The sequence below is a fragment of the Nonomuraea phyllanthi genome, assembly GCF_006334985.2.
GTDB classification, from domain to species: Bacteria; Actinomycetota; Actinomycetes; order Streptosporangiales; family Streptosporangiaceae; genus Nonomuraea; species Nonomuraea phyllanthi.
The window spans coordinates 111875-168527 of sequence record NZ_VDLX02000015.1 but is presented as its reverse complement, the minus strand read 5'-3'; the positions used below and the strand labels follow the sequence as shown (position 1 = coordinate 168527).

The window sequence follows — 56653 nt, the reverse complement described above, 5'->3', positions numbered from 1 at the left end:
GCGCCCGCCCTCGGCGCGGACACCGCCGACGTACTACGGGACCTCGCCGGGCTCGCGGAGCCGGAGATCCACGACCTCCGCCACCGAGGAGTGGTCTGACCGAGAAAGAGCAGTGCTCATGACCATGGCAACCCTGTCCATCATCGTGCTGGCCGCCCTTCTCGCGGCGACCCTGATACCCGGCTTCGACCTCGGGCTCGGCGCCCTGGCGGCGGCGTTCCTCCTCGGGCTCGCCGCCGGCGTGCCGACGAACGACGTGACGGGCTTCTTCCCCGCCGACTTCTTCGTGCTCATCGTCGGCGTGACCGCCCTGTTCGCCGTCGCCCACCTCAACGGGACCCTCGACTGGTTGCTCGACCTGCTGCTACGGCTGGCCGGCGGGCGGCTGGTGCTGATCGCCCTGGCCCCCTTCGCCATCGGCGCCCTGCTCACCGCGGCCGGCACCCTCCCCGCGGCCGCGACCGCCATCGTCTCCCCGATCGCCCTCGGCTTCGCCGCGCGCTACCGCATCTCGCCGCTGCTCGCCGCCGTCCTGGGCGTCACCGGGATCATCAGCGGGCTGCTCTCGCCGCTCGCCGTGTACGGGGTCACCGCGCGGGAGCTGAGCACCAAGCTCGGCATCGACCTGCCCGGGCCTGCCCCGGTGGCGTTCCTGAGCGGTGGGCTGCTCGCCGGGCTGGCGGTCTGCGCGGGGTGCCTGGCGGTCGGGATGTGGAAGGGCGGCATCCCGCGCGGGCGGGCCACCGCTCCTGCCCACGCCGGCACCCCCGTACCGGACCTCCCGCCCGGCACGCCGGGCGGCACCGGCGGGACCGGCACGGCGACAGACGGCACCACCACCACGCGCACCGCCACGCCTGCCCCCGTGGCGACGATGGAGCGGCCCGCAGGGACGCGTGCCATCACCCTGCTCTGCATGTCCGCCGTCGTCATCCTGTCCGTCGGCTTCGACATGAACGTGGGCTACCTCGGCCTCACCGCGGCGCTGATCCTGCAGCTGGCGTTCCGGCTGCCGCTCGACGCGATCGTGTCCAGGATCCCGTGGAACGTGGTCCTGCTGATCGGCGGCCTGCTGACGTACGTCGGCCTGATGCAGCACCTGGGCGCGTTCAAGCAGATCAGCGAGCTGCTCAAGGTGGAGGGCGCGCCGCTCCTCAGCCTGCTGGTGCTCTGCTACATCGCCGGCCTCACGTCCTTCGCCGCCAGCTCCATCGCCGTGTTCGCGACCGTCCTGCCGCTCCTGCCCCCGCTGGTGGCCGAGGGCGTCTCCCCGATCGGCGGCGTGCTCGCCCTCGCCCTGGCCTCGGTGCTGGTCGACCTCAACCCGCTGGGCATCACCGGCGGCCTGATCCTCGGCGCCGCCGAACCCGCCGTCCGGCCCCGCCTGTTCCGCCAGCTGCTCACGTACGGCCTGGTCTCCATCGTCGTCGCCCCCTTCCTGACCTGGCTCGCCTTCGGCTGGTGGTGAGGTGGCGTCCTAGGCGGGCGGGCAGTCCAGCGTCGTGCCGACCCTGGGAGTGATCGGGCCGTAGTAGTTGACCCGCGAGCACGGCACGGTGTTGCCGGTCACCATGACGTCGCTGATCGGGCCCGTGGCGTCGGCCCGCACGGACAGCCAGTTCCGTGAGCCGCAGTTCGTCACCGTGTTGCCGGTGATCTCCACGGTGCTCAGCGGCCCGCCGGCGACGGACTTGACGTAGACGCCGCCCTCGCACCCGTCGACGGTGTTGCCGGCGATGCGGACGTTCTGGGCGTTGAGCGTGGCGATGCCGTCCCACCGGGCGTTGAGTACCGTGTTGTTCTCGATGCGCACGCCGACATGCGGGTGGGCCGGGTCGGCGGTGTGGGAGCCGGTGAGCTGGCCCCATCCGCCCTGCGAGCCGGAGGTGTCGCAGACGTTGCCGGTGAGCAGGATGTCGCGGCATGGGGTGAAGTCACTGGCGCCACCCCAGGTGTTGCCTCCCACGGGCAGGTCCAGCTGGACGGCCTCGCCGTGCCACAACCCCTGGCCGGGGTCGGCGATCCAGCCCTTGAGCGCGCAGTCGCGGACCGTGCCCCGGCGTACCGCGTTGAGCTCGATGCCGTGCCACCACTTGACGTTCCACATGGTCACGCCCTGGATCAGCACGTCACTGGAGTGGATCATCGTGATGCCGTTCATGGCGGGCGCCTCGTTCAGCTTGCCGCGCTGGACGAAGTCCCACACGGGATCCCAGCTGCCACCGGTGATGGCGATGTTGCCCGCCCCGGAGTAGCCGCCGGTCGAGGCGCCGACGGAGTTGAGGACCATGGTGTGCTTCACGCCCTGGGCGGGGAAGCGGGCCACGATCCTGGCGTCGGTCGCGTCCAGGTGCGTGTTGCGGTACACGATCAGTGGTTTGGTCAGCAAATACGTGGCCTTGGGGACCTTGGCGATGTACCGTCCGGCCGCGTCCTTGCTGCCCTTGCCGTCCCTGGCCTGATCGAGCAGCGCCTGGATGGCCGAGCCGCTCACGTAGGCGGGCAGGGCGGCGGCGGACACCCCCCGAGGGGCCGCCGCGGCGAGAAGCCCCGCCGCTCCCGTGATGAACGCTCGTCGTCTGATCATGTGGAGTCCTTTCCGGCGCTCCGCGAGGGCGGCGTGGCATGGTCAGGCGATGAGGGTAAACCCGTGATCGTCCCTGCCGCCAGGGCCGCCGACGTCCGGGCCCACGCGACGCACCGTACGATCCCCGGAGACGAGGACGGAAAGGGCCAGCCATCGATGACCACCCACGAGCGGGAGATCAGCGAGCCCGTCGACCTGTGCCGGGCTGACGGGCGGCTCAACGCGGAAGCGGTCGGCTGGACCCGGCGCCCCCTGCACCGGGCGAACCTTCGGGGCTGGGGACGGCGCAAGCGCTGGGAGTACTGGGGCGTCGTCACCCCGCGCCACATCATCGGCCTGGTCGCGTCGTCGCTGGACTACGCGGCGGTGAACGGGGTGTACGTGCTCGACCGGGACACCCGGGTCGAAACCGCCAAGGACGTCGTGGTGCCGCTGGCCCGCGGCGCCGTCTTCCCCGACCGCAGCGGCGCCGGCACGGCGTCCGTACGGGGCGGCGGCCTGACGATCGACATCGAGCAGAGCGTTTCCGGCACCGCGATCCGGGCCGTCGCGCCCGGCATCGAGCTCGACCTGGACATGCCGCTGCCGGAGGGCCACGAGTCACTCGGCGTGGTGGTCCCGTGGGGGCCGAACCGGTTCCAGTACACGGTCAAGGACGTCGGCCGCCCGGCGCGCGGCCGGCTTCGACTCGGGCCGGCCGAGTTCCGTTTCGACGAGACGGACTCGTTCGCCGTGCTCGACCACGGCCGGGGCAAATGGCCGTACTCGATCACGTGGAACTGGGCGGCCGGCTGCGCGCCCGGCCGGGCGGTCCAGCTGGGCGGCAGGTGGACCGACGGCACCGGCTCGACGGAGAACGCCCTGTTCGTCGACGGCCGCCTGCACAAGATCGGCGACGAGCTGGAATGGTCGTACGACCGGACCGACTGGCTGCGGCCCTGGCGGATCGCCGGCCCGCGGGCGGAGGTGGAGTTCCACCCGTTCCACGAGAAGGTGGCCCGAACCGAGCTGGGCCTGGTGGGCAACGAGACCCACCAGTGCTTCGGCCACTTCTCGGGACGGGCGCGGGCCGACGACGGCGCCTGGGTGGACCTCGACGGCCTCACCGGCTGGGCCGAGGAGGCCCGCAACCGCTGGTAGCCCGTGCGCACCTCGCTCCCCTTCACCGACGCGGCTCGCCCGCGGTCGATGACCGGCTGGGTCATTCCCGTGCGAGGAGCGTCGATCCCTGGTGCTGCGTGGCGCTCCGGCCGGTTCTGTCGGCGCCAGCTGCCACACTGATCGGCGACGCCGACGGGATGAGGATCCACCATGGTGCAAGCCGCCGTACCACCGATCGTCGAGGCCATCGTGGCGCAGGCGCCGCCGGGCTGGACGCGGGCGGTGCTGAGCAGCGCGGCGAGCACGGGCGGCGTCTCCGTGGCCGGCGGCTACTCCGTCCGCGGCGGGTCCCGCTTGAGCGGCCACGTGCCCGCGCCGTTCAGCGAGCTGATGAGGCTGGCGGAGGCTCTGCGCGAGATGCGGGGCTGGAGACGTACCAGCCTGGAGATCGCGTGCCTGCCGTCCGGGCAGTACGAACTGGTCGCGTTCGCCGACACGGTGACGAGCCTGCGCGGGCGGGCGGGCGGGTTCCAGGTCGTCCTCGACCCCGGCTACGAGCTGCCTCAGCCCGGCATGACAGCGCAGGAGGAGGGCACGGCCGCGCCCGCGGGCGATCCGGACCTGGCGGTGGCGCGATTCCGCGCGTACATGGAGCGGGGCGCCGCGATCCTCGGACGGCCCCAACCGCTCACGCCGCCCGCGTCGGCCGCCGCCCTGGAGGAGGCCGAACGCCGCATCGGCCGGCCTCTGCCCGCCGACCTCCGCGCGCTGTACGAGATCGCGAACGGCGACGACGTCCGTCGCGGCAACCTCCGCCCGTTCGGGAACGCCGCCTGGCTGGGGCTGGAGAGCGTGACGGCCGTGCACGAGGACATCCGCGAGCCGATGCCTCCCGGCTGGGAGCTGGGCTGGGACCGGGTCGTCTTCGACGCCGACCCGCCCGACACCGTCCGGCGCTGCGGCGGTCACCCCGCCTGGCTGCCGTTCGCCACCGGCGAGGACGGCAACTTCCTGGCGGTGGACATGTCACCCGCCAGGTACGGCCGACCGGGCCAGGTCATCCGCGTCGGCCGCGACCATGACGACGGTCCCGCCTACCTCGCCGACTCGGTGACCTCGCTCCTCGGCCACTACCTCGACCTGCTGGAACGAGGCGAGTACGAGCAGGACGAATACGAGGACGGCATCTTCCTGCCGGACCCCGACGACCGCCCCGGCCACGGGAAGATCGTCGGCGAGCTGCCCCGCGACATCCCGCCCGGCATCCAGGCCATGCACATCAACGACGCGGCGAGCCCTGTCGACCTGACCCCGCTCACCGCCGCCCACCGATTGAGGCGACTGCACCTCAACCGCTGCGCCACCGGTGACCTGGCGCCGATCCGGTCCCTGCCGGTCGAGTCGTTACGCGTCACGTTGGCGGGCGGCGACCTGACTCCCCTGGAAGGCCACCCCCATCTCACCGCCCTGGACCTGGGGGCCGCCGCACCGGTCGACCTCGCACCGCTGCGTTCCGTCCCGAACCTCCGGAGCCTGGACGTGTCCCGCGCCGACGTACACGACCTGACCGTCCTGACGGATTTGCCCGACCTGCGCTACCTGGCCCTCACCACGCGGCAGTGGCACGTCCTGCTGGAGCAGGGCAAGGCACCCGTCACGCTCGCGGCCGCCCGGCTCGCGGACGACACCGCCGCCCTCGACGAGGCCCTGGCCTGGGCGTCCTGCCTCGGCGTGGACACCCGCGACAGCGTGCACGTGACCGGCGTGCACACCGTCTGACGACGTCATGGGAGTGTGGGTCTACATCCGAGGATGGCTGGAGTTCTCCGGCGACAGCCAGAGGCGCGCGTTCGAGCGCATCTCCGGCGACGCGCCCGACCCCGGCTGGGCGTTCCCTGAGGGCGGGTGGCTCGACGCCGTCTGCTACGCACGCGCGGTTCGTGAGCAGTACGTCGATGAGGTGCTCGACGTGATCCGCAAGGCCGCCGCACTGCCCGCCGCCGACGAGGACGGCGACCGCGTGGTCGGGCTCTTCCTCGTGTTCCACGAAGTGAACGGCCAGAGCGAGTGGCAGGTCCGCGACGGCCAGGTGATCATCAGCCCGGCCGACCAGCGCTACGACTACCTCAACTGGTAACCGCCGCACGGCCGGCGACGCGCTGCGTTACTCCCCGGAACGAGGGAGCGACATCCCCCTGACGGGTGAGCAAACCGGACCTCAGCCCGAAGAAGCTGGCAACCATGCACTCCACACACGCGCCCTCCGCTCCCGCAGTGTCCGCACCCCCGAGCCGGCTCACCATCTGGGCCGGCCGAACCATGATCCTGATCGCCATAGGGCACACCGCCGTGTTCGCGCCCCTGGCCCCCTGGGCCGGCTGGCTCGCCGGAGACCTCCGCACCCGCGCCGCCGACAGCGACTCGGTGGCGACGTTCTGGGCGCTGCCCGGCGGCTTCGTCGTCGTGCTGGTGCTGCTGGGGCTAATGGTGGCGCGGGCGGGGCGGCAGGGACAACGCGTTCCCGCGTACGTCGGCTGGGCGATCCTCGCCTGGGCGGCCCTCGCCGTCTACCTGATCGGGCCGAGCGGCTTCCTTCTCGCCGTCATCCCTGCCGCGCTGCTCATAGCGGCGAACATCACCGCCAGACGGCCCTCCGCGGTTCGCCCCGAGTGAGTCTCACCACCCCCGAAACCACTGTTCGGCTCCCCCGGCCACCACAAGCGAGCTGTATGTAGCTGCCCGGCGGCCTCGGCTCGCCCGGCCTCGACTGCAGGGATCCACATGGAGCGGGATGGAACGCATAATGGTAGACGGCCGGATCGGCGGCTTCGGGGACTGACTGTGAAGGAGCCTCCATGGGCGCCAACCACTGTGTCCTTCCCACCCTGATCCAGAAGAAGCGGTTCGGCCACATCGGCCGGATGCTGATCGTCACCTCGGCGGTTCTCGTGGCCGCCGTCGCACTGGCGGACCCCGCGTCGGCCGACCTCGTGAACAAGTGCACGAGCGGCACGGGCTACACGATCTGCTTCAGCCTCGACCGGCGGGACGACGGGACGATCGCCGTCCATCTCGGCATCGACGTGGCCATGAGCCGCGCGGACGCCCAGGCCATCATCGATCACCCCGGCGAGGAGTTCTCCGCGAAGATCTTCGGTGACGACCCCGTCTACGACAACGGTCTGGTGTCCGTGCCGGTTACCTGGAGCGCCGCGTGGGACGGCGGGCTGTCGGCCGAGTTCGATCGGCTGGCGACCTTCGCCCAGCTCAACGAGGACGACGGATACTTCGATGGTTACGTCGACGAACTCTACGGCCACATCGATCTGGTCGACTTCCGCAGCGGCCGGACGCGCGGCTTCAACTCCGCCGTCATCAGCGGCTACTACTGATGGGAGCCCGCACGCCGAGGGTGAGACCGACGCGGCGAGTGGCACAGCGAGTACTTCCAGCACGCCGTACGCTCCACCTTCGGCGGCAGGACTGCCCGGCGCTCGACGGCGCCATCACCCCACTCCGGCGCGCGCGGCGGCCAGAGCCGCCGCCGCGGCCCGGTCCGCTGCGGCCTCATCCAGTCGCTCCCCGGTGTTGAGCAGGGCGTAGTACAAGGGCGCGGAGACGTTGGCGACGACGCGCCGGGGGTCGGTCCGGCGGGGCAGTTCGCCGCGTTCGATGGCGTCGCTGACGCAGCCGGCCCATTCGTCGATGCGTACAGCGTAGAAGCCATGCAGTGCCCGGGCCGCGTGCTCGTCACAGAGGGAGGCGGCGATGAGCGCTTTGAAGAGCCGCACCTGGCGGAGGTCGGTCAAGGTTCTGACCACCAGGCGCGCGTTCTCCCGGAGGTCCGCATCCACGCTTCCGGTCCTGGCCCTTGGCAGGGACTGCGCGGCCATGTCGTCGAGCAGGTCGGCGGCAAGCGCGCCCGGAGTGCCCCAGCGGCGGTACACCGTGGTCTTGCCCACGCCCGCGACGCGGGCGATCTCGGCCAGGTCCAGGGCGTCGAATCCCTTCTCGACGAGAGTGTCGCCGACAGCCTTCAGTACGGCCTCCCGGACGCGGGCCGTGCGCCCACCGGGACGGACGGTGCCGTGCCGTGGTGCCTCGGGCATGGCTGACTCCTTCTCACGAACCCATTAACGGGACCGGAGTTCCCTTAGAGCGATTATGGGTGTTATAGTCCCATATTAACGGGACTCGCGAACCGTTAAAGGTTGCGCAGGTCTGATCCCACATGCCCGGCGGTCGGCGAATGGCCGCTGAACGTCGCCGATGAGGAGCAGGCGGCCGAACTCGTCCCCACCCTGCGTGCGCTAGCCGTGGCCGATCTGCGCAACCTCGTGTTCCAGCGCGACCGGCGCATCGTCCCCGCCCTCGGATCCGCTTGACGACCTGCCTCCATCAACGAGTTTTCATCCCCTAGTGAAGAAGGAAGCATCATGAATGACTTCGCCCGAAAGGCCGGCACGGCACTGTCGGCCCTGTTGATCGCAGTGAGCACGGCCGTGGCCTGCACGGGCGCTCCCGCCCAAGCAGGTGTGGAACGCCATCAGAGCTGGCAGGCAGCGTGGACGGCCGCACCTCAGCGGGCCAGCAGCGGATTCGAAGCCAATTGGTCAGAAGAGGGTTTCTCCGGTCAGAGTGTGCGCCAGGTGGTCAGGCCCGCCGGCGACGGTTCGTCGGCACGCATCCGGTTGTCGAACGCCTACGGCACCTCTCCCGTACGCGTGACGGGCGCCACCATCGCCTACGCCGGCCAGGGTGCCTCGGTACGGCCGGAGTCGGTGCGGAGGCTGACCTTCGGACATGCAGTTTCAGCCGACATCCCCGCCCACGGGACCCTGACCAGCGATCCGGCACGGCTCAACGTGCGGGCATTTCAGCCGCTGGTCGTCACGCTGTACTTCGCCGGCACGACCGGCCCGGCGACCTTCCACGCGCAGGCGTACGCCACGAGCTACCGTGCCCAGGGCGACCACCTCGCCGACGCGAGCGCCAGCGCCTTCACACAGACCACGCACTCGTGGTACTACCTGTCCGGCGTCGATGTCGCCGGCGGGACCAGGAAGGGCGATGCCGTCGTAGCCTTCGGCGACTCCATCACCGACGGGTTCGGCTCGACCAACGACGCCAACGGGCGCTACCCCGACGAGTTGGCCGAGCGGCTCGCGGCCACGGGCCGGCCACGGCCTGTACTGAACGCCGGCATCGGAGGCAACCTCCTGCTCAACGACTCGGCCTGGTACGGCGACCGGTCCTCGGCCCGGTTCCGCCGGGACGTGCTCGACCAGCCTGGCGTCGGCACCGTCGTCGTGCTCGAAGGCATCAATGACATCGGCTTCAGCGAGTCCGACACGCCGACGTTCAAGCCCGCGCCCGTGGTCTCCACCGACGAGCTGATCGCCGGGTACCGCCGCCTCATCCGCGACGCGCACGCGAAGGGAATCAAGGTGGTGGGGGCGACCCTGCTGCCGTTCAAGAACTCCGACCACTGGGGTGAACACGCCGCCTCTGTCAGCAACGCCGTCAACCGGTGGATCCGTACATCCGGTGAGTACGACGCGGTGGTCGATCTCGACCGGGCCCTGGCCGCTCCAGGCGACCCCGACATGCTGAACCCGGCATTTGACAGCGGCGACCATCTGCACCCGAACGACCTCGGCTACACCACCATGGCACGCCTCATCGCAGACCGGCTCTGACCGGCCCGCGCATGGCCGCTCCGCTCGACAGAGCGGCCACCGCGCAGGACCGGCATGCGGCCGTGTCGACCAGGATTCAGCGGTGCGCGTTCTTGGTGGCGTAGTATCGCCGCGACTTCACCTGGCTTCCGCACATCGCCATGCTGCACCAGCGACGGCTGCCGTTGCGGCTGGTGTCCAGGAACAGCCATCCGCACGAGGGGCATTCGCCCACCCGGTTGAGCGGGCCCTCCAACAGCAGCCGCGCGGCGGAGGCGGCGACGGGCCACAGCACGGCACGTGCCGATCGCTCCCGGGGCCAGCGCAGGACGTGGCCATCGCCCTCCCGGTGGAGCGAGGCCATGCGCAGTGCCACCGCGTAGGTGTCCATGATCACGGAAACGTCATCGGGGTCCGGATGCCGCTGCGCGACGATGGCCGAGAACGTCCGGTACACGGACTCACGCAGCTCGGTGGCATCGCTCAGCGCGACGCCGCCCCCGCCGGCAGAGGCTTCCGGAGAAAGAACTCCCGCCATCCGCGCCCAGGCGAGCAACCCCTCCATCGTTTTGAGCCAGTCATCGTGGCTTTCGGGCCGCTTGGCGACGGTGTTGGCGAAGTCGAGGCATAGGCAGTTGCCGACCAGCTCCGTTGCGCTCACATCCGCCATTGTCTCACCACTCAAGCTGCCTTGACAGGTTGGACCATCATGCCCAAAAATCTCACTATCAAACCGCAGTTGACTGGTGAGATGAGGTTGTGGTGCACCAACGACCGGCGTTGCTCGACGCTCCTTCCAACCTGGGGCTGCGGCCGCCCGCGGCGGGGACCGTGCCCGGGTGCTACAAACTGCCCGGTGCCCTGCGGGACAACGGCCTGCTACGCCGCCTCGCGGCCGAGGACGCCGGCTGTGTCACCCCGCCCCGCTACGACCGCGGCTCGTGGCAGACCGGCGACGGGGTGTTCAACGCCGCAGCCATGGCCGCCTACACGGTGAAACTGGCCAACCGGATCGAGGCGCTGCTCAAGGACGACCGCTTCCCGGTCGTGCTTGGCGGAGACTGCAGCATCCTGCTGGGCTCCGCGCTGGCGTTGTCCCGGCGCGGCCGCTACGGCCTGGTGTTCCTCGACGGCCACGACGACTTCCGGCACGCGGGCAACTCCGGCAACATCGGAGCGGCCGCCGGAGAGGACCTGGCCCTGGTCACCGGACGAGGCCAGGCAGATCTGACCGACATCGAGGACCGCCGCCCGTACATGCGCGATTCCGACGTGGTCGTGGTAGGCATCCGAGATGAGGAGACGAGCCGGCGCGAGCTCGAAGACCTCGGCATCCCGGTGTGGAACGTCAGCCGAATCCGGCAGGCGGGCCCCGCGGCGACCGCCGGCGCCGCGCTCGCGCATCTGGAACGGGCCGAGTTGGAGGGGTTCTGGGTGCACCTCGACGTCGATGTCCTCGATCCCGGAGTGATGCCCGCCGTCGACTCACCCGATTCCGACGGGCTGCAGCACGACGAGCTCATCGCGCTGCTGTCCCCGCTGCTGGCGGCGCCGGCTTGCACCGGCTTCCAGGTGACCGTCTTCGACCCCGATCTCGACCCGGACGGCAGGCTCGCGCGGGAATTGACCGACACACTCGCCGCCTCCCTGCGCGGCTGAGAACGAGGAGACCTTCCCTGCTTCCCTGGTCCGCCGACCTCGCCGGTCGTCCCGACCACCACGTCATCGACAGCCACGCGCTGCGCGCGCGAACCAGATAGAGCAGTTCGCCACGATCACCGCTCGCGACATGGTCGTGTCGAAAGCCCAACCGAGCACAGACACCCAAGGACGCCCACTTGGAAGGCCGCACCGTCGCCCACAACCGCTTGAGGCCCGCCGCCTGGTCACCAATGTCCTCCGGCCCGCGGGGAAGGACGGACTCGAGCGACCTCTGCGACCGCTCAGCAAGCGCTGTCACTTGAGTCTCGCCAGCTTTCACGCGGATCACCGAACCAATGCCTTGCAAGTGCTGCATACGTTTGCAGTATGGTGGTGTTCGCCTAGTCCGAGGAGGATCACTTGTCCACCCCACTCACCCGATTCACGGCGGACAGCCTGCCCGTCGAGGTGTACGCGAGCGAGGCCGACCTCGGCCGCGCCGCGGCCGAGCGCGCCGCCGCGACCATCCGGGAGGCGGTACGGCAGCGTGGCGCCGCCCGTGTCGTCATCGCCACGGGCAACTCGCAGTACGCGTTCACCGACGCGCTGCGCGAGCAGGAGATCCCGTGGGATCGGGTGACGGTCTTCCACATGGACGAGTACGTGGGCATCGCGGCCGACCACCCGGCCGCGTTCCGGCGGTGGATCAGGGAGCGGATCGAGGACCCGTTCGCTCCCGCCGCGGTCCACTACATCGACGGCAACGCCACCGACCCGGAGGCGGAGTGCGCGCGGTACGAGGCCGAGTTGCGTTCGCTGCCGCTGGACCTGGTGTGCATGGGGGTGGGGGAGAACGGCCACCTGGCCTTCAACGAACCGCACCAGGCGAGCTTCGACGACGAGCGGTGGGCGCGGGTCATCACGCTGACCCGGCGCTCCCGCGAGCAGCAGGTCGGTGAGGGCCACTTCGCCACGGTGGAGGACGTGCCCGCCACCGCGATCTCGCTCACGGTGCCGGCGCTGCTGGCGGCCAAGGCGGTCCAGGTGTGCGTCCCCGAGCAGCGCAAGGCGCCGGCGATCGCGGCCACGCTGAACGACCCCATCACGCCTGCCTGCCCCGCCACGATCCTGCGACGGTCGCCCCACGCCACGCTGTTCCTCGACCCGGACTCCGCCAGCAAGATCGACTTCCGGCGGTGATCCTCACCGGCGGACGGGTGCTCCTGCCGGAGGGCATCCGCGATGACCTGGACGTGGTGATCGCCGACGGCCGGATCACGTCGCTGCCGCCACGTGGGACCGACCACGGGGCCGCGGTGACCGACCTGGGCGGGCGGCTGGTCACGCCCGGGCTGATCGACCTGCACGTGCACGGGTTCGCGGGCGCCTGCTTCGACGAGGGCACGGACCAGGGCGCCGCGGTGCTGCGTGGCCTGGCCCGGCAGGGGGTGACCAGCGCGCAGGCGTCGCTCGTGTCCGCGTCCGTGGAACGGCTGGCCGAACTGCTGGCCGGGTTCGCCGCCGTGGACCGTACCGTCGAGGGCGGCGCGGAGCTGCTCGGCGTGCACCTGGAGGGACCGTTCCTGGCGGCCTCGCAGTGCGGTGCGCACGACCCCGCCGTGCTCCGCCCGCCGAGGGCCGCCGACGTCGACCTGCTCCTCCGACACCGCGACGTGCTCAGCATGATCACGCTCGCCCCCGAACTCCCCGGCGCCGTCGAGGCTACCGGTCTCCTCTCCGGCGCCGGGGTCGTCGTCGCCGCGGGGCACAGCGACGCCCGCGGCGACGACCTGCGCGCGGCGGTCGACGCCGGGCTCACCCACATCACGCACCTGTGGAGCGGCCAGTCCGGCACGATCCGGCGGGGCCCGTGGCGGATCCCCGGCCTGCTGGAGGAGTCGCTGGCCGCCGATCATCTCACCGCCGAGGTGATCGCCGACGGCCGCCACCTGCCGCCCGCGCTGCTGGAGATCGCCCGCCGCTGCGTGGGCGAGCGCCTGTGCGTGGTCTCCGACGGCACGCCGGGCACCGGCCTGCCGCGCGGTGCCCGCTACCGGCTCGGCACCGTGACCTGCGAGGTCGGCGACGGCGTCGGGCTGGTGGTGGGCGCGGACGCGTTCGGCGGCTCCACCTCGGCGCTGCCGGACATGCTCCGCCACCTGACCGGTGACCTCGGCTGGCCCGTCCCGGAGGCCGTGGCGGCGGCCACCAGCACGCCGGCGCGGGTGCTCGGCCTGGCGGGCCGCAAGGGCACGATCGCGCCCGGCGCCGACGCCGACCTCGCCGTCTTCGACGACGGCTTCCATCCGTGGGCGACCGTCCTGCGCGGCAGGTGGATCGGCCCAGAAGGGATCAGCGCATGACCAGAGTCATCCGGTTGAGGGAGGGTGACACGGTGGCCGTCGCGCTCGACGGGCTCGCCGCCGGCGACTCCCTCGGGTACGGCCTCACCGCGACCCAGGACATCCCGCCCGGCCACAAGGTCAGCCTCACGACACTCGAACCCGGCGCGGAAGTCACCAAGTACGGCCAGGTCATCGGCCACGCCACCGCGCCCATCGCGCCAGGCGGGCACGTGCACACGCACAACCTCGGCTTCCACGACACCGACCGGGCCGAGGTCGTTCCCACGCCCGGGACGGTCACCCCGCGGGAGCCTGAGACGTTCCAGGGCATCGTGCGCCCTGACGGCAGGGTCGCCACCCGCAACTACGTCGGCATCATCACCTCGGTCAACTGCTCGGCGACGGTGGCCAAGCTCATCGCCGATCAGGTACGCCGCTCCGGGATGCTGGACTCGGCGCCGGGGGTGGACGGGGTGGTGGCCATCACCCACGGCAGCGGGTGCGGCCTGGCCGCCGACGGCGAGGGGCTGGAGCTGCTGCGCCGTACGCTGTCCGGCTATGCCGCCCACCCCAACTTCGGCGCGCTGCTGGTGCTGGGCCTGGGGTGTGAGGTGAACCAGATCGCCGAGCTCGACCTGCCCGCCGGCACCCCGGTCACCCCGATGACCATCCAGGAGCTGGGCGGTACGGCGGCGGCCGTGCGCAGGGGCGTCGAGGCCGTCCGCGAGCTGCTGCCCGCGCTGGACGTGTCGCGCACGGAGGTCCCCGCCTCGCGCCTGACACTCGGGCTCAAGTGCGGTGGCTCCGACGGCTACTCCGGCATCACGGCCAACCCCGCGCTGGGCGTGGCCGCGGACCTGCTGGTCGCGCAGGGCGGCACGGCGATCCTGGCCGAGACGCCGGAGATCTACGGCGCCGAACGGCTGCTGGCGGCCAGGGCGGTGGACGAGAAGGTGGCGCGGGCCCTGCTGGACCGCATCGACTGGTGGCGCGACTACACCGCGCGGCACGGCGGCTCGCTCGACAACAACCCCTCGCCGGGCAACAAGGACGGCGGGATCACCACGATCCTGGAGAAGTCGCTGGGCGCGGTGGCCAAGGCCGGGAGCTCGCCGCTGACCGGCGTCTACGGCTTCGCCGAGCCGGTACGGCAGGCGGGACTGGCCTTCATGGACACGCCCGGCTACGACCCCGTCTCGGTCACCGGCATGGTGGCGGGCGGCGCGAACATCGTCTGCTTCACCACCGGGCGCGGCTCGGTCTACGGGTGCAAGCCGGTGCCGAGCCTGAAGCTGGCCACCAACAGCGACGTCTACCGGCGCATGCGTGACGACATGGACCTGGACTGCGGCCCGATCGCGACAGGCGAGCGCACGATCGAGGAGACCGGCCGTGCCGTCTTCGACCTGGTTCTGGCCACGGCTTCGGGGCAGCGGACCGCCAGCGAGCTGCTCGGGTTCGGCGACGAGGAGTTCGCCCCCTGGCAGCTCGGCGCCGTCATGTAGCCCTTGCTCTGCCGGCCGGCCTGGTCATGCGGAAGGAGCCAGGGTGGTGGAGCCGCGGACGACCAGCCGCGTCTCGAGCTGGACGACCGGTGGTTCCTCCTCCACCGGATTGTTGATCATGTCGAGCAGCAGGTCGACCGCGACCATCCCGGCCTCCGTCCCCGGCACGTGGATCGAGGTCAGCGTCGGGTAGGCCATGCCGGACATCGGGCTGTCGTCGATGCCGATCACGCTGAGGTCCTGGCCGACCCGCACCCCCCGCTCGGCCAGGCGTGTCATCAGGCCGAGCGCGATCAGGTCGTCGTAGGCGATGACCGCGGTGACGTCGCTGGCGTGCACCAGGTCGGCGGCGCGCACCCCGGCCTGCACCTGCGGTTCGAACGGCCCGTACTCCACCAGTTCCACGCCCTGCGCCGCGCAGGCCGCCACGACCGCCTCGCGCCGTTGCGCGTTGGACCATGAGCGCCGCGGGCCGTTGAGGTAGGCGAGCTTCCGGTGGCCGAGCGCGGTCAGGTGCTCCACGGCCTCGATCATGCCGTCGGCGTTGTCGACCAGCACGTTGGCCGCGCCCGCGACCCGCCGGTTGACGAAGACGATGGGCTTGAGGCGGGCCAGCTCGTTGAGCCGCTCGTCGCCCGTACGTGGCGAGACCATGATGATCCCGTCGACGCGCTTACGGAGGATCTGCGCGCGCTCCACCTCGTCGCCCGGGTGCTCGTCGACGTCGGTGATGATCACGGTCTTGCCCTTGAGCGCCGCCCGTGCCTGGATCGCCTTGATGATCGGCGGGAAGAACGGGTTGGCGATGTCGGGCACGATCAGCCCGAAGATGTCGTGGTGCCCCGAGATGAGCGAGCGGGCCGTCTGGTTGGGGACGTAGCCCAGCTCGCGGGCCGCGCGGCGGACCCGTTCGCGCGTATGCGCGTTGACCTTGTCGGGGTCGGACAACGCCCGCGAGACGGTCGACGCGGACAGCCCTGTGGCTTGAGCGACGTCCGCAAGCGTGACTGGCATGAGCCTGTCCCTCCTGGTTTGCTGCAACGAAGGTGACGATATCGCAGAGGCGGACCTGAGGAAGCGTTCTCCTGTTGCAGAATGTAGCTGCCATTGCCGCCATCGATTGCAGCGTTCAGGATCATGCTGTCGCGGGTGCCTGCTTACAGCCTGGCACGCCGAGAGCGTCGATGAGCGTGCGGGCCATCACCCGGTGGCCCTCGGCATTGGGATGGGTGGGATCTCCGTACCAGCGGGGATCGGCGGGCTGCCAGCGCGCGTGGTGGTCGACCAGCGCCGTGCCCTGCTCGGCGGCCAGCTCCCTGATCGCCGCGGCATAGGCCGGGATGCCCTCGATCGGCCCTGGCACGGGGGTCTGCAGGGCCATGCGAGACCCGGCCTCCCGTACGCGGGCGATGATCGGCACCATCACGGCGACGTACTCGTCGACGGGGAGGTCCTTGGCGTCGTTCGTGCCGAGCCCGATCACCGTCACGTCGGGGGCGTGCCGCAGGACGGCGCGGTCGAGGTGCGCGGCCAGGTCGGCCGACCGCCAGCCGCTGACCCCCGTGTTGATCACCGCGTCCAGGGACCGGCCGCACTCGTACCTGACCCGCTCGGAGAACAGCTCGACGTAGCCGCGCGCTCCCTCCGTCCACCGCGCGGCCTGCACGATGCTGTCGCCCGCGAACACCCAGGTGACGGGGGCGGCCCCGGCCAACAGGCCCTTGATCGCCGTCAGGTCGTCCACGATCGCCTCCTGCAAGCGTTTGTTGCAATTTCACACCCAGTCTCGGCATTATGGCACAGGAGCCGATGACGATCCCATGACTGCGTTTGCAGGAGGAGAGCGGTATGAAGCGGTACGTCCTATGCGGGCTGTCCAACCGGGGGCTGGCGAGCTTCGTGCTGCCGCTGCTCGAGAACGGCGACACCGTCGCGGGCGTGGTGGATCCCGACCGGGCCAGGGTGGAGGCGTTCAACGACTCTGTGCTTCCCGAGGGGCACGAACGCCTGCCCTGGTACGCGCCGCCCGACTTCGACCGGATGGTCGACGAGCTGGCGCCCGACACGGTGATCGTCGCCTCCCCCGACCACACCCATGCCGGCTACATCGTGGCCGCGCTCGCCCGCGACCTGGACGTCATCTCCGAGAAGCCCATGGTCACCACCGCCGCCGACGCCGCGCGCGTGCTCCGCGCCCAGCGTGACAGCAAGGGGTCGGTGCTGGTCACGCACAACATGCGCTACATCCCGCGACACCGCCAGATCAAGGAGCTGATCCAGGACGGCAGGCTCGGCCGCATCACCCACGTCGCCCTCGACTACCACGTGGATCTGCGGCACGGCGGCAGCTACTTCCAGCGCTGGAACCGGGTGCGCGCGCTGTCCGGCGGCCTGTCGGTGCACAAGGGCTGCCACCACCTCGACCTGGTCTCCTGGTGGATCGACTCCGCTCCCGAGCAGGTCTTCGCCTACGGAGCGCTCAATTACTACGGCCCCGGCAGCCCGCACCGCCCCCGCGACGCTTCCGGCGAGCCGTACACGGGGGCCGAGCTCTACGAGCGCGACCCCTACTACCGGGCACAGGCGGGCAGCGGCGCCTTCCCCGAACCCGGCGACGCCCGCACCGGCCTGTACGGCCTGGCCTACCGGCACCAGTACCCCACCGACACCTACCTCTACGACGACGAGATCGACATCGAGGACACCTACTCCGCGCTGGTCCGCTACCGGAACGGCGCCAGCCTGGCGTACAGCCTCGACTTCTCCTCGCCCTGGGAGGGCTACCGCGTGATGATCAGCGGAACGCACGGCCAGATCGAGTCCCGGCACGGCAGGACCCCCGACGGGACACCGCTGCCCGGTTCGGACACCTTCACGTTCTCACCGCTGTTCGGCACCCCGGAGACGATCGAGGTCATCGTGCGGGAAGGCGGGCACGAGGGCGCCGACCCGCTGCTGCGGAGCGACCTGTTCGGCGAGCCCGCAGCGGAGTCGCTGCGGCTCGGCCTGCCCGCCGACGCACGGCAGGGGGCGCTGGCGGTGGCGACGGGCGAGGCGATCTGGCGCTCGGCCGTGGAGTCGCGCCCCATCGACATCGCCGAACTCCTCGACCGGTCATGATCCTGCACTTCGGGCTCGGCGCCTTCCACCGCGCCCATCAGGCCGTCCACACGCAGGAGGCCGGCGACGGCTGGGCGATCTGCTCGGTCGCGCCGCGCTCCCCCGACGTCGTCCGCGCGCTGCGCGCCCAAAATCACCGCTACACGCTGCTGGTGCGCGAAGGCGAGGACGTCTCGGCCACCGAGATCTCCTCCGTACGGCGGACCCTGCACGCCCCCACCGAGACCGAGCAGGTCATCCAGCACGTCGCCGATCCCGCGGTCCGGGTGATCACACTGACGATCACCGAGAAGGCCTACGCCGACGCCGGGCCGGGCAGCCCGATCGGCCTGCTGGCGGCCGGCCTGGCACGCCGGACGGCCGCCGGCGCGGGCCCGGTGGCGGTGGTCAGCTGTGACAACCTCCTCTCCAACGGCCCCCGGTTGCGCGAGGCCGTGCTGCGGGTTTCCGGGAGCGTGCCTGAGGAGGTGTCGTTCCCGGCCACGGTGGTGGACCGGATGGTGCCCGCCACCACCCCGGAGGACCTGGCGACCGCGGCGAAGCTGACCGGGCGGGAGGACCTGGCGGCCGTGGTGGCCGAGCCGTACAGCCAGTGGGTGCTCCAGGACGACTTCCCCGGCGGCAGGCCGGCGTGGGAGCGGGTGGGCGCGCAGTTCGTCGCCGACGTCGAGCCGTACGAACGGGTCAAGCTCCGGGTGCTCAACGGCGTGCACAGCACGCTCGCCTACACCGGCGCGCTGACCGGCCACGAGTACGTCTCCGGCGCGCTCGACGACCCGGTCCTCGCCCGGCTCGCCGAGCGGCTGATCCGCGAGGACGTGCTGCCCGTGCTGACCGCGCCGCCCGGCGTGGACCTGCCGGAGTACGGCGCGCAGGTGCTGGCCAGGATGCGGAACCGGGCGCTGCGCCACCGTTGCGCGCAGATCGCCATGGACGGGTCGCTCAAGGTGCCGATCCGCCTCCTCGGAACGGTGCGGGACCGGCTGGCCGCCGGGGGGATGCCGCGCTGGGCCTGCCTCGCGGTGGCCGCCTGGCTCAGGCACGTCACCGTCTCCACCGACGACGCCGGACGTCCCGTCGAGGTCGACGATCCGCGGGCGGACGACCTGCGGCGGCTGGCGCACAGCCCGCGGAGGCTGATCGCGGCGGTCGCTCCCGACCTGGCGGACCACGCGGAGGTCGTCGCCCGCATCAGCGCCGACCTGGCCGATTTCGCCGCGTACGGCGTGCGGGAGTGCCTCGAGCGCGCGTGAGAGCCCCGGCCGACACCCCGACACCACCGAACCCCCGCACCGTGCTCAGCAAGTGTTTACGAACCAGGAAAGGAATGCGATGAAACCCCCCACCACCCTCGCCCTGCGCGCCACCATCGCCGCGGGGCTCGCCGCCCTCCTCGCCGCGACGGCGGGCGCGGTGCCGGCCGGCGCCGCGACGCCCGGCTCAGCCCCGAGCACCAACTCCCCCTGCCCGCCGCAGAACCCGGACCTGACCCTCCCGAACCCGCCCGACCACGGCGTCTCCCAGGCTCAGGTCTTCGACCGCCAGGTCACCGACCCATCCGTGTACGGCGGCCGCGTCCAGTTCGTCTGGGCCGCACTCCACCCGGACCAGCCGCCGGGCGTCGTCGCGAGCACCTATGTCACGGTCTTCAGGAACGCGCCGCTACGGCAGTACACCTTCGAGTGGTTCAAGCAGAACCACCCGACCTGGATCGCCTACACCGCCGACCGCGTCACCCCCGCCTGGGAGTTCAACAACCACGTCTACACCCCGCTCGACGTCGGCAATCCCGAGGTGCGGCGGTGGATGTTCGAGAACATGATCGACCCGAAGATCGCGGAAGGGTTCAAGGTGATCGCGGTCGACAACGTCGGCGTCCGCAACGACTTCAAGCGGGCCGGCCACTACGACGAGCAGGGCAACTGGGTGCAGCAGTTCTCCGACGACCCCAAGGATCCCGCCTACATCGACTACCTGACCGACTGGCTGACGTACCTGCGCGACGGGCTGCACGCGCGGGGAGTCGCCGCCGCCTTCAACATCACCTACCACGGCGGCCTGCACGACCAGTATCAGGACGACTCCCCCGAATACCTGGCCGCGATCAGCCGGGCGATCACCATCTCCGACATCTGGCTGAACGAGCAGGGCTTCACCGTGCACCGGGCCGAGAACGTCACCGACGACGAGTGGCTCGGGACGTTCAAGCTGTTCAGGAAGTTCCGCTGCAAGCTGATGGTCGTGGACAGCAAGCTGCCCACCGACTACTGGTACGAGGCCTCGCCCGAGCAGCGTGAATGGGTGGTCGCCAACTACTTCCTGCACCGCGAGCAGCCGACGATGATGGCCAGCACCGGACTCAAGGACTACGCCGGCTTCAACGACGTCCCCGAGCAGCGCGCCGACATCGGCAGGCCGGTCACGCCGCCCTCCAAGCACGGTCCGACGCTCTGGCAGCGGCGCTACGAGCACGGCCTGACCGTGGTGAACCCCTCGTCGACCAGGTCCGGCGTGCTGCACCTGCCCAGCGGCACCTGGACCGACCTGCACGGCAAGACCTACAGCGGCTCGGTGACGGTCTCGCCGAGCTCCGGGCTGGTGCTGAGCAGGGCCTGACCCGGACGCCCGTCCCCCGATTCGGGGGACGGGCGCTTCCCCCTTCATGGCACCCGCAGGCCGGTCGATCCCCGGATCACCAGCCGGCTCTCCAGCCGCACCCTCGGCGGCTCCCGGCCGGCCGCGGCCGGGTCGAGCCGGTCCAGCAGCAGGTCGACGGCGAGCGCGCCGAGCTCGGCGCCAGGCAGATGAACCGTGGTCAGCATCGGGTGGGCGGCCTCCGACAGCGGCCCGCAGTCGATGCCTATCACGCTGATCTCGCGACCGACCTTGACGCGCCGCTCAGCGAGCCGGGCGATCAGGCCGAGCGCGATCATGTCGTCGTAGGCGATGGCGGCGGTGGCGCCCCTGAACCTGATCACGTCAGCGGCCCGCATCCCGGCCTGGATCTGCGGCTCGAACGGGCCGAGTTCGGTCAGCTCGGCCCCGTGCGCCCGGCAGGCCGCGCCGATCGCCTCGCGCCGCCGCTGGTCGGACCAGGACCGGCCCGGCCCGGACAGGTAGCAGATGCTGCGATGCCCGAGCGAGACGAGGTACTGCACCGCCTCGTTCATGCCCGCGTATTCGTCGATCACCACGCCGGCCGCACCATCGACCTCGCGGTTGGCGAAGACGACGGGCGAGCTCCTGGCGATCTCGCGGTTGGCGAAGGCGACGGGAGAGCTCCTGGCGATCTCGCGCAACCGCCCGTCGTCCGCCCGCGGCGAGGCGAGGATGAGTCCGTCGGCCTGCTCGGCGAGCACCCGGGCGCGGTCCGGCTCGTCCGCCGCCCGCTCGTCGGTGTCGGCGAGCATGACCGAATACCCCTTCTTCCACGCCCGGTCCTGGACGGCCTTGGTCATCACGGAGAAGAACGGGTTGGCGATGTCGGGGACGATCAGCCCGATGATCGCGGTCCGCCGCGACACCTGCGAGCGCGTCACTTCGTGGCGCACGTAGCCCAGTTCGCGGGCGATCCGTTCGACCCGGGAGCGGGTCCGCGCGTTCACGCGCTCCGGATGGGACAGGGCACGCGAGACCGTCGACATGGACAGCCTGCAGACCGCGGCCACGTCCGCGAGCGTCACCGCCATCGTGGGCCCCCTTCCAGGCCGTCACTGCAACGATTGCCACCCTCGCCGCAAGCAGCTTGCAGCTTGCGGCGAGCGCTTCGGCCTCAGTAGACAGCCCCGAACGCCGCTGAGATTGGGATGATAACCGACAATTCATTGACAATTGCTGCAAGCGTTGGCAGCATCGTGCCGCGACCTGCTCGAGCACTTGCTGAAGGCTCTCGGTCGCGGTGCCAGTGACTCTGCGCTTCTGGCGAGCCATGGCGACGAAGCCGGCCCATGCGCGGCCGAGAGGGGTTGACCGTGACGAAGTCGAAAAGAATCGCTTCCGGTGTCGTGTCGGCGGTGCTCGCAGCCTCGCTCGCAGCCTGTTCAGGTGGCGGCGCTGACGGCGGAGCAGGAGGTGCGGGCGGCGGCGCGCCGCTGACCGTCGCCGCCTACTCGCAGCCGACCCTGCAGCCCAACTTCAACCCGTTCTCGCCCAACGCGCTCCGCGGCACGATGGGGCTGATCTACGAGCAGCTGTACGACTTCAACACCGCCGGCACGTTCGAGTTCATGCCCAGCCTGGCGACCGAGATCGCCTGGGCCGACGCCGGCAAGACACTGGACATCACCCTGGACACCCGGGCCAAGTGGGCCGATGGCAGCCCGCTGACCGGCGACGACGTGGTCTTCACCTTCGAGTACATGAAGCAGCACGAGCTGCTGGCGCTGCCGCTGACCGAGGCGACCAAGACCGCCGACGGCGTCCGGCTGCGGTTCTCCGAACCGGCCTACGCGATCGTCCAGGACATCGGCCGCACCGCGATCGTGCCCGCCAAGATCTGGCAGGGCAAGGATCCCGACAAGGAGCTCAACACCTCGCCGGTAGGCAGCGGGCCGTACAAGCTGGGCCGGGTCACCGGTCAGCAGGCCAGCTTCGAGGCCCGCAAGGACTACTGGAAGCAGCAGGTCCCGGTCGGCCAGATCAACTACATCACGACCAGCAGCACCAGCCTGCTGGCGCAGCAGCTGGTGCGGCACGAGGTCGACCTGGCCTACGCCGGCATCCCCGACATCCAGCAGTTCGTCGCCAAGGACCCGGACAACAACCACCTGTGGCCGGTCCACGCCAGCATGAAGCCGCTGCTGCTGAACCACAAGCGCGAGCCGTTCCAGGACGTCCACGTCCGGAAGGGGTTCGCGCTGGCGCTCAACCGCGAGCAGATCGCCAATGCCTACAACCCGGGCGTCTACGCACCGGTCTCCGCGACCGGTCTCTACCAGGAGGACTGGAACGACTGGATCCCCGAGGCCGACCGGGCACCGCTGGCCCAGGACCAGCAGGCCGCGCTGGCCGAGTTCGCCAAGGCCGGTTACCACAAGAACGGCGACCAGCTGGTCGGGCCGGACGGCAAGCAGCTGACGCTGGGCGTGCTGACGGTCTCCACCTTCGCCGACGGCATGGCCTACACGCAGGAACTGGTCTCGCAGCTCAACCAGATCGGCATCAAGGCCACCGTCGAGGGCGTTCCGCCCACGGCCTACACCACCCGCGAGGGCAAGGGCGACTTCGACGCGATCTACGGCGACGCCTTCACCTATGGCGCCAACCCGTACAACTTCTACTCCTCGATGCTCGCGCCCGACAGCAAGCACAACTTCGTCGGCTGGGACGACCCCGCCACCAACAAGGCGCTGGCCACGCTGGCCAAGGCCTCGCCGGAGGAGCAGAAGGAGGCGACGCTGCCGCTGGAGAAGATCATGGTCGACCAGGTCCCGGTGATCCCGCTGCTGGTGAAGGGCACGCCGTACATGTACTCGACCGAGAACTGGACGGGCTGGCCGAGCGAGGAGGACCCGTACACCACGCCCGACCCGGGCGCGATCAGCGGTGTCTTCGCGGCCAAGCTCGTGCTGTCGCTCAAGCCGGCCGTCTAGGAGCGTCATGGCAGCCCGGGCGACGGCCCCCGCACGAACCCCCGTCAGCGGCGCCCTCCGAGCGCTGACCGGCAGCGTGGCGGCCAAGCGGATCGCTTTCTACCTGGTCGCCGGCTGGGCCGCGATCACCCTCAACTTCCTGCTCCCCCGGCTGATGCCGGGCGACCCGGCCTCGGCGATCCTGCTCAAGATGACCGAGCTGGGGCCGGTGTCGCCACAGCGGGAGGCAGTCGTCCACCGTCTCTTCGGCGGCGCGAACAGCGGCCCGCTCTGGGACCAGTACGTGTCCTACCTCGGCGGGCTGTTCCGCGGCGACTTCGGGCTGTCGATCGCCTTCTACCCCACGCCGGTCACCGACGTCGTCATCTCCGGCTTCTGGTGGACGGTGATCCTGGTCGGCAGCGCCACGGTGATCGCTTTCGTGGTCGGTACGGTCCTGGGCGCGATCGCCGGCTGGCGGCCGGGACAGCGGTTCGACTCCATCGCCAGCCCGTTGTCGATCTTCGTTCACTCGGTGCCGTACTTCTGGATCGCGCTGATCCTCGCCTTCGTGTTCGCCTTCCAGTGGGGCTGGCTGCCGCTGGCCGGCGGCGCCGGGCGCAACGTGGAGCCGGGATTCACGGCGGCCTTCATCGGCAGCGCCCTCGAGCACGCGGTGCTGCCGGCGGCGACCATCGTGCTGACCTCCATCAGCGGCTGGCTGATCCACATGCGCAACATGACGGCGTCGGTGATCAACGAGGACTACGTCCTGCTGGCCCGGGCCAAGGGTCTCCCCAACTCCCGGGTGATCTCGGGCTACGCCGCCAGGAACGCCATCCTGCCGAGCATCTCCGGCTTCGCGGTCTCGATCGGCATGGTCGTCGGCGGCTCGCTGCTGACCGAGCTGGTGTTCAACTACCCCGGCCTCGGGAGCCTGCTCAACCAGGCCATCCTCAACCTCGACTATCCGCTGATGCAGGGCCTGTTCCTGGTCATCTCCCTGACGGTGCTGGCGATCAACTTCATCGCCGACTCGATCTACGTCCTGCTCGACCCACGGACCCGGGAGGTCTCCTGATGCGGCTGCCACTGCGGCTGCGGCTGCCACGCAAGATCCGCCGGCCGCGGAACCGCAAGGTCGCGGTCGGCCTGGTGATCCTGGTCGTGCTGGTCGTGATCGCGATCATCGGCCCCGCGCTCGTGTCGGCGCTGCTCGGCCAGACCGCGGGCCGGTTGCACGCGGGCGGGCCGCTGGAGCCGCCGTCGGGCCGGCACTGGCTGGGCACGACGACCGCCGGCGAGGACGTGCTGGCGCAACTGGTCACCGGAACCCGTACCTCGCTGCTGGTCGGGCTCACCGGCGGCGCGATCTCGACCACGCTCGCCGTCCTGCTCGGCGTGATCAGCGGTTACAGCACCGGCAAGGCCGGTGCCGCGCTGACCGCGTTCGTGAACGTCTTCCTGGTCATCCCCGGGCTGCCGTTGCTGATCATCATCGCGAGCTACACCCAGGGCCGCGGCGGCTGGATCATGGTCGCGTTGATCATCGGGTTGACCAGCTGGCCGGGTGGCGCCCGGGTCAAGCGCGCCCAGACGCTGTCGCTGCGCAACCGCGACTTCGTGCAGGCCGCGCGCTACGCCGGCGAATCGCGGGTCCGGATCGTGCTGCTGGAGGTGGCGCCGCACCTGGCGCCGCTGATCGCCTCCACCTTCCTGTTCGCCGTGGTCAGCTCGATCGCGGCCGAGGCCGGGCTGAACTTCATCGGCGCCGGCAACCCGAACACGGTCAGCTGGGGCACCATGCTCTTCTGGGCGCAGTCGCAGGGCGCTCTGCTCAGCGGCGCCTGGTGGTGGTTCGCGCCGCCGGGCCTGTGCATCGCACTGATCGGTACGGCCGCGGGCCTGATCAACTTCGGTGTCGACGAGCTGTCCGACCCGCGGCTGCGCGCCCGCAGTCCGAGAGCGCACCGTAAGGCCGGTCGAGCGACGGCGGCGATCGCGGAGGCAAGCTGATGACCAACCAGGATCCCCCCATTCTCCTCGACGTGGCGGGTCTCACCGTCGAGTACGGCTCCGGCGACGACGCGGTCCGCGCGGTCGACGACGTCAGCTTCCAGCTTCGCCGAGGCGAGATCCTCGGCGTCGCCGGCGAGAGCGGCAGCGGCAAGTCGACGCTGATGACCGCGCTGACCCGGCTGCAGCGGCCCCCGGCCCGGATCGCCGGCGGCACGGTGACCTATCACCCCGGCGGCGCGGAGGCCGGGATCGACCTGCTCGCCGTGCCCCCGGCGCGGCTGCGGGAGCTGCGCTGGGACTCGCTGGCAGTGGTGCTCCAGAGCGCGATGGCCGCGCTGAACCCGGTGATGCGCCTGGGCGCCCAGTTCGCCGACGTGATCCGCGCCCATCGCGCTGTCGGCCGGAAGGACGCCTGGTCCCGGGCGGAGGAGCTGCTCGAGCTCGTCGGCATCCCGGCCAACCGGGTCCGCAGCTACCCGCACGAGCTCTCCGGCGGGATGCGGCAGCGCGCCACGATCGCGCTCGCGCTGGCGTGCGAGCCGGAGATCATCGTGATGGACGAGCCGACCACCGCGGTCGACGTGGTGATGCAGCGGCAGATCGTGCGCCGCCTGATGCGGCTGCGGCGGCAGTTCGGCTTCGCGATCGTGTTCGTCACGCACGACCTGTCGCTGCTGGTCGAGCTCGCCGACCGGATCATGGTGATGTACGCCGGCCGGATCGTCGAGATCGGCTCGGCGTCGGCCATCTACCACGACCCGCGGCACCCGTACAGCCAGGGACTCCGCGACTCCTTCCCGCCGCTTCACGGGCCGCTGCGCGAGCTTCGCGGCATCCCCGGCTCGCCACCCGACCTGCGGGCGCTGCCGTCCGGCTGCGCGTTCCAGCCACGCTGCCCGAAACGGCAGCCGGAGTGCTCGGCCTCCCGGCCGGAGCTCCCGCTGGAGGTCGAGCACGGCGCCGCGTGCCTGCTGCAGCGGCCGGCCGACCAGACCAGACTCCCTGCGAGCAAGGCGGTGCAGTGATGTCAACCACTCCTCCGGCCACCCAGGCAGCCGAGGCTGCTGAGACACCCGAGGCGATCCTGCAGGCGGTCGGCGTGACGAAGCGGATCCCCCTGCACGGTCGTGACCGTGGCCATGTGGTGCACGCCCTGAACGGGGTCGACCTGACGCTACGGCGTGGACAGATCCTCGCGCTGGTGGGCGAGAGCGGCTCCGGCAAGAGCACGCTGGCCCGGCTGCTGGCGCTCGGAGACGTCCCCACCAGCGGGGAGGTCCAGTTCGCCGGGAAACCGGTCCGGCGCGCGGACCGGCGTACGCACTTCGGCCGCGTCCAGATGGTGCTGCAGGACCCGTTCTCGTCGCTGAACAACCTGCACCGGGTGCGCTACATCCTGTCGAGACCGCTGCGGAACTTCGCCCGTACGTCGTCGGCCGAGCTCGAAGGCCGTGTGCTGGAGCTGCTGGAACGGGTGAACCTGACGCCGGCCGACGACTTCATCGACAAGTACCCGCACGAGCTGTCCGGCGGGCAGCGACAACGGATCGCGATCGCGCGGGCGCTGGCCGCCGAGCCGGCCGTCCTGCTCGGCGACGAGCCCGTGTCGATGCTGGACGTGTCGATCCGGCTGGACATCCTCAACCTGCTGGCCGAACTCCGCCGCCGCGACGGCCTGGCGATGCTCTACATCACCCACGACATCGCCAGCGCCCGCTACTTCGCCGACGAGATCAGCGTCATGTACGCCGGGCACATCGTGGAGACGGGGCCCGTCGAGCAGGTCACCCAGGAGCCGAAGCACCCGTACACGAAACTCCTGCTCGCCGCCTCCCCCGACCCCGACCGTCCCACCGCCGGCAGCTCCGAAGACCTCGACGAGGAGGACCTGGCAGAGCCCCCGAACCTGCTCGCCGAGCCCGTCGGCTGCCCGTTCGCACATCGCTGCCCCGACGCGACGCCGGCCTGCTCGACCACGGCGCCGCCGACACACACGTTCGCCGCGAGCCACTGGGCCCGTTGCTGGCTGTACTCCTGAGCGTTGTGGCCACCCGGCAACGTCCCTAGCCGGTGGGCCACGGCGATCCCGAGCACTGACACGTGCTGCGCACGGCCACTCGCCCCGCTCCCGCTGAAGGAGGCGGGTTTGGTCATCTATGTCCATGCCTCACGATCGTCCATACGGATGGCTCCAGAGAGTCCTCACTCGTGCCCCGGGACGGGGAATCGCTTCTCCACCGCGACGAGTGCATTCACGAGTGCCGGGATATCTGTCTGGTCCAGGCCGTCGATCTCGAAGTGCAGGGTGTTCCGAAGGACTTCGGCGACGAACCAAGGACGATTCCCCGGGAGCGGCGTCGATCTCGGGTACGCCCCATGACGTGCTGCTGTGGATGTGGGGGCGCGGGGACGGGACGGCGCTCACCTTCGACGGCGAACCCGAGCTGGTGAAACGGCTGCGTGACCTGCTGAAGGAGGCGACGCAGTAGGTCAGCCGCCGGTTCCGTGCTCAAGCATGTACGGACCTCCCGGCTGTTCACGGCAGGCGGAGGACGCGCGCGATTCGCGCGGCGCCGCCAAGGCGGACGAGGCCGCCCGGCACGCCTGGCCGTGTTGCGGCGGTGATCGTGGAAGGGTGGCCGAGGGAGTCGCCCATGTCCACGGCGATGCGGGTGACGCCCTGTTCGGCCAGGTGGGCGGCGAGGCAGGCGGTGCTGTTGGCATTGGCGACGTCCTCGGGGACGCCGATCGACGGGGCGAACATGCGGGCCGCGACCCGGCCGGAGCGCTCCGCGACGCTATAGACGTAGCAGCCGAGGAGGCCGAGCCTGTCGCAGGCGGCGCGGAGCCCGTCGAGGTCCGGGTCGAGCGCCGCCAGAGACGACCGGGTGGCAACGGGTACCAGCAACCGCGGCCGCCCCACCGCGGCAACTCTGACGCCGGGTACGCGAATGTCCGAGGTGATGCCGAGGGCGGGCACGACGAGGTCGCACTCGGCCGTGGTGGGCTCGCGTAGGTCGACGGGGCCGGTGTCGAAGGCGGATGCGATGTGCCCCTCCTCCCGTACGGCCCGGCCGGCGAAGACACCACCCGGCGTCTGGAGCGTCGTCCGGTACTCGCCGCTCTTGAAGAGGTATGCGAGGGCCGCGACCGTCCCGTGACCGCACGCGGGCAGTTCCTTCTCGGCGGTGAAGAAGCGCAGGGCGGCCACAGGCCCATCGGGTCCGTCGTGCGCGGAGACGAAGACCGCGTGCGAGGTTCCCATCAGGACCGGCACGCGGCGGCGTTCGGCGTCGGTCAACGACGTCTCCTCCATCACCGCGGTGGGACTGCCACCTCGGCCGTCACGCAGGCAGGCATGGACGATCGCGACCTGCGGACCGTTCCCGCTCATCGGCGGTCCTTCCCACCGGCCCGCTCGGCTCTGGCCGGCTGAGACGGGTCCGGCGGTTCGGGGAACGGGAGGCCCCAGGGCTCCTCCTCCAGCAGCAGCCCGTTCGCCAGGTAGGCGATGGTCCGATACCAGCCGGCCAGGACGAGGAATTCGAGCAGCTGCTCGTCCTGGTAGTGGACGCGTAGGGCGTCCCACGCAGGCTGCGACAGCCGTGCGCTCTCGTGCAGCTCGTCGACCGCGGTCAGCAGTGCCGCGTATCGCGGCGGCCACGAGCCGTCGACGCCTGGGGCGACGGTCGCCCGCAGTTGCCCGGCGGTGAGCCCGGCCTGCTGGGCGAGGGTCGCCGCATGCACGCCCCATTCGTAGCCGCAGCCGGCGCGGGCCGTCACCCGGGCGATGACGATCTCCCGGTCGGCAGCAGGCAGGAGTCCGTGGCCCAGCAGCCCGGCTCCCAGGGAGAACATCCGCGAGGCCAGCTCCGGGTTGCGGTGCAGGACGCGGAACAGCGTCAACGGCTCGTACGGCACGCCGGGCGGCATCCAGCGGCGGAGCGCCTGGTCGATAGAGGCGGGGTAGGGCGGGCTGAGCGGTTCGATACGCGGCATATAAGCGCTCCTGCTTTGATTATCGAACTACTATGATGCTTCGATAAGCGAAGCGCAAGGGAGCGGGCATGGAAGCAAGAGCGCCCCGGCCGGGGGTGCCGGTCAGGGGATCGGCGTCCGGCCGTCCGGTGATGGCCGCGCTCGACCTGCTAGGACGGCGCTGGACGATGCGCATCCTGTGGGAACTGAGCCATGCCCCGGCGGGCTTTCGCGAGCTCCAGCGCCGCTGCGAGCGCATGTCCTCCAGCGTGCTCAGCACTCGCCTCGACGACCTGACCGCCGCCCGCCTGGCCGCCCTGCACGACGACGGCTACCGGCTCACCCCCCTCGGCCGTGACCTCGTCGAGGCGCTCGCGCCGCTCAGTGCCTGGAGCCGCCGCTGGGCCGAGGAGATGGGCGACGCCCCACCGAGTGATCAGCCCTGAGACGCGACGGGGCGGTGACGTCACCCACCCGCTGCACCGCAGGGTCGAGGTCATGGCGAACTCCCGGCGTGCAGCTCGCCCGGACCGGGTGTCCTCGATAAGGCCGAGAAGTGATCGGCGGACGGACAGCGCCTACCGTTTCGGCGCGCATGACCACGATGCGCAACGGCGGCTCAAGGCCCGGGGCTTCGCCGAACGCGCCGACATGATCGTCTAGGGTGGGCTGCCCGAGGCCGAGATGGCCTCGCTCACCCAGGTCGTACGGATGTCCGCCCACGAGCAACGCGTGATCGTGGACTGGTCCACCCCGCCCAGCTGGGACAGTGCCCGCGATCGCGACGGTGACCTGAGCCGTACGGCACGTTCGAACGGGTCATCCGCCTTCGGCTACTTGATCTCACCACATGAGAACGCTTCGACTCGCTTCAGAGGAGGCACGAGAACCGCAGGGCACCGCCTTCTTCCCTGTACAGACGACGGAGTCACGACGATCTGCCGTGATTTATGGAGATATCCTGGGGTTATGCACTTCGGGGTGCTTGGCCAGGTGCAGGTGTGGACGGCCGATGGGAGGCCGGTAGCGGTCCCGGAGACCAAGGTGCGGGCCGTGCTGGCCGATCTGCTGGTGCATCAGGGACAGGTGGTGTCTGCGGACCGGTTGATCGACGATCTGTGGGGAGACGATCTACCGGCCAATCCGATGAGCGCGCTGCAGTTGAAGGTGTCCCGGCTGCGGCATGCCCTGGAAGCGGCCGAGCCCGGTAGCGGCGAACTGGTGTCCTCGCGCCCGCCCGGATACCTGCTGAGGGTGGATGCCGAGGCGGTGGATGCGGGGCGGTTCGCGATCCTGACGTCCCGCGCGCGGGACACGGAGGATCTCCAGGTCAAGACAGGTTTGCTGGCGGATGCGCTGGCTTTGTGGCGGGGCCCGCCCTTCGCCGATTTCGCCGATGACGACTTCGTCCGCTCGGCCGTTGCCCGGTTGGAGGAGCAGCGGCTGTCCGCGGTGGAGGATCACGCCGAGGTACGGCTGGCGCTCGGGGAGCACGACCTGCTGGTCGGCGAGTTGGGTGATCTGGTGGAACGCCATCCGCTGCGGGAGCGGTTGCGGGCCATCCAGATGCGCGCCTTGTATCGTGCGGGGCGGCAGGCCGAGGCCCTGGCCGGTTATGGCGAGCTGCGCGAACGGCTGGCCGATGAGCTGGGCCTGGATCCCGGCCCAGAACTGGTGGCGCTACATCAGGCAATCCTGGAACAGAGCCCGGCACTCAGCGGCCCTGCGCTGGCCACACAGGCACCCACCATGGAGACGGCAGCGGGGAACATCGGGCGGATGCCGGCGGAGGTGACCAGTTTCGTCGGCCGTCAGCACGAGCTCGCCATGGGGAAGGCGCTGTTGGCCCGTGCCCGCCTGGTGACGTTGATTGGGGCCGGTGGGGTGGGCAAGACCCGGCTGGCGCTGCGCCTGGCGGGCGAGGTGGAGCCGGGATTCCGTCACGGAGCCTGGCTGATCGATCTCGCTCCGCTGCAGGACGAAGAGTTGCTCGCGTCCACGGTCGCGGGCACGCTCGGGCTGGGCGAGCAGACGACGTCCACGCCGCTGGCGCACCTGTGCGATTACCTGGCCGACAAGCAGATGCTGTTGGTCCTGGACAACTGCGAGCACCTGATCGACGCGTGCGCGAACCTGGCCGCCACCCTCCTGGCGCACGCCGCGGACCTGCGGATCCTGGCGACCACCCGCCAACCGCTCGATATCGAGGGTGAGTCGATCCTGCCCGTGCCGCCGCTGGAGGTCCCGCCCGCACCGGTATCCCTGCCCGCCGCGCTCGCATCGCAGGCCGTGCAACTCTTCGTCGATCGGGTGGCGGCCGTCTGCCCAAGTTTCACGCTGACGGCGCTCAACAGCGACGCCGTGGCGGCGGTGTGCCGGCGGCTGGACGGGATCCCGCTGGCCATGGAGCTGGCCGCGGTCCAGGCCAGGGCCTTGCCCGTGGAGACGATCCGGGCCAGGCTCGACCACCGCTTCGACCTGCTGGCCAGGCGACGAGGCGTGCTGCCACGGCACCAGACCCTGCGCGCCGCGATCGAGTGGAGCTACGAGATGTGCTCGGCCGCCGAGAGACTCCTGTGGGCCAGGATGTCGGTCTTCGCCGGCGGCTGCGATCTGGACGCCATCGAGGACGTCTGCACCGACGGCGCGATCACGCGGGAAACCGTGTACGCGCTGGTGGCCGACCTGGTCGACAAATCCATCATTCTCTGCCAGCAGAACGGTATTCAGCCGTGCTATCGCCTGCTGGAGACGATCCGCGAGTTCGGCCAAGACTTGCTGGCCTCATCCGGGGAGCTGGCACAGGTGCGGGCACGGCATTGGGATCACTATCGGCGTCTGGTGCTGCGTGCCTCGTCGGAGCTGTTCGGGCCACGCCAGGTCGACTGGCTGATCCGGCTCCGGCGGGAGCAGCCGAACCTTCGTACCGCCCTGGAGTACAGCCTCAGCGCACCTGGCCAGGAGCGGGCAGCACTGGAGAGCGCGACCACCCTGCACTTCGTCTGGATTCACACAGGGGCGTTGCGCGAGGGGAGCCACTGGCTGGAGCGGGCGCTGGAGCTCAATCCCGAGACCACGCACGCCCGCGCCGCAGCCCTCGGCGCGCACGCCAACCTGCTGCTCATGCTCGGGGACATCAGCGCCGCCCTGGAGATGGCACGGAAAAGCCGCGTCCTCGCCGAGCAACTGGACGATCCGCAGGTACGCGCGTGGGCGGACCTGTGCAGCGGCACGGCGCTGATGTACTCGGGTGACCTGCCCGCGGCCCTGCACCTGCTCCAGCAGGCACTCGCCGAGCATCGCCGGCTGGGCGATCCGCTTGCCCTGCACCTCACCCTGCGTCACCTGTCGCTGGCCGCCTCAGCCGCCGACGACCCGCGAGCAGTCGACTACGAGCAAGAGTGCCTCGCCCTCTCCCGGTCCTACGGGGCAGAGAGGTCGACGTCCTGGGATCAGTGGATGGTAGGCCTCGGACTGATCCAACGCGGCGAGGTTGATCGCGGTGCCGCTCGCATCCGTGAGTCTCTGCGGCCTAGAGCCCGCACAGAGGACTTGGCCGGCGAAGCCTTCTGCATCGAGGCGCTAGCCTGGGCTGCGACGATCACTCGCGAGAACGAGCGTGCCGCCCGGCTCTTCGGCGCCGCACACTCGATCTGGCGCAAGGTGGGAAGCTCCCTCGTCGAGACCGTCTACTTTCAGCGGGTCCACGTGCCCTATGAGAAACAAGTGCGGGACGCCCTGGGCGATACCGCCTACGCCTCCCTCTTCGACGAAGGGCGCGAACTGGACATCAAAGACGCGATCCGATACGCCCTGCAGGAGCAAGCAGCCGAACCCGCCGCCACCGGTGCACACTCCGACGAGCCAGCGCTGCCCCCTGGCTCTCGTACAGTGCGATAGGCCGACCGCCCAGACCATGTCATGAAAGGCCGGCCAGCGCCGGGCCGAATAGCTGATCGCGATGATGACAGTCAACACGGAGGGCGCTTCGCCCCGGCGAGGGCACATCGGGGCGGACGGCGAGGACGAGCACGGCACGCCGGCACCGCGCGCAGCCCTGACGCCTGCCCAGCCAGCCAGTAGATGCGTGACCTGCACGCCCGGATCTTCGATTTCCTTCGAGCCTACGTAGGGATGAAGTGGCCTCGTGCGGCGGCCAAGGCCCGCGACAGCATCTCGGAACGCCCTCGCGACAGCACTCCCCGACCTCGTGACGGATCGCCCAGGACGCGCCGACGTCGGGCCGCTGCGGACGCTGCGCAAGTACGCGCCCTTTCCTGAGAGGGGCGGATCGTGAATTGATGTCCTTTGATCGCTTGTGCTGCATGAGAGGGCGGTTCGCGACCATATGCTCGCGAACATCAGGTTGCGGAGTGGGCGGGCCACAGCGTGGATGTGCTCTTGCGCGTCTACGCGAAGTGCATCGCCGGCGGGCAAGCTGAAGCCACGAGCCGCATCGAAACGGCCCTCTCCCCAGTCGCACCCTTCGAGCGGCCAGATGCCCCCGAGACGGACTGACGGTCTTCGGCGCGTATTCGGCGCAGCCACCCGTACAGGGCCGGTGTCAGCCGTAGACGCCGGGACACAACACGAGAGGCCCGTCACCGCGTTTCCACTGGTGACGGGCCTCTTTTGGCTCGTGTGGCAGGTGCAAGGTTCGAACTTGCGTAGGCTGAGCCGACGGTTTTACAGCGGATCAATGCTTTAGGCGGGCAACATCCTCTGAGCTGCGTGGACGGACTTCGCTTCGGGCCCGACATCAAGATCATCCCCCATATACCCCGGATCTGGGTCTGTGCGGTCCAACGCGGTTCCCCCTGATCTTCCTGGGACCCTGAGATCCCCGATGGAGGCGCTCCGGGGTCTTTGCACCATTCAGGGGGCGTCAATGGGAGAATGTCTGGTCTGTCAGAGGATTGTCAGGAGGGCGCGGCGTGGAACTACCCTCGCAGCTCGCGGGCGTGCATTCGATGGTCGAGGACGTGGCGCCGTTTCCGCCGCCGGATGAGGAGGAGCGCCTCGGGTCCGCCCGCGCCTGGATCGACCTCGGCCTGGCGCTGCGAACGGCCTCGGCGGAGATGGAGCCGGCCGCGCGGCATCTCTGGCAGACGAACGAGGGCGCTGACGTCGCGGCGTTCAAGAAGCACTGGGAAGGCGAGGACGGTCCGGGGCGGCAGTTGGCCGCGGGTAGCGAGGCCGCACTGCAGAGCGGTATCGGCACCTTGATCTACGTGCTGCTGCGGGCGATGTGGAAGGGCCTGATCATCTATGTCCTCGTGTGGCTGGCGATTTCACTACTTGCGGCTGTTCTGACCGGTCCCGCCGTACGGGAGTTCATCCGGCTCGCCAAAGTGAGGGGAGCGCGCATGAGCTTGACAACAATCCGGGAGAGCCTGCGACAGCTCATCAGCGGTATCTTGCGCGACACCCTCCGCAAGGCGCGTGGCATCCTTTCCAACTTGGGGGTCGTTTTCGCCGCGCCTGTTGTTTCGCCCGCCCTGGCCGTGTGGAAGCTCGACTACGGAATGATGGACTCGGATGAGGACGCCCGCCGGCGAACGGAGGAGGTCCTGCGGGAGACGCCGGCGGGGAGGGAGGCGCTCGCCTGGGCGAAGAAGCACGGGATCACCGTCATCTTCAACCACAGCGATCTCAATGACAGCGAGGGCATCGTCGGGCTCGGTGACTTCAACGACGAGCTGGACGTGCTGCGCATCGGAGGCGCGAACACCCGCTCCCCCGAGGATCTCGCCGCGACGTTCGTCCACGAGGTGAACCACGCACGCCACCAGGGCGGGCCGAATCCGCTCACCATGGGACGGGAGGAGTTCGTCAATGCCGCCGTCCAGGAGGAGATCGACGGCGAGATAAGGGGCCACGAGTTCCGCGTCCAACTCGCGGCCGCCCGCGGCGAGCCGTACACCGGAAGCAGCGACTACGGACGCGCCTACCAGGCAGCCGTCCATGACGAGAATTACCGACGGAGTGAGCAGGGCCTGCCCGAGCTGACCGCGGACGAGGCGCAACGAGTGGGTGACCGGGCAGGCCGGGAAGCGCTGCAGGAGTGGGCGCGATCCACCGGATATTACGAGCAGTTCAACCGCCAGTACGATCTTCGCTTCCTGGAACCGATCAAGATCCTAGGCACGCCGAGTTAGCGACCGCCCGCCGCGAATCGTTAGCCTGGTGCGGTGGCCATCACCCCAGGTTCTCCCGATAACCAGCAAGTTGATCACGTCAGCCTCAGGGCGGCCTCCGAAGACTTCCAGGCAGCAACGGACCATCTGGAAACCCTGGTCAGGCAGACCTTCGCCACCATCCACCGTCACGGAGCAGAGGAAGCCAAGGAACTCGCTCCCGAATTCGATGCGGAGCACGCCGATCTCGCGCGGGTCGCGCCACAGGCGTACGCATCGCTCCTCGCCCGCCTGCGGAACACGGCAGGCGGCGTGCGAGCACACTCCGCCACCCACGAGACTGCCGAGCACGCGAACCGCGAGGCCGTCAGGGAGATTTGAGGTTCGGTCCATAGAGCGGCGAGCAGTTCGCTAACGAGCGGAATTGCGCCTCTTCGCTCCGCGCGCATTTCTCCCACTGGTTCACCGTTGTGCGGTGCTGCACTAAGCGGACGGACGCCGACCGGGGGCGATGTGCACTTCGCCCGCCAGCCAGCGTACGAAGCGATCAGCATGTGCCAGGTAGGTGCTCTTGGTGCTCGGGGCCAGATCGGCGGCATTGACCAACGCGCTGTACCGCTCAAACTCGCGCCGTATGTCGTCGATGGTCCATGCCTCACGATCGCGTGCGCTCATGACCCCATGTTGCCCCGGCCGACATCTGATCCGTAGGGCCTCAAACCATCTCCAGGGTTGTCCAGAACCGTTCGCCGCGCTGCTCGCGGGCACCTTGACCGTTCGGATCCGTCCAGCCCAGTTCACGATCGTCCATACGGGTGGCTCCAGAGAGTCCTCACTCGCGCCCCAGGACGGGGAATTGCTTCTCCACGGCGACGAGTGCATTCACGAGTGCCGGGATATCTGTCTGGTCCAGGCCGTCGATCTCGAAGTGCAGGGTGTTCCGCATCCCGGGATGGTCGGCCACAGTCCCGGAGATCGACAGGGAACCCGTGGGATGACACTCGACGGTGAGCTCTATCCAATGCTCAAGGGAGGACAGAGTGGCAGCCCCCCTGACCTCGGCGTAGACGCGCTCCAAAGCCGCTCGGAAGTCGCGCAGCTCATCAACCCGAAGCCCTGCATCAACCTTGGCCGTGAACCCTCCGGCACGCACGTGGATCGGAGAGGTCAGCCAGTTGCCGTCCCAGAAGTCGGTACTGCCGGGATGCATGCGGCCAAGGACCCGGATCAGCACGTGATCGATGCTCCCGCCCCGACCGATGAGGACCTCAGCATGCTCCATACGCTCATCCTTCATCAATTCCAATGCCAGCGGACTGACGAGACGCGGCGCGCAGCGCGCACCCCCGTATTCAGGGGCCTCCGACCTGCAGAACGGCTCCGAAATCATTTGACAACCTCCCAGCCGAAGTTCGCCGCCGAGAAAGCCGTTGCGGGCAGAGAGGTTGGCCGCCTATATCTGATGCCCGATGTCCCGATCCCGATCAAGACGGAGAACCCGAGCAGGGAAGGAGGGCAACGGTGATCCGCGTCAGCAGAAGGTGCGCCCGTACCGCTCAGGAGCGCACGGCACTCAGCGCCAGGTGTGGGCGGTGCGCAGTAAAACGTTCAGGAGCTCAGCGTGACAGCAGACCTAGTGATCCGCCCGATCAGCGGGCCGGAGGAAATCGGCCTCTTCAACACCCTGCCCGGCCCCTACAACGACGTACTGGCTGAAGACCTCGGCAAGGGGCTGTGCAAGCCGGACTGGATGTGGGTGGCACTGCGTGGCGGCCATCCGGTTGCCCGGGTCGGCTGGTGGTCCCGTAACGGCACCAAGCCGGAGGTCCTCGAGACCCTCGACATAGACGACACCTCAGACGACCCCGATCTGATCGACATAGCCGCGCGGCTCCTGCGGACCGCAATGGACGCGGTGCTGCCCGCAGACACGCCCTCGCCAAAGTTTGCGCTCCAACCGGTCCCGGTCCGCTGGCGAGAAGATCCCGTGGCAGGACGACGGATCGGAGAGCGTGTGGAGGTGGTTGAACGTACCGGCGGAAAACTCTTCGTCGAACGACTCCGCTATCGCTGGACCATCGGAACACCCCTGCCCGAGCCACCTGGCCGGTTGGCCTTCCGCCAGGTCCGCGATGATGAGGACGCCATAACCCTGCTGGCCCGGATCCTGCCCGGCACACTCGACAGGTACAGCCAGGCGGACATCTCCCGCTCCTCGATCGAAGAGTATGCCCACGAGCAGTATCACCAGGAGCTGTTGAGCTACCCAAGCCCCCGTGACTGGTGGCGGATCGGCATGGACACGGACGGCGAGGCTGTCGGAATGGTGGTGCCGGCTCGAAGCCCATACGGCTTCGTCGTCGCCTATATCGGCGTCGCCGACGATCACCGCGGTCACGGCTACGTAGACGATCTGCTCATCGAGGGCACTCGTCTGCTGGCTGCGGAGGGCGCCGAGCGAATCACCGCCGATACGGACCTGGCGAACACACCGATGGCGATGGCATTCGACCGCACCGGATATGCGAACTTCGCAGGGCGCATCGATATGGGCTGGGACTGACCGGGTGGGGGTCATGGGCGTCCACCTCGGGAAACGCCCATGATCCATCCCGCGTACATCCCGTGACCATAGACAAACGGCCGCTCAGAGGGCGTTTAGGTATGGTCTGTGCCATCTCGCCCTGTTATGGCTGTCGAGCGATTCGCGTACTTCGCGAACTATCTGTGCATATGCGAGTCCAGGTGAGCTCTCCTCGATGTCCGTTTCGTGAGATGAGCCGCTCCCGAGTCCGTCTGGCGTAGAGATGTCCTGGACACGCCATGTCCCGACAGATGCCAGGCATGACGAGGGGCTGGACGTAGGGGTCGGGTATGAACCCCCGACGCCCGTACCGTTCCGACATCTCCGACGCCCGCTGGGCCTTAATCGAACCGACCCTCACCGCCTGGCGGCAGGCCCGGCTCGACCGCCGTCCCACCGGAGCACCCGCGCCCACTGACCTGAGAGAAATCTTCAACGCGATCTTGTATCTGAATCGGACCGGCGTCGCCTGGGCCTACCTCCCGCACGACTTCCCACCCCACGGCACTGTCTACTCCTACTACGCCGCCTGGCGCGATGAGGGCATCTTCGCCCAGCTCAACTACGACCTCACCGGCCTGGCCCGCGCCAAGGAAGGACGCGACCCCGAACCCACCGCGGCCGTCATCGACACCCAAACAATCAAAACCTCCACCAACCCGCCGACCGCCTCACAGGGCACGGACGCCGCGAAGAAGATCGTCGGGCGCAAGCGGAGCGTAGCCACCGATGCCCTCGGCCTGCTCCTCGCCGTGGTCGTCTGCGCCGCCTCCGTCTCGGAGAACCAGGCCGGCATCCAGGTCCTCGACCAGGCCAAGGGCACCCACCCCACCCTGCTGTGACCTGGGTCGACACCGGTTTCAAGAACCAGTTCACCGAACACGCCGCCACCCTCGGAGGCAACGCCGAGGTTGTCCATCGCGACCCCGAAACCCGTGGCTTCCACATCCTCAAGCGACGCTGGGTGATCGAGCGCACCTTCGGCTGGCTCATGCTCCACCGCCGCCTTGCCCGCGACTACGAGACCCTGCCCGCCAGTTCCGAAGCCATGATCCACATCGCGATGATCGACAACGCCAGCAAGCGCATCACCGACGAATCCACCCCAACCTGGCGAGGGACGTACTAGGACGAACACCTACAAATCAAACGCCCACTCAGAGACCTCCCCTCGGGAGAAACGCGGAGATACGATCCAGCCCATGTCGGATCGAACGGTTAGCGAGTACGCGTACACGTACACATCACCTACCTCACGACGTGCGGACGGCGGGGAGTGCATCTGGTACCGCTCGCACGAGGGCTCTTATGACCTGATCCGTACCGGCAAGGAGGGCAGGCGTCGGTATCACGTCTTCGATGCTCAGAGCGGAGAGCATCTGGAGGAGTTCACGAGCTGGGATGCCGGTCACCAGTGGATTGAGGAACGGCTGCGATCGGCGTGAACATGCGAGTCAAGGTCCCGGATGATCTCTGGGGCCCGTTCGCGTTTCTGGGGCACACAACCCCCAGAAACCGCTGATCTACTGGCTCATCTACCTGCAGTGGAACTCCACTGGCCAGTATGAAGTCGCAGGACAGGCACGTACGTCCCAGGCGAGTATGACTGCTTGTCTTCAGGGAGACGATGGTCACGTTGCTGCCGACACGCGTGACCCGGGTCGAGAGTTCCGCGCTACTGAGTGGCCGTTTCCCAGCAAACGGCTTCCGACAAGCTAGACGCCGTCTCGAAGAGGAACAGCTGGAGGCGGCAGGACACGTCGGCTCGCAATGATCAGCACCAGACACAGCATCAGCAACGCCGCACTCTGAATAATTAAAGTGATGGCAAGAGGCTGCACGGAGCCTTCGACACCGATCAGGAAGAACGGTGACCGCGCAACGGCCATCGACGCCGCCATGACCGCAAGGGCCAACCGCCAAGCCGGGGCACTGTTGCGAATGAGGCAAATCGGGCCCGCTATCAACAGCACCACCACGGTGACGCTTTGCGGATCGATCCAGCTGGCAAGCCACACCGCCGGGTGACCAGGCGTGACATCCATTCCCCAGGTGTTGGTGAAGGTCAGCGCGATGGCGATGTACAACACGGCCAGCCCCAGCGGTAGGGCGGTCATCGGCGGGGAGCGCCGCACCGGCGCGTCCACGTGATAGGCGGTCAACAGCGCCAGGACGGGCACCATGGTGGCCAGGACGTGAGGTGCCGAGTCGATGACCGATCGGGGCCAGGTGAAGGCATCGATTCCGACCATGACCAGCACGTACACCAGGCCCAGCGCGGCCAGGAGCTTCGCTGCCCGAACCTTGCCGAGTGCGAGCGCGGCGAAGGTGGTGATACAGACCAGACCGTCCGCTATCGACAGAAACTCCGACACCTGTATGCCGGGGGCGATGACAGGCCATGGTCCCGGCAGGTAGCCGAGGACGTGCAGCGAGAAGACCACGGTGATCCAGCCGATCACGGCCTGGTAGCCCAGCCCGAGCAGGGCCACCAGTCTGACTGCGTCACCGATGGCGCGGTAGCGGGGGGCGGCGCCGAGGCCGCCGAGCCTGCTCCTGACCGCCAGTGCGGCGATGGAGGCGACCTCTGCCCAGCTCGGCCGCGCGTTATGCTCGTCGCCATCTTGCCCGGCACCTTCGAGGAATGCCTCGACCATCTCCTCCTCACGCTCGGCCCTGTAGGGGGCGGGCAGCATCTTGAGAATGAAGCGGTAACGCTGCTCCAACAGGTTCACGAAGAACCTCCAGCCATCAATGGCCGGCTGGTGGCACTGCGCCGGCGGGCTCCGAGTCGCTGGGCGGCGATCTGGAGGGTGCCGTTCAGCCTGGCGAGCTCCGTCGCAAGCGCGTCTTCCCCCGCGTCGGTGATGCGGTAGTAGCGGCGCAGACGTCCTGAATGCGCCTCTTCGTGGTCGAGCTCCACCAGGCCATCGGCAGCCAGTCGGTCGAGAACGCCGTACAAGGAGCCGATCTTGAGCTGTACCGCGCCTTCAGACAGCCGGTCCACTTCCTGCACGATCCCGTAGCCGTGCCGCGGCTCGTCCAGGAGCGCCGTCAATGCCAAGAACATCGGCTCCGTCATCATCACCCGGCCATCATAACCTGGCAGGCAAGATATGAGAGGAACCATGTTATTAGTTGTGCTCTTAGCCCTGGAGAGCAGTGCCCTCGATGACCACCGTCTCGGTGTCCGCACTGACCGATGAGGCGTTGGTTCTGAAGGCACTGAAAGGCATCTCGAAGACGCTCAGCGGCTCGACCGCCGCAGCCACCACGATCGCCCGCAAGCGCGCCGTCTTCTACAACGTGCTCGACTACGCCGTCAGCCCGGGGAAGCTCCTGACCGCCAACCCGCTGGTCGGGGGTGAAGTGGAAGACGCCGAAAGTCAGCGAGGAGGTCTCGCCGAGACGCGTGATCAACCCCCAGCAAAGCAGGGGCCCTACTGGCGGCCGTCTCGAAGACCGCGCCTCGCCTCACCACCTTCTTCGGCCTCATGTACTACTCAGCTCTGAGGCCGGCCGAGGCCGTGGACCTGACCCTCGATGAGATCGACCTCCCCAAGGCCGGAACCGGCGGCGAGTGGGGATGGCTCTTCCCGGGTGACTCCGCACCGGCCGTGGGCTCCGACTGGACGGGGAACGGGAAACGCCGGGAATCGCGCGAACTGAAGCACCGTGCCCGCCACGCGATCCGGAAAGTGCCGATCCCGCCTCCCTTGGTCGCCCTGCTCCGGCACCATCTCGCGGAGCACGGCGTGAGTCAGGATGGTCTCCTGTTCGTCGGGAAGCGCGGCGGGCCACTGTCGGAAAGCGTCTACGGCCGCCTCTGACAGAAAGCCCGCGCATCGGCGCTCAGCACGGCCGAGGCCGCCTCACCACTCGCGGAACGTCCGTACGACCTCCGGCACGCCTGCGTGTCCACCTGGCTCAACGCGGGAGTTCCGGCACCCCAGGTCGCCGAATGGGCCGGGCACAGCGTGCACGTGCTCCTACGGGTCTACGCCAAGTGCCTTGTCGGCCAAGACGCAGTCGCCCGGCAGCTCATCGTCGACGCCTTGGTGTCACGTCGAGAGGCCGACCGACGCCGACGCGTATACGACGCGAGCACCCGTAGAGCGCCATTGATGACCATGAGCAGCCGGACAGAACGAAAGAGGCCCTTCACCGCGTTTCCGCTGGTGTAGGGCCTCTTTCTGCTGGTGTGGCAGGTGCAAGGTTCGAACTTGCATCGGCTGAACCGACGGTTTTACAGCGCGTGACCGTCCCAGCCGATAGACGGTCTACGACCTGCGACGAGGCAGCATCCCGCCGCCTCTAATTCCAAGATCATTGCACGGATATTGCACAGCGCTTGCTAGGGAGAAACTCCCGACCTGCCCAACTGAACCTCGATCTTGAACGGTTTCGGATCGTTCAGCCCTGATCTTGGGAAGTCGCGCGTGACGTGTGGGCGGCTTCGAGCCGGGCGAGCACCTGGTCCACCTCGAAGTCCCACCCCACTGCTCGCGGGCCCGACCAGTTGATCCCAATCAGCAGGCCATCCCTCTTGAGGCCAGGCAGCCACTCATGCATCCATTCATCGACGCTGATCTCCCTGGGTTCCATCGCAACATAGGTGGGTGTCGTTTTGATGATCTTCTTCGCCCGGGAGAGGGAAGACCAGAACGGCATGCTCCGTCGTCCGCTCGGAGTCATCGGAGCCGGACAGCCGTTCTCGTCTTGAACTGTCCACACTGTGCGGTGGGATGCGACATCGCGAAAGAACGCCGCCGCCTCCACCCCGCTCTGACTCATGCCGACACGGTACCTACGGCGGAAGTCACGCGGAACGCACGCCCCCGTGCCCTGATCATCCCGTCTGCCGTCGACCCGCCCGAAGGGGAAGCGGGCCGGGGCCACGGGGACAAGGTGGAGCCCCCAACTGGAGGAACGACCTTGGCCCCGTGGCCCTGGTCTGCTTGGCTTGTCCCGGGTCGATGGCGGGCGGGATGATCAGGTTTCCACCTCAGCCACCTACGGCCTCAACACCTGGTGCGACGATCATCCCGGAGCCGGAGTGCCCCCGCCGGAGGCATGGTTTGTCTGTCGCTGCCGCTACAGTCGGCGCCGTGGCATACGATCCTGCACCACTTGAGCAGCTCACTGCCCTTGTTCCCCCGCCGTCGTCACCGCTCTTCGGCACTCGTGCCTGGGGTGAGCTTTTCGCGGATATCGGGATGCGGCTTCCAGACGACTACGTCGCCTTCACCGAACGCTACGGGAGCTGCGACTTCGCTCGCTGGTTGTCCATCTACGACAAGCGCCTTCTTACCAAAGAGGAGTGTGCTCGAATACCCGAGTGGATGGACTACTACCGTGACCTCCGAGAGGACTCTCCCGAAGACTTCACGCTCGCCATGTGGCCTGAACCCGGCGGGTTCTTCCAGTGGGGTAGCACTATTGATGGTGATGCGATGGGCTGGCTGACGGTAGGCGAACCTGAAGAGTGGCCGGTGATCGTCGTTCCTCACGATTCCGATCAAGAGCCGGCCATCGTAGAGACCATGACTGAGTGGCTAGTGGGGTGGGCGTCTGGCGCTCGGTACGACACCAGTGGCTTCGCGGAAGGTGTCGAGGGCCATCCGCTGGTCTGTGAGAGGTGGCCCTAGAACTGTTGCCTCGCGGCCCGAGCGGCGGGCCGCGCGCGAGAACGGCCCCCAGGCCGCACGCGCAGCGTGCGGGCCGCAAGCTCGGGCCACACGGCGGCGCGCTGCGCCGCCGCCTTGACGGCCTACACCGAAGTGTGGCAGGAGGGACGGAAGCTCGCCTTTCACACCTGCCCAGGTCGCCAGTCCCCTCGCCCGCCGGCCCTACGATCTTCGACACGCGGCCGTTTCACTGTGGTTGAACGCGGGCGTCCCGGCCCCAGAGGTGGCAGGGAGGGCGGGTCACAGCGTGGACGTCCTCCTCCGCGTCTACGCCAAGTGCATCGACGGCCACCAGGAGATCGCCAACCGACGAATTGCCGATGCTTTGGCGGCATGACGTGCCACTCGCAGGCCATCGGGTCCCGGATGATCTCCGGGGGCCCGTTCGCGTTTCTGGGACACGCGACCTCGAAACCGTTGGTCCGACCTGCGGAGACGGCTTCAAGATCATTGCGCGTATATTGCGCGACCACCGACAAACGTCCGCTCAGAGCTACATCTGGCTGCACATCCCTGAAACGCAGAAGAGGCCCCGAAGGGCCTCTGAGCTGCACTTACTACTGGTGGCAGGTGCAAGGTTCGAACTTGCGTAGGCTGAGCCGACGATTTTACAGGGCATCGACGTTCTCGCCGCGGCTGACGGTCCGACCTTGGCGTTCGCCCGGTGCCGCTGATCCCCCAGCGAAGATCATTCCGTGCATATTCCGGATCTTGCACGCGCCCATCTCGCGACGCGACGCGATCGGCGCGCGACTCCTGCGCCGGTCGCGTCGTAAACTCGGCAGTATGACGGCACCACAGGAAGAGTACGACGATCTTCACCGGCTGGTCGACCAGCTCCGGCCAGATCAGGTGCGTGAAGAGCGTGCGCGGCTCCTCCGGCTGGTCCACTCGCAGCCTGGGGAACCGGAGCTCGGCCCCAACGGCGTGCCGACCCTCTTCGGCGCTTTCGAAGCGGGACGGAGCGACGCCTCGGAACAGGTGGAAGAAATCCTTTCGGAGGGCTACGGCCACGAAGCGTGATCGTAGTCGACACCGGCCCAATCGTGGCCGCGACCTTCCGGGACGATAAGAACCACGAGCGCTGCGTACAGGAGCTCACGCGCTTTCGCAACGCTGGCCGGCCACTCCTCGTCCCCAGCTTCGTGGCCGGCGAGAGCTGCTACATGATCGGCAGGCTCGGCGGGGCGAGGGCGGAAGCGGCGTTCCTCCGGCTACTCGAGTCCGGCTGGTTCCGGCTCGTCGATCTCACAGACGCGGATCTCGCGAGGATCGCGGTCCTCGTTGAGCGGTACCACGACCTACCCTTGGGCGCCGCCGATGCCTCGGTGGTGGCCGTGGCGGAACGGATGCACGTCACCGACGTGATGACGATCGACATTCGCGATTTCTCTGTGGTCCGCCCGGCTCACGCCCCCGCCCTGAATCTGTTCCCCAGATAGTCCATTCGGGGTGCGGTGCTACGGATGAGCCTCCAGCTCGTGCGTGGCAGCTCCGAATCGGACCTCAACCATCTTGCTCGATGGTCCTCCCCACGCACGTGGGGGTGAGCCGGCGCGCTAGCGCTGATGCAGGATCCCGATATCGTCCTCCCCACGCACGTGGGGGTGAGCCGCTCCTCCCCAGATCATCATCCCCAGTCGGCAGGTCCTCCCCACGCACGTGGGGGTGAGCCGTCGGGGCAGTTGAACTCGGTGGCGGAGGCATCGTCCTCCCCACGCACGTGGGGGTGAGCCGACATGCCCGAGATCACGAAGAACGTGGCCGAGGTCCTCCCCACGCACGTGGGGGTGAGCCGACGTACACGGCCAAGCCCGGCAGCGTCACCGTGTCCTCCCCACGCACGTGGGGGTGAGCCGCTCGCGAACGCCGGGGCGGGCAACACGATGTCGTCCTCCCCACGCACGTGGGGGTGAGCCGGTCGCCGTCGCCTACCTTGACCGGGAGTGGTTGTCCTCCCCACGCACGTGGGGGTGAGCCGCCTCCGGCCGGTCCTTCGGGTCTGGCGCTTTCGTCCTCCCCACGCACGTGGGGGTGAGCCGTCCATGTGCTCGATGATCTCGGTGGACTCGGTGTCCTCCCCACGCACGTGGGGGTGAGCCGGATCTCGACGTAAGCCTGGCTGAGAACCCCGCGTCCTCCCCACGCACGTGGGGGTGAGCCGGTAGTCGATGACCGTGGCGGTGGCGCGGAAGGGTCCTCCCCACGCACGTGGGGGTGAGCCGGTTCGCATCTGGCGGCAGGTCCACACCTCCCAGTCCTCCCCACGCACGTGGGGGTGAGCCGCACGAGAGCCCCGCACTGGGCGGGGCTCAAGGGTCCTCCCCACGCACGTGGGGGTGAGCCGATGTGGGTGAACGGGATGGTGAACGTGCTGCCGTCCTCCCCACGCACGTGGGGGTGAGCCGAGCGCACCTACCCGACGCCCACCCCCGAGCAGGTCCTCCCCACGCACGTGGGGGTGAGCCGGAATACAGCCAGACCTACATCGCCGCGCAAACGTCCTCCCCACGCACGTGGGGGTGAGCCGCAGCGCCAGGTTTCGACTGGGGCGGTGGCGACGTCCTCCTCACGCACGTGGAGGCGAGCCGAACCCTGCTCCGGACCCGGTCGCCATGCTGGTGTCCTCCCCCACGCGCATGGAGTGAGCCGGGCATCGCTGACCTGCTGATCGCTGCCCCGTGCTCCCCACACACGTGCGGTAAGCCAGTACCCGAGCAGGGGGAACGCTCAAGCGATCCCCACGCACATGAGGCGGCCGGAGAGGCGCTGTGACCCACAATGAAGGCTAGGCGGTGGCCCACCGGTTGACGCAAGCCAGGGCGCACAAGACGGTGACCTCGATAAGCGGCCCGGCATTCCCAGCCAGAAGCTGGCCGAAGGTGACACCGGAGACACGGACCGCGACCATCAACTCGACGTGATGTCGGCGGCAGCGGAGCGCCGCGTGGTCTTGTCGTACGGCGGTCGTTGTTCTGGCAAGAAAAGGGACCTGAAGCGATCAGCCTTCCGCCCGGGTCATCGGCCGCGGATCTTTCTTCAATGCCTTGGCCAAGGCAGCAACGAACGCCCCAGCACCGAAGTCATACCTCGCGTCGGGCAGCCACGTCGATGATCTTAAGGGTGACCATGAGCAACCTTCCGCCGTCCGCGTTCCTACGTAGGTCACCATCCGCCCCGAGGCACGGCTACAGCCTGATGCGGGTTGGGCTTGCGCTCGCCGTGGGCGCCACATGTGGCTTCTCACTCGGGCGAGGCACACAGGAATCCCCTCATGTGCCCCCGCCGGTAGCCGTCCACATCGCCGTAACACAACCATCGCCCGTTCCGCCGACACAGTCTGCGGCAACGCCTACGGCGGCACCTCCACCTTCCAAGCGACCCTCACCAAGCAAGCAGACGCTGTCGATCTCCGGAAGAGGCGGCAAGTCCCGCGTTGCCGGGTCGGCCAGGGCGCGCACACGAGTTCGGCCGCCCCACGCTGAACGTCCTCATCCGTGCGCCAAAATGAAGGGGGTTAAGGCGCGCGTGTGTAAGGCTTTTTTCAGGCGCTGACCGCAGCCTTACTCCGCGCAATCCGCAGAATGGATGCATCGAGGCGTCTACCCAGGTCAACCGGCTCGTCGCCGGCAGCCGCACAATGAGCCCGACCGGTCAGCAGATTGCCGCAGTATTCAGCAGAACCGCCGCCCGCCGAGGATCACCCGCCTGGCGGCGCTTCTTCGGTGATCAGCTCCACCTGATCCCCACGCAGCACCTTGCGATGCTTTCGCGGCCCCGGCACGACCTCGAACACCGGCACGCCCTCCGGCATCCCGCCGAACTCCCGGAGTTCCCCCGACGTGGCCAGCTCCCGCCGCTCGTCCGGTGTCGGCATGCGCGTGATCACCCGCGCCCCAGCCGGCACAAGGTACGGCTCGCGGGTCGGCTCAACAGCCACCATCGACCCCCGCTTGCGCACCGTGGTGATCCGCCCCTCGGCGCGTAGGTAGGCCAAAGCCTCGCGTACGGTGTCGCGGCCCACCTCGTACATCTGTGAAAGCTGAGCCTCCGAGGGCAACCACGCTCCGGGCTGGTACCGGCCGGCCGTGATGTCGTCGCGGATCGCAGCCGCGACCTGCCGGTAGACCGGCACCCCAGAGCTGTAGTCGATCACGGCACACAAGTGTCACAGGCCCATATTGCCATGAGCCTTGTGGCCATGAGGCCCTAGCATTAACGTGGGCAAACGCCTCTCGGTGAGGATTTTCAAGGAACCAATTATCTGAAATTAGGACGGAGGGCGCAATCTCACATGGCTACGGCTCGCGAGGCTCTGTCTGACCCTGATCTCCGTGGCGCGTTCAAACGGTTCTACGTCTGGCGCGGCTCCGACGGCGTGTGGCGCGCCAGGCCGCTCCCCAAGCTGACCAGGGAAGAGATCGCCTACCGGATCCTGCCGGAGCTGGCCGCCGACTCCCCCATCCAGCTCGCTTACAAGTGCACGTGACAGCGGAGCCGCCGCAAAGTTCACCGCTACCTGCAGAAGTACACCCAGAGGAGCGCAGCCCTTGAGTCAGCCTCCTGAGCCGCCGCAGGTGCGGTGGGAGCCGTACCAAGGTCCGTCCCGGGGCAACGCCCGGATCAAGGAGACCTCATGTTGCGGGGCGTACGAATGGGTCGCCCAGGGCGGACACTTTCTCGTCTTGCGCCCCACCAGCGAACCGGACCGCTATGAGGAAACGGCCAGGGGACTGTACCGGCAGGCACGCGAGGTCTGGGCGGCACTCCTGACCTTTCATGCCCTCCAACACCAACACGAGGCAGCTGCTCGTGCCGCCGCCGAGCGACAACACCGTGCTCGCAAATCTCGTGGTGGGCGAGCCGCATGAGTCACGTCCACGTCTATGCGATGTCCCACCCCACCCGTCTCTGATCACAATTTGCGGCTTTCTGCGGCATAGCGCAGGGCCTGGACATCGCGCATCTGAGCCATACCCTTAGCTGCCCTGAAGGGCTTCAACAGGTTCTGCGGATTGCGCGGTTGCACCGACAAGATCGCAGCTAGTCGCCACACGGCAACAACCTGGTGTCACCTCGCGTCCGGCACGCTCATGACGGGAAAGGAATACTGGGACGTGAGGCCGGTAAATCCCGCCGGCCACGCGCGCCCGCCCTACCCTGGAGACAGTGTGCCTCGGCGAGGGAGCGCGATGAGCAAGGCGACGGATGCCCCCACCTACGTTCGGATAGCCCAGGACATCCGCAGCCGCATCCTCCAAGGCGATCCCCCCGCCGGCGCCATGCTCCCCTCCGAGGCCACGCTCGCCCGCATGTACGGCGTCGCGCGAGGAACGGTCCGCCAGGCGGTGGCCGAGCTGGAGCGCTCGGGACTGGTGGCGAGCGAAGCCGGCCGGGGGCGGCGCGTCATGGGCAGCGACCCGGCGACGGCCACCCGCGCCGCGGCCGCGCAGTACGAGACGATCGCCGAGACGCTCCGCAAGCGCATCGACAGCGGCGACCTCATCGCCGGCCAGCAGCTGCCTGGCGAGGCCGCCATCGCCGAGGAGTTCGGGGTGTCGAAGGGCACGGCCCGCCAGGCGCTGCAGCTCCTGGCCGGCGAACGGCGCATCGCGGCCATCCATGGCAAAGGTTGGTTCGTCGGCGGCCCCGAACACGCGCAGACCCGCGCAGACGTGGTTGCAGCCGAGTTCCGGAAGGACATCGCCACAGGCAAGATCGCCGTGGGATCCGCCCTGCCCGGGGAGAACGCACTCGCCCAAGAACGCGGAGTAGGCCGCGTCACCATCCGGCGCGCTTTTGCGCTCCTAGAGGCGGAGGGAGTCATCGAGAAGAGGCCCGGCATGGGCCGCGTCGTCAAATCACGACCCAAAGGTGGCACGTGACCGTATCTCAGACGCCCTCGATCCCCTTCTCTTCCGTTGAGGCGCTGGCGACCTTACTGGAGACCTGCGAGGCCGCAGGTCTGGCCGGCCAGGACGCCCGCCTGCTCCGCCTCGGCGAGAACGCTCTGTTCGTACTTCCCGCCGAGCAAGTGGTCGTGAGGATCGCGCGTAGTGTCGAGGTGCTGGACGACGTACGCAAGGAAGTAGCCGTCTCGGCCTGGCTGAACGAGTCCGGGATACCGGCGGCGAGAACGACGGCGCATGAACAACCACTCATCGTGAGAGGTCACCCGGTAACGCTCTGGCACCTCATCCCCGGCAGCGGCTCGCCCGCGACCCTCGATGACCTGGCCGGCGTCCTGCGCGAACTCCACGGCCTGGCCGTCCCCGCCGACCTGGGACTGCCGGCAATGAACATCCTCAGCCGCGTCTCCGAACGCATCAACGCGGCAGCCGTCCTCACCGAGGAGGATCGAGACTTCCTGCTGACGCGGCGGCGCGAGCTGCAAACCGCCTACGACGCGCTGGCCTTCCCTCTCACACCGTGCGCGGTTCACGGTGACGCGCACAACGAGAATCTCATCAAGACCGCCGACGGGAGCGTCCTGCTCATCGACTTCGAGCGCTTCGCGTTCGGCCCGCCGGAAACGGACCTCGCCGTCACCGCCATCGAACACTCCGTCGGCTGGGGAACGCGAGCCGAGTATGACCGATTCGCCGAACGGTACGGATTCGACGTTCTGGCCTGGGAAGGCTACCCCGTGCTCAGAGACATCAATGAGCTGAAAATGACGACCTGGCTCATGCAGAACGTCAGCGAGAACGAAGCCATAGCGCAGGAGTTCCGCAACCGCATGCACTCGCTACGGAACCCCGACATGCCCCGCCGCTGGCGTGCTTTCTAGAAGGTCGATGTCCCTGCTCTGGAGATAACCACCCAGCGGAAGACCACCGCTGGTGCCGCCTACCTGAAAATCAAGGTCGGCCTCTGCGGCTTTCAGGGATGATGCCTTACCCATCGTGTTGTGACATCGGTCAGTCGCAAGGATGGAGTACCGCTCCTCAGCAGCCTTAACGCTCGCTGCCCAAGATCACCGGTAGGGTGCGCCAGAAGCAAAGGAGTCGCTGACGTGTCACCCTCAACCCCGTTAGCCTGGGCGGCGGCCCTCGCCGCCGCGGCCTACCCCACGTGGGACTCCTGGAAGACCTGGTTCGAGTGGTCCTCCCTGTTCGCGGCCGCCGTCACGTCTGAAAAAGAGCACTACGGAGGCACCGTCGAGGGGGTCGTGGGCTGCGTACGCTTGTACGACTCGATCGACCGCTCCCCGTTCCTGCCGCTGCGCGACGACCTCGCCACACTCACCGAACTCACCACAACCTGGGCCGTGCCGGTGCTGATCGTGCTGGTCGCCCTCGCGCGGCGACATTCGGCGACCGCGGGACCACGTGCCGCCTGGGTGCTGGCGCTGATCGCGCTCGTCCGGCCGCTCTCGACCGACTATCAGGGGGACGGCATCTGCGACGGCACGCTCTCCATGTTCACCCCGGACTGGTTCGAGGCTCTCTCCCGCGGCTGGGGGCTCTATGAGCTGTGCCTGCTGGCGGCTGCCCTGCTGGTGCTGCTCGCGTCCGGCTCCCCGGCGCCGCCGATCTCCGGGCGGCGCGCGCTGACAGCGGTCCTGGATGTCCTGGTCGTGTACGGGCTGGTGGCCCTCGCCCCGCTCGTCACCAGGGACGAATCCCTGCGCGTCGGCCTGCTGCACCAGCTCCAGCTCGACGCCATCCGCGACCATCCCGCCCGGCTGCTGGTGCTCGTGCTGCCGACCGGCTACCTCCTGTGGAGGCACGGCCGGCAGAGAAAGGGGTAAGAAGAGGGTTCACTGCCGGACAGGCCGCCTCACCACGGTACGACCATCAATCGCTCTCCTGCGAGTACTTCCGGGCGACGACAGCGTCGAACTCTGCCACCTGGTCAACGCCCGCGTACGCGTCCAGGTCCGCTTGCAGGTCCCTGATGTACCGGAGATAGCGCTCCGACTTGAGCGGCCCGGCGAGGTCGATAGCCTCCAGTGCGATGGTCGCGGCCTGCGACGGTTCGCCCATGTGCACGTAGCTCGCCGCCTGGACCAGCCGGTCGAAGGCCAAGGTCCGTACGTACATCGGGTCGCAGAGCCCCACCGCCTGGCCGACGAACTCCATCGCCTGGGACGGCTTCCGCAGGTCGCGGTAACAATGCGCACCCTCGCTGGCCAGTTCAGCGGCGTCGAAGTACCCGACCCACGAGGGGTCATCGTCCACATTGCGCTTGGCGAACCATTTCTCCGCCTCAAGCAGGGCCCGCACGCATGCCGCCTCGTCGCCGTTCCCGGCGTGCGCGCGGGCCTCCATGGCGAAGAACAGGGCCATGGGCGTGGCAGTTGACGCGTTACGGCAGCCCTCCTGTGCCGCACGCGCAAGTTGAATGGCTTGGTCGTATCGGCCCAGATAATTGGCCTGGTGGCTCATGTCGGCCAGGATCAGGCCGCCCAGCATTCGATCTCCGGACACCTGAGCGAGGCGCAGTCCTTGCAGGAAATAGCGTTGCGCAAGCCCGTACCGGCCGAGGTCGTACGCCGTCCACGCGACCAGTTCTGTGATTTCTGCTGCCGCCGCATACAGCGATCGCCCTACCGACTCCTCGAACTTCCCGTCGAGCATGGGAACGACTTCCCTGTTGTAATACTGGACGAGCGCGGAGCGCGCATGTCCGCCCCCGAACTGAAAACCCATGCTCGCGAATAGCTCGGTGGTGGCGCGAATGGTCTGCACATCCCACGGACCGACAGACGGCCGCGCGTGCTCCCGCACCGGCACCGGCTCCGGCCGCGACAGCAGCCACGCGATAAGGGACTCGTTCCACGCATCAGGAACGACCACCGACTGAATCGCCACCGGATCGTCGGCGAGGTCGCGCCGCGTCAGGCCCAGCAGCCGGTTTCCCACGTCAGAGATGCCTCCGCCGTGGGCCAGCGTGCGTTCCAGCGTCTCCGGAGTCACGACGCTGGCGAACCCGATGTCGTCAAGCGTGAAGGTGACCCCGGCCTTCCTGCTGAGCGCCTCGGCGATGAACCTCGCGGTGGCCGGCCGCGGCCTCACCCCGTCGAGCCAGCGTTTGACGTCCACGTGCGTACAACTCAGCGTTATGCCTTCTTCTTGCGCAATCTGTCGCACTCGTGAAGCAAGTCCCGAATTAGAACAATCTGCACGCCTCATCGCATCAGCGAGTCCCACATTGGGCATTCGAGACATCTTCACCCCCGCACGTGCACGCCTCGACAATCATGACGCGAACACGGCCTCGAACGCCCGCGTTATACCAAGAAAATCGAGCCCGTGTTTCTGCTGGTCAGGGCTCAAATCACCCCTAAAAATCACCCCCTGTGCATTCAGTCCCGATCACGAGCACGGTGTTGCCGCAGGGCTTGACGCGGAAGTCTTGAGTCAGCAAGAGCGGCCGAGCCGAGCACCGCAGGACTCCGACACGATCCGTCCCTAGGACTTGACTCTCCGTCACTGTACATGTTCTATATCTGTTAGTACCTGCTTGCAGGTCAGAACCGAGAGGCTCACCATGCTCGTCCGTCCACGCAAGGTGCTCCCGACCGTCATCACGATCTGCCTCGCCCTCTACGCCCTGAAGGACCCGGAGGGCGCGGCAACCGTCGTCAAGGCGGCGGCGCACCTGGTCATGAGCGCTTCCGAGTCGCTCGCCCGGTTCATCCAGACCGTCAGCAACTGATCACCAGGAAAGAGACCCGACAGTGGCTCACCACCCGAACCGCCCGCTCCACCCAGCGCGCATGTCGCTCGCCGACCTCGAAACCGTCTGGCAGAGCGGCGACGAGACGCCGCTCCCCGAGTGCACCTACGACCCGGAACTGCACACCGGCCCGCGACTCACCATCGAGAGCACCGAGGCGCGCGCCGCCCGCGAGGCCGTGGCGCGCGAGGTCTGCCTCACCTGCCCGGCACTGCCGCTCTGCGAGCTGTACGCGAGGCAGGCCCGCCCGACCTCGGGCATCTGGGCCGGTCGTACGCCCGCCGAGCTGACGACCCACACCACCGCACTGGAAGACATGGAGGTGGCCTGAACATGGCACGCCGCACCCGCACCCGCTTCTGGGACCCGTCCGGCCGCCGATACGGCATCCCCACCTATCCGAGGAAGAAGATCCCAGCGCACCTGCGCACGCTGCGTCAGCTCGCCGCCGAGGGGCTCCGGCCGGGCGACCAGGGACCGCAGGCGCAGGTCCTGTGGTGCTCGCGCGTTCCCGGCCCACCCCGTGTTCGCGCCGCCTACGTGTACGACGTGCGCCTCGCCCTGCCGAAGCGCACCCCTGGCCAGCGCATCCGGGCAACGGCGCCGAAGGGCCGTACGTGCCCTGAGTGCCTGACCGAGGCCATCGACCGCCGCCTGGGCGTGTGCCCGGACTGCGCGGAGGAGGCAGCAGCGTGACCAGCCCCGCCGCTGACCGCGTACCGACGAAGGAAGGACACGCGATGACCACGATCGCCCGGCGCCCGCTGACCGAAGGCGAGCGCGCCGCGATAACCGCCACCGCAGCCGTCACCGGAGCGCTCGGACTGCTGGGGTTCGTCAACAGCTTCGAGCGCGTCGCCACCGCAGCGGAGCCGTCGTTCGGATGGTTCGCATGGACCGTTCCGCTCGGCATCGATCTCGGCATCGCTGTGTTCTCCGCACTGGACATCGTCCTGGCGCGACTCGGCATGCGGCTGAGCTGGCTGCGGTTCATCCCGTGGGCGCTGACCGCCGCGACGGTCTACCTCAACGTGGCCGCCTACCTCAGCGCACCGGGGCAGACTGACTGGTTCGCCGTCGTAGCCCACGCCCTGCTGCCGCTGCTGTGGGTGATCGCCATCGAGGTGGGCGCGCACGTCGTACGCAAGCACGCCGACCTGGCCAGACCGGACCACATGGACGGCATCCGCCGCTCCCGCTGGCTGCTCGCCCCGCTGGCCACGGTCTGCCTGTGGCGCCGGATGGTGCTCTGGGAGATCCGCAGCTATCCCGAGGCGCTCGGGCAGGAACGCGAACGCATCCTGGCCAAGACGGAGCTGCAGGACCGGTACGGCCGGCTGTGGCGCTGGAAGGCCACCAGGCGGGAGCGGGCCCTGTACCGCCTCGGCGAACTCTCGCCCAAGCACCTGGAGATGCCGCCGGCCGAACCGGTGCGGGCCGCTCTACCGCCCGCACTGCCAAAGCGCCGTACGCGCAAGCAGCAGCCTCGATCGACACCGACGCCGAACGTGGGAGACCTCATGCCCCTGGGACGGCACATCGCCGCCAACCTGACCGCGCAGGGCGAGCCCCTGACCCGTGATCGCCTCCGCGACGCCATCCGCAACACAGGCCGGAGCATCTCGACCGACCGCGCGGGCGCGCTCCTGGCCCGGCTCAAGGCGGAAGGCCCGGCAGCCGTACCGGAAGGAGAAGCCGCCTGATGGGCCTCACCATCACCGACACGCACATGACCTCGGACGGCTGCCCGAACGTGGCCGAACTCCGCGCCGGTGGATGGACGGTCACCGGCTATCCCGGACGGCTGTTCGACCGCAACCAAGCCATCACGGCCATGCTGCTCGCCGAGTTGCTGGCCCTGACCCTGCCCGCCCAGGGAGACGACGAGCTCCTCGCCACCTGCTGGCGAACCGAACTCGACATCACAGAAGCGGACGGACCGCACGCGCCGACCGCTGACGACCGACCGGACGAGACGCGGTCCGACCGCACCTCGCCCCTGACCACCGACTGGGACGCGGCCTCATCCGCCAAGACAACGACCGCGCCCCAGAACTCCACCGCCCACCAGGCAGCAGAGGTTCCTTCATCATGACTCAGCCACCGGACAACCCCAACCACGACCCGAAGGACGAAGACCTACCCGACCGGCCCGGCCACCAGGACGGCAAGGGCGCGGACATCGTCGACCTCAACGCCGCGCGGTCCGGCCGCAACGCCGACCGGTCCCGCACCGAGCCAGAGCCGCCCATCCTTGAGGGCGAGGTGCTCAGGGTGGACCAGCCTGGCACGGCCCGTACGGACTGGCGGGCCAGCCTGGAGCGCAAGGCGACCACCCGGCAGCCGATCATCCCGCTGTGGCTGCGCTCCCGCGCCGAGGCCATCGAGACCCTGAGGTGGGCGGGCCTCCACTACGCGCACGTGGCCGGCTACCAGCTCCTCCGCACGCCGCTCTACGCCGGACGGCTCACCGCCCGCGCTCCGCGCGGGCTGGTCCGCTTGGTGAGCGGCCTCGTGCGGTGGACGTTCGACCTGGAGGGCGAGCCCGCACGCATGGCCGCCGTCCGCAAATCCGACTACGAGGGGTACCTGAAGCTGAGCAGGCAACGAGACGTTCGTGTCCGACTGCGTGTCTGGATCACAGGCACGATCCTGGTAACGCTGCTGATCCTGGCCATCATCACGGTCAACCAGCCCACGGCTGCGCAGTGGGGGCTGCTCGCCGTGGCCATGGCGGTGCTGGGCATCCTCGGCAAGCCCTCGGACCGGCCGCTGATCAACCGGGCGGTGATGGCGTCCGAGGTGGAGAAGCTCACCAGCGACATCGTGGTCCGCGCGTTGAGCGTCCTCGGCATTGCCGGCATCACGCAGGCTCTGTCGAAGAACCCGAAGGACGCCATCCGCTTCGTCGCCCCGATCACCCGCGACGGCCCCGGCTGGCGCGCCGACATCGACCTGCCGTACGGCGTCACCGTCGCCGACGTGCTGGACAGGCGAAAGCAACTGTCCGGCGCGCT

The 56653-nt window shown here is 68.8% G+C and carries 57 protein-coding genes, 2 pseudogenes and 1 CRISPR repeat array (2 of these 60 cut by a window edge); of the genes and pseudogenes, 44 read left to right on the top strand and 15 right to left on the bottom strand.

The features are described from left to right. Together FH608_RS34550 and FH608_RS34545 are read left to right on the top strand one after the other, a co-directional pair. On the top strand, positions 1-99 hold the end of the coding sequence (locus FH608_RS34550; RefSeq protein ID WP_139634569.1) for a CaiB/BaiF CoA transferase family protein. 1089 nt of this gene lie to the left of the window's left edge; only the last 99 of its 1188 coding nucleotides appear in the window; the start codon falls outside the window, past its left edge; it ends in the stop codon at positions 97-99. 19 nt (positions 100-118) lie between these two features. Next, the gene (locus FH608_RS34545) at positions 119-1468 is read left to right on the top strand and encodes an SLC13 family permease (RefSeq protein WP_139634568.1); all 1350 of its coding nucleotides are present in this window, start codon (positions 119-121) and stop codon (positions 1466-1468) included. 9 nt (positions 1469-1477) lie between these two features. Here FH608_RS34545 and FH608_RS34540 read toward each other — a convergent pair whose 3' ends face one another. Continuing rightward, entirely contained in the window at positions 1478-2587 is a 1110-nt protein-coding gene (locus FH608_RS34540; protein ID WP_139634567.1) for a right-handed parallel beta-helix repeat-containing protein, read from the bottom strand. Positions 2588-2650: 63 nt separating this feature from the next. Here FH608_RS34540 and FH608_RS34535 point away from each other — a divergent pair, with 63 nt between their 5' ends. The 5 genes from FH608_RS34535 (at position 2651) to FH608_RS34520 (ending at position 7080) form a co-directional block, all read left to right on the top strand. Then, entirely contained in the window at positions 2651-3727 is a 1077-nt protein-coding gene (locus FH608_RS34535) for a DUF2804 domain-containing protein (RefSeq protein ID WP_226900156.1), read from the top strand. 171 nt (positions 3728-3898) lie between these two features. Next, positions 3899-5467: an SMI1/KNR4 family protein gene (locus tag FH608_RS34530; protein WP_139634566.1), complete on the top strand. Its 1569-nt coding sequence runs from the start codon at positions 3899-3901 to the stop codon at positions 5465-5467. Positions 5468-5474: 7 nt separating this feature from the next. Further along, positions 5475-5825 (top strand): hypothetical protein, encoded by a 351-nt coding sequence (locus FH608_RS51825; RefSeq protein WP_193318798.1) that lies wholly within the window; start codon positions 5475-5477, stop codon positions 5823-5825. 137 nt (positions 5826-5962) lie between these two features. After that, positions 5963-6361, top strand: coding sequence for a DUF6463 family protein (locus FH608_RS34525; protein ID WP_226900155.1), 399 nt, complete (start codon positions 5963-5965; stop codon positions 6359-6361). Positions 6362-6543: 182 nt separating this feature from the next. Then, complete coding sequence (locus tag FH608_RS34520; protein WP_139634565.1) at positions 6544-7080, top strand: hypothetical protein; 537 nt, start codon at positions 6544-6546, stop codon at positions 7078-7080. A 114-nt stretch (positions 7081-7194) separates the two neighbouring features. On the opposite strand, the gene FH608_RS34515 is transcribed toward FH608_RS34520, so the two are convergent. Next, positions 7195-7797, bottom strand: a complete 603-nt coding sequence (locus FH608_RS34515; protein ID WP_139634564.1) for a TetR/AcrR family transcriptional regulator — start codon at positions 7795-7797, stop codon at positions 7195-7197. 102 nt (positions 7798-7899) lie between these two features. Here FH608_RS34515 and FH608_RS51820 point away from each other — a divergent pair, with 102 nt between their 5' ends. Further along, positions 7900-8073 carry a hypothetical protein gene (locus FH608_RS51820; protein ID WP_193318805.1) on the top strand — a complete coding sequence of 58 codons (174 nt, stop codon included), beginning with the start codon at positions 7900-7902 and terminating at the stop codon, positions 8071-8073. Between the two features lie 255 nt (positions 8074-8328). After that, entirely contained in the window at positions 8329-9387 is a 1059-nt protein-coding gene (locus FH608_RS34510; RefSeq protein ID WP_226900154.1) for an SGNH/GDSL hydrolase family protein, read from the top strand. A 76-nt stretch (positions 9388-9463) separates the two neighbouring features. On the opposite strand, the gene FH608_RS34505 is transcribed toward FH608_RS34510, so the two are convergent. Continuing rightward, positions 9464-10027: a CGNR zinc finger domain-containing protein gene (locus FH608_RS34505; protein ID WP_193318797.1), complete on the bottom strand. Its 564-nt coding sequence runs from the start codon at positions 10025-10027 to the stop codon at positions 9464-9466. A 101-nt stretch (positions 10028-10128) separates the two neighbouring features. On the opposite strand from FH608_RS34505, the gene FH608_RS34500 reads away from it, so the two are divergent. From FH608_RS34500 to FH608_RS34485, 4 genes are all read left to right on the top strand, one after another. Beyond that, a complete protein-coding gene (locus FH608_RS34500; protein ID WP_226900153.1) occupies positions 10129-11025 on the top strand; it encodes an arginase family protein in 897 nt (298 codons plus the stop codon). A gap of 402 nt (positions 11026-11427) precedes the next feature. Beyond that, entirely contained in the window at positions 11428-12207 is a 780-nt protein-coding gene (locus FH608_RS34495) for a glucosamine-6-phosphate deaminase (protein ID WP_139634561.1), read from the top strand. Then, positions 12204-13370, top strand: coding sequence for an N-acetylglucosamine-6-phosphate deacetylase (locus tag FH608_RS34490; RefSeq protein WP_193318796.1), 1167 nt, complete (start codon positions 12204-12206; stop codon positions 13368-13370). Before FH608_RS34495 ends, FH608_RS34490 begins: the two co-directional genes overlap by 4 nt. Further along, positions 13367-14857, top strand: a complete 1491-nt coding sequence (locus FH608_RS34485) for a UxaA family hydrolase (protein WP_139634559.1) — start codon at positions 13367-13369, stop codon at positions 14855-14857. The genes FH608_RS34490 and FH608_RS34485 overlap by 4 nt, the downstream gene beginning before the upstream one ends. A gap of 24 nt (positions 14858-14881) precedes the next feature. On the opposite strand, the gene FH608_RS34480 is transcribed toward FH608_RS34485, so the two are convergent. Continuing rightward, positions 14882-15871, bottom strand: a complete 990-nt coding sequence (locus FH608_RS34480) for a LacI family DNA-binding transcriptional regulator (protein WP_139634558.1) — start codon at positions 15869-15871, stop codon at positions 14882-14884. 121 nt (positions 15872-15992) lie between these two features. After that, on the bottom strand, positions 15993-16601 hold the full coding sequence (locus FH608_RS34475) for an SGNH/GDSL hydrolase family protein (RefSeq protein ID WP_193318795.1): 609 nt from the start codon (positions 16599-16601) through the stop codon (positions 15993-15995). A gap of 104 nt (positions 16602-16705) precedes the next feature. On the opposite strand from FH608_RS34475, the gene FH608_RS34470 reads away from it, so the two are divergent. The 3 genes from FH608_RS34470 (at position 16706) to FH608_RS34460 (ending at position 20593) form a co-directional block, all read left to right on the top strand. Continuing rightward, entirely contained in the window at positions 16706-17977 is a 1272-nt protein-coding gene (locus tag FH608_RS34470) for a Gfo/Idh/MocA family protein (RefSeq protein ID WP_139634556.1), read from the top strand. After that, the gene (locus FH608_RS34465; protein WP_139634555.1) at positions 17974-19230 is read left to right on the top strand and encodes a mannitol dehydrogenase family protein; all 1257 of its coding nucleotides are present in this window, start codon (positions 17974-17976) and stop codon (positions 19228-19230) included. Before FH608_RS34470 ends, FH608_RS34465 begins: the two co-directional genes overlap by 4 nt. 79 nt (positions 19231-19309) lie before the next feature. Further along, positions 19310-20593: a putative glycoside hydrolase gene (locus FH608_RS34460; RefSeq protein ID WP_139634554.1), complete on the top strand. Its 1284-nt coding sequence runs from the start codon at positions 19310-19312 to the stop codon at positions 20591-20593. A gap of 44 nt (positions 20594-20637) precedes the next feature. On the opposite strand, the gene FH608_RS34455 is transcribed toward FH608_RS34460, so the two are convergent. Beyond that, positions 20638-21666, bottom strand: coding sequence for a LacI family DNA-binding transcriptional regulator (locus FH608_RS34455; protein ID WP_139634553.1), 1029 nt, complete (start codon positions 21664-21666; stop codon positions 20638-20640). A 324-nt stretch (positions 21667-21990) separates the two neighbouring features. Here FH608_RS34455 and FH608_RS34450 point away from each other — a divergent pair, with 324 nt between their 5' ends. The 6 genes from FH608_RS34450 (at position 21991) to FH608_RS34425 (ending at position 28055) form a co-directional block, all read left to right on the top strand. Then, positions 21991-23568 (top strand): ABC transporter substrate-binding protein, encoded by a 1578-nt coding sequence (locus FH608_RS34450; RefSeq protein ID WP_193318794.1) that lies wholly within the window; start codon positions 21991-21993, stop codon positions 23566-23568. 7 nt (positions 23569-23575) lie between these two features. Then, a complete protein-coding gene (locus tag FH608_RS34445) occupies positions 23576-24628 on the top strand; it encodes an ABC transporter permease (protein ID WP_139634551.1) in 1053 nt (350 codons plus the stop codon). Continuing rightward, positions 24628-25563: an ABC transporter permease gene (locus tag FH608_RS34440; protein ID WP_139634550.1), complete on the top strand. Its 936-nt coding sequence runs from the start codon at positions 24628-24630 to the stop codon at positions 25561-25563. The genes FH608_RS34445 and FH608_RS34440 overlap by 1 nt, the downstream gene beginning before the upstream one ends. Next, the gene (locus tag FH608_RS34435) at positions 25563-26591 is read left to right on the top strand and encodes an ABC transporter ATP-binding protein (protein ID WP_139634549.1); all 1029 of its coding nucleotides are present in this window, start codon (positions 25563-25565) and stop codon (positions 26589-26591) included. Before FH608_RS34440 ends, FH608_RS34435 begins: the two co-directional genes overlap by 1 nt. Continuing rightward, positions 26591-27604 (top strand): ABC transporter ATP-binding protein, encoded by a 1014-nt coding sequence (locus tag FH608_RS34430; protein ID WP_139634548.1) that lies wholly within the window; start codon positions 26591-26593, stop codon positions 27602-27604. Before FH608_RS34435 ends, FH608_RS34430 begins: the two co-directional genes overlap by 1 nt. Before the next feature lie 118 nt (positions 27605-27722). After that, positions 27723-28055, top strand: a complete 333-nt coding sequence (locus FH608_RS34425) for a hypothetical protein (protein ID WP_139634547.1) — start codon at positions 27723-27725, stop codon at positions 28053-28055. 47 nt (positions 28056-28102) lie between these two features. On the opposite strand, the gene FH608_RS34420 is transcribed toward FH608_RS34425, so the two are convergent. Further along, positions 28103-28960, bottom strand: coding sequence for a PhzF family phenazine biosynthesis protein (locus FH608_RS34420; protein ID WP_139634546.1), 858 nt, complete (start codon positions 28958-28960; stop codon positions 28103-28105). Further along, positions 28957-29565: a carboxymuconolactone decarboxylase family protein gene (locus tag FH608_RS34415; RefSeq protein ID WP_139634545.1), complete on the bottom strand. Its 609-nt coding sequence runs from the start codon at positions 29563-29565 to the stop codon at positions 28957-28959. The genes FH608_RS34420 and FH608_RS34415 overlap by 4 nt, the downstream gene beginning before the upstream one ends. A gap of 68 nt (positions 29566-29633) precedes the next feature. Here FH608_RS34415 and FH608_RS34410 point away from each other — a divergent pair, with 68 nt between their 5' ends. The 4 genes from FH608_RS34410 (at position 29634) to FH608_RS34395 (ending at position 36062) form a co-directional block, all read left to right on the top strand. Beyond that, positions 29634-29990 carry a winged helix-turn-helix transcriptional regulator gene (locus FH608_RS34410; RefSeq protein ID WP_139634544.1) on the top strand — a complete coding sequence of 119 codons (357 nt, stop codon included), beginning with the start codon at positions 29634-29636 and terminating at the stop codon, positions 29988-29990. A 523-nt stretch (positions 29991-30513) separates the two neighbouring features. Next, positions 30514-33444 (top strand): AfsR/SARP family transcriptional regulator, encoded by a 2931-nt coding sequence (locus tag FH608_RS34405; RefSeq protein ID WP_193318792.1) that lies wholly within the window; start codon positions 30514-30516, stop codon positions 33442-33444. Between the two features lie 1034 nt (positions 33445-34478). Next, a complete protein-coding gene (locus tag FH608_RS34400) occupies positions 34479-35702 on the top strand; it encodes a hypothetical protein (protein ID WP_139634542.1) in 1224 nt (407 codons plus the stop codon). Positions 35703-35735: 33 nt separating this feature from the next. Continuing rightward, positions 35736-36062, top strand: a complete 327-nt coding sequence (locus tag FH608_RS34395; protein ID WP_139634541.1) for a hypothetical protein — start codon at positions 35736-35738, stop codon at positions 36060-36062. A gap of 102 nt (positions 36063-36164) precedes the next feature. Here FH608_RS34395 and FH608_RS34390 read toward each other — a convergent pair whose 3' ends face one another. Further along, on the bottom strand, positions 36165-36356 hold the full coding sequence (locus FH608_RS34390) for a hypothetical protein (RefSeq protein WP_139634540.1): 192 nt from the start codon (positions 36354-36356) through the stop codon (positions 36165-36167). A gap of 157 nt (positions 36357-36513) precedes the next feature. After that, positions 36514-37071 (bottom strand): WapI family immunity protein, encoded by a 558-nt coding sequence (locus FH608_RS34385; protein WP_226900152.1) that lies wholly within the window; start codon positions 37069-37071, stop codon positions 36514-36516. Between the two features lie 231 nt (positions 37072-37302). Here FH608_RS34385 and FH608_RS51815 point away from each other — a divergent pair, with 231 nt between their 5' ends. Beyond that, positions 37303-38244 carry a GNAT family N-acetyltransferase gene (locus FH608_RS51815; RefSeq protein ID WP_226900151.1) on the top strand — a complete coding sequence of 314 codons (942 nt, stop codon included), beginning with the start codon at positions 37303-37305 and terminating at the stop codon, positions 38242-38244. A gap of 311 nt (positions 38245-38555) precedes the next feature. Next, positions 38556-39394 (top strand): annotated as a pseudogene (locus tag FH608_RS34375) (IS5 family transposase). A gap of 586 nt (positions 39395-39980) precedes the next feature. On the opposite strand, the gene FH608_RS34370 reads toward FH608_RS34375, so the two are convergent. Together FH608_RS34370 and FH608_RS34365 are read right to left on the bottom strand one after the other, a co-directional pair. Then, on the bottom strand, positions 39981-41000 hold the full coding sequence (locus FH608_RS34370; RefSeq protein WP_139634538.1) for a hypothetical protein: 1020 nt from the start codon (positions 40998-41000) through the stop codon (positions 39981-39983). Then, positions 40997-41350: a PadR family transcriptional regulator gene (locus FH608_RS34365; protein WP_226900170.1), complete on the bottom strand. Its 354-nt coding sequence runs from the start codon at positions 41348-41350 to the stop codon at positions 40997-40999. Before FH608_RS34365 ends, FH608_RS34370 begins: the two co-directional genes overlap by 4 nt. A gap of 86 nt (positions 41351-41436) precedes the next feature. Here FH608_RS34365 and FH608_RS34360 point away from each other — a divergent pair, with 86 nt between their 5' ends. Continuing rightward, complete coding sequence (locus FH608_RS34360; protein ID WP_139634537.1) at positions 41437-41778, top strand: hypothetical protein; 342 nt, start codon at positions 41437-41439, stop codon at positions 41776-41778. 14 nt (positions 41779-41792) lie between these two features. Then, positions 41793-42095: a hypothetical protein gene (locus FH608_RS34355; protein ID WP_193318791.1), complete on the top strand. Its 303-nt coding sequence runs from the start codon at positions 41793-41795 to the stop codon at positions 42093-42095. 583 nt (positions 42096-42678) lie between these two features. On the opposite strand, the gene FH608_RS34350 is transcribed toward FH608_RS34355, so the two are convergent. Next, positions 42679-43059 carry a DUF2750 domain-containing protein gene (locus FH608_RS34350; protein WP_139634535.1) on the bottom strand — a complete coding sequence of 127 codons (381 nt, stop codon included), beginning with the start codon at positions 43057-43059 and terminating at the stop codon, positions 42679-42681. A gap of 314 nt (positions 43060-43373) precedes the next feature. On the opposite strand from FH608_RS34350, the gene FH608_RS51810 reads away from it, so the two are divergent. The 4 genes and pseudogenes from FH608_RS51810 (at position 43374) to FH608_RS34330 (ending at position 45394) form a co-directional block, all read left to right on the top strand. Further along, positions 43374-43913: an SMI1/KNR4 family protein gene (locus tag FH608_RS51810; protein ID WP_193318790.1), complete on the top strand. Its 540-nt coding sequence runs from the start codon at positions 43374-43376 to the stop codon at positions 43911-43913. A gap of 117 nt (positions 43914-44030) precedes the next feature. After that, positions 44031-44289 (top strand): annotated as a pseudogene (locus FH608_RS53155) (tyrosine-type recombinase/integrase); the annotation flags it as partial. Positions 44290-44663: 374 nt separating this feature from the next. Continuing rightward, complete coding sequence (locus FH608_RS34335; RefSeq protein ID WP_226900150.1) at positions 44664-44975, top strand: hypothetical protein; 312 nt, start codon at positions 44664-44666, stop codon at positions 44973-44975. Next, positions 44972-45394, top strand: a complete 423-nt coding sequence (locus FH608_RS34330; protein WP_139634533.1) for a type II toxin-antitoxin system VapC family toxin — start codon at positions 44972-44974, stop codon at positions 45392-45394. Before FH608_RS34335 ends, FH608_RS34330 begins: the two co-directional genes overlap by 4 nt. Positions 45395-45477: 83 nt before the next feature. Further along, positions 45478-46543: a CRISPR direct-repeat array (repeat unit 29 nt; unit sequence GTCCTCCCCACGCACGTGGGGGTGAGCCG). A 1109-nt stretch (positions 46544-47652) separates the two neighbouring features. Here the strand turns inward: FH608_RS34330 and FH608_RS34325 are convergent. Further along, positions 47653-48108, bottom strand: coding sequence for a GntR family transcriptional regulator (locus FH608_RS34325; protein WP_193318789.1), 456 nt, complete (start codon positions 48106-48108; stop codon positions 47653-47655). 138 nt (positions 48109-48246) lie between these two features. Here FH608_RS34325 and FH608_RS34320 point away from each other — a divergent pair, with 138 nt between their 5' ends. From FH608_RS34320 to FH608_RS34305, 4 genes are all read left to right on the top strand, one after another. Continuing rightward, the gene (locus FH608_RS34320; RefSeq protein ID WP_139634531.1) at positions 48247-48441 is read left to right on the top strand and encodes a hypothetical protein; all 195 of its coding nucleotides are present in this window, start codon (positions 48247-48249) and stop codon (positions 48439-48441) included. Between the two features lie 703 nt (positions 48442-49144). Then, positions 49145-49837: a GntR family transcriptional regulator gene (locus FH608_RS34315; RefSeq protein WP_193318788.1), complete on the top strand. Its 693-nt coding sequence runs from the start codon at positions 49145-49147 to the stop codon at positions 49835-49837. After that, a complete protein-coding gene (locus tag FH608_RS34310; protein WP_193318787.1) occupies positions 49834-50742 on the top strand; it encodes a phosphotransferase family protein in 909 nt (302 codons plus the stop codon). The genes FH608_RS34315 and FH608_RS34310 overlap by 4 nt, the downstream gene beginning before the upstream one ends. Before the next feature lie 225 nt (positions 50743-50967). Then, on the top strand, positions 50968-51705 hold the full coding sequence (locus FH608_RS34305) for a hypothetical protein (protein WP_139634528.1): 738 nt from the start codon (positions 50968-50970) through the stop codon (positions 51703-51705). 46 nt (positions 51706-51751) lie between these two features. Here the strand turns inward: FH608_RS34305 and FH608_RS34300 are convergent, their stop codons facing one another. Next, complete coding sequence (locus tag FH608_RS34300; RefSeq protein WP_139634527.1) at positions 51752-52999, bottom strand: sporulation protein; 1248 nt, start codon at positions 52997-52999, stop codon at positions 51752-51754. A gap of 448 nt (positions 53000-53447) precedes the next feature. On the opposite strand from FH608_RS34300, the gene FH608_RS51805 reads away from it, so the two are divergent. The 6 genes from FH608_RS51805 to FH608_RS34275 all read left to right on the top strand — a co-directional run. Continuing rightward, positions 53448-53615: a hypothetical protein gene (locus FH608_RS51805; protein WP_193318786.1), complete on the top strand. Its 168-nt coding sequence runs from the start codon at positions 53448-53450 to the stop codon at positions 53613-53615. Positions 53616-53676: 61 nt separating this feature from the next. Then, entirely contained in the window at positions 53677-53967 is a 291-nt protein-coding gene (locus tag FH608_RS34295) for a WhiB family transcriptional regulator (protein WP_139634526.1), read from the top strand. A gap of 2 nt (positions 53968-53969) precedes the next feature. Further along, positions 53970-54332 (top strand): RRQRL motif-containing zinc-binding protein, encoded by a 363-nt coding sequence (locus tag FH608_RS34290; RefSeq protein ID WP_139634525.1) that lies wholly within the window; start codon positions 53970-53972, stop codon positions 54330-54332. Between the two features lie 44 nt (positions 54333-54376). Continuing rightward, positions 54377-55339, top strand: coding sequence for a DUF2637 domain-containing protein (locus FH608_RS34285; protein ID WP_139634524.1), 963 nt, complete (start codon positions 54377-54379; stop codon positions 55337-55339). Continuing rightward, complete coding sequence (locus FH608_RS34280; protein ID WP_139634523.1) at positions 55339-55731, top strand: hypothetical protein; 393 nt, start codon at positions 55339-55341, stop codon at positions 55729-55731. Before FH608_RS34285 ends, FH608_RS34280 begins: the two co-directional genes overlap by 1 nt. After that, positions 55728-56653 carry the beginning of an FtsK/SpoIIIE domain-containing protein gene (locus tag FH608_RS34275; protein ID WP_139634522.1) on the top strand. The gene runs 1291 nt beyond the window's last position, so the window shows 926 of its 2217 coding nt (coding positions 1-926); it begins with the start codon at positions 55728-55730; the stop codon falls past the right edge of the window. The genes FH608_RS34280 and FH608_RS34275 overlap by 4 nt, the downstream gene beginning before the upstream one ends.

Excerpts from the sequence above, each read along its gene's own strand:
- FH608_RS34545 (WP_139634568.1), top strand. The coding sequence starts at position 119 with ATGACCATGGCAACCCTGTCCATCATCGTGCTGGCCGCCCTTCTCGCG.
- FH608_RS34540 (WP_139634567.1), bottom strand. The coding sequence starts at position 2,587 with ATGATCAGACGACGAGCGTTCATCACGGGAGCGGCGGGGCTTCTCGCC.
- FH608_RS34530 (WP_139634566.1), top strand. The coding sequence starts at position 3,899 with ATGGTGCAAGCCGCCGTACCACCGATCGTCGAGGCCATCGTGGCGCAG.
- FH608_RS51825 (WP_193318798.1), top strand. The coding sequence starts at position 5,475 with ATGGGAGTGTGGGTCTACATCCGAGGATGGCTGGAGTTCTCCGGCGAC.
- FH608_RS34520 (WP_139634565.1), top strand. The coding sequence starts at position 6,544 with ATGGGCGCCAACCACTGTGTCCTTCCCACCCTGATCCAGAAGAAGCGG.
- FH608_RS34515 (WP_139634564.1), bottom strand. The coding sequence starts at position 7,797 with ATGCCCGAGGCACCACGGCACGGCACCGTCCGTCCCGGTGGGCGCACG.
- FH608_RS34485 (WP_139634559.1), top strand. The coding sequence starts at position 13,367 with ATGACCAGAGTCATCCGGTTGAGGGAGGGTGACACGGTGGCCGTCGCG.
- FH608_RS34480 (WP_139634558.1), bottom strand. The coding sequence starts at position 15,871 with ATGCCAGTCACGCTTGCGGACGTCGCTCAAGCCACAGGGCTGTCCGCG.
- FH608_RS34470 (WP_139634556.1), top strand. The coding sequence starts at position 16,706 with ATGAAGCGGTACGTCCTATGCGGGCTGTCCAACCGGGGGCTGGCGAGC.
- FH608_RS34465 (WP_139634555.1), top strand. The coding sequence starts at position 17,974 with ATGATCCTGCACTTCGGGCTCGGCGCCTTCCACCGCGCCCATCAGGCC.
- FH608_RS34460 (WP_139634554.1), top strand. The coding sequence starts at position 19,310 with ATGAAACCCCCCACCACCCTCGCCCTGCGCGCCACCATCGCCGCGGGG.
- FH608_RS34455 (WP_139634553.1), bottom strand. The coding sequence starts at position 21,666 with ATGGCGGTGACGCTCGCGGACGTGGCCGCGGTCTGCAGGCTGTCCATG.
- FH608_RS34445 (WP_139634551.1), top strand. The coding sequence starts at position 23,576 with ATGGCAGCCCGGGCGACGGCCCCCGCACGAACCCCCGTCAGCGGCGCC.
- FH608_RS34440 (WP_139634550.1), top strand. The coding sequence starts at position 24,628 with ATGCGGCTGCCACTGCGGCTGCGGCTGCCACGCAAGATCCGCCGGCCG.
- FH608_RS34435 (WP_139634549.1), top strand. The coding sequence starts at position 25,563 with ATGACCAACCAGGATCCCCCCATTCTCCTCGACGTGGCGGGTCTCACC.
- FH608_RS34430 (WP_139634548.1), top strand. The coding sequence starts at position 26,591 with ATGTCAACCACTCCTCCGGCCACCCAGGCAGCCGAGGCTGCTGAGACA.
- FH608_RS34425 (WP_139634547.1), top strand. The coding sequence starts at position 27,723 with ATGTCCATGCCTCACGATCGTCCATACGGATGGCTCCAGAGAGTCCTC.
- FH608_RS34420 (WP_139634546.1), bottom strand. The coding sequence starts at position 28,960 with ATGAGCGGGAACGGTCCGCAGGTCGCGATCGTCCATGCCTGCCTGCGT.
- FH608_RS34415 (WP_139634545.1), bottom strand. The coding sequence starts at position 29,565 with ATGCCGCGTATCGAACCGCTCAGCCCGCCCTACCCCGCCTCTATCGAC.
- FH608_RS34410 (WP_139634544.1), top strand. The coding sequence starts at position 29,634 with ATGGAAGCAAGAGCGCCCCGGCCGGGGGTGCCGGTCAGGGGATCGGCG.
- FH608_RS34405 (WP_193318792.1), top strand. The coding sequence starts at position 30,514 with ATGCACTTCGGGGTGCTTGGCCAGGTGCAGGTGTGGACGGCCGATGGG.
- FH608_RS34390 (WP_139634540.1), bottom strand. The coding sequence starts at position 36,356 with ATGAGCGCACGCGATCGTGAGGCATGGACCATCGACGACATACGGCGC.
- FH608_RS34385 (WP_226900152.1), bottom strand. The coding sequence starts at position 37,071 with ATGATTTCGGAGCCGTTCTGCAGGTCGGAGGCCCCTGAATACGGGGGT.
- FH608_RS34365 (WP_226900170.1), bottom strand. The coding sequence starts at position 41,350 with ATGATGACGGAGCCGATGTTCTTGGCATTGACGGCGCTCCTGGACGAG.
- FH608_RS34360 (WP_139634537.1), top strand. The coding sequence starts at position 41,437 with ATGACCACCGTCTCGGTGTCCGCACTGACCGATGAGGCGTTGGTTCTG.
- FH608_RS34350 (WP_139634535.1), bottom strand. The coding sequence starts at position 43,059 with ATGAGTCAGAGCGGGGTGGAGGCGGCGGCGTTCTTTCGCGATGTCGCA.
- FH608_RS34320 (WP_139634531.1), top strand. The coding sequence starts at position 48,247 with ATGGCTACGGCTCGCGAGGCTCTGTCTGACCCTGATCTCCGTGGCGCG.
- FH608_RS34315 (WP_193318788.1), top strand. The coding sequence starts at position 49,145 with ATGAGCAAGGCGACGGATGCCCCCACCTACGTTCGGATAGCCCAGGAC.
- FH608_RS51805 (WP_193318786.1), top strand. The coding sequence starts at position 53,448 with ATGCTCGTCCGTCCACGCAAGGTGCTCCCGACCGTCATCACGATCTGC.
- FH608_RS34295 (WP_139634526.1), top strand. The coding sequence starts at position 53,677 with ATGTCGCTCGCCGACCTCGAAACCGTCTGGCAGAGCGGCGACGAGACG.
- FH608_RS34290 (WP_139634525.1), top strand. The coding sequence starts at position 53,970 with ATGGCACGCCGCACCCGCACCCGCTTCTGGGACCCGTCCGGCCGCCGA.
- FH608_RS34285 (WP_139634524.1), top strand. The coding sequence starts at position 54,377 with ATGACCACGATCGCCCGGCGCCCGCTGACCGAAGGCGAGCGCGCCGCG.
- FH608_RS34280 (WP_139634523.1), top strand. The coding sequence starts at position 55,339 with ATGGGCCTCACCATCACCGACACGCACATGACCTCGGACGGCTGCCCG.